Source organism: Methanobrevibacter sp., assembly GCF_015062985.1.
Lineage (GTDB): Archaea > Methanobacteriota > Methanobacteria > Methanobacteriales > Methanobacteriaceae > Methanocatella.
The window spans coordinates 51,332-109,002 of the sequence record NZ_SUTI01000004.1 but is presented as its reverse complement, the minus strand read 5'-3'; the positions used below and the strand labels follow the sequence as shown (position 1 = coordinate 109,002).

Genomic DNA, 57,671 nt, shown 5'->3' with positions numbered 1-57,671 from the left:
TTTTCGGTACAGGTTCAGCTGTCGTAACATTATTGATTACACAGGCTGCAGGCGCTACCGGAATTGGACCTTTAGGAGGTCTTGGTGACTGGATTGCTATCGCTTTAGCATTTGGTCTAACTGTAATGATATGTATTTATGTATTCGGTAAGATATCAGGTGCACACTTGAATCCTGCTGTAACTATAGGATTACTTGTCACCAAAAACATTGCTTTAGTGGACAGTATCTATTATATAGTTGCACAGGTAATCGGTGCATGTTTAGGAAGCCTTTGTCTCTTCTTATGTCTTGGCGCTCCTGCCGTTACAATCGGTGGACTCGGTGCAACAGCTCCTGGTCTTGGAGTAAGCTACTTCCAGGCAATGTTTGCTGAATTCTTAGGAACATTCTTCTTAATGATGGTTGTAATGGGTGTTGCTGTTGATAAAAAAGCGGAACCTGGTTTTGCAGGTATTTCAATTGGTATGACTGTTGCTGCAGTAATCGTGGTTTTAGGAGCATTTACAGGTGCTTCAATCAACCCTGCACGTACATTCGGACCATACTTGATGGACACCTTGCTTGGTGGAGCTAACCTTTGGGCATTCTTCCCAATATACTTAGTTGGACCAATTCTCGGTGCAATCTGTGCAGCATTCGCATATGCATATCTTGCAAAAGACAGTGGAGTTTGCGAACTTCCACAACCATTCCAAGAATAAATCTTTTGATTTATTCTCTTTTTTCTTTTTTTTAATAACTTATTTAATTAATTAAAACAAATATTATTTTAGGTGATATTTTGAGTTTTGATATTAAGGAAGCTATTCTAATTTTTATTCGTGGAGTCATGATGGGTTCTGCTGATATTGTTCCTGGTGTTTCAGGAGGAACAATCGCATTAATTACTGGAATTTATGGCCATCTGGTCGAGGCAATCAGTAAAATCCGTTTTGGATTTTTAAAACCATTGTTTAAAGGGGATTTCAATGGATTCCTTACTCAATTGTTTGAGGAAATCGATTTTAAGTTTTTCATTCCATTGATATTGGGTATTGGTGTCGCATTCCTGACCCTTGCGAAGGTAGTTACATACTGCATGGATGTGCATACCGCACTGACATATTCATTTTTCTTAGGTCTGATTATAGCTTCTGCAGTCATTCTATTTAAAAAACTCAATCAAATTAACTTGAAAAATATATTGTTTGCGATATTGGGGGCCGTTCTGACTTTCATATTCGTCAGTCTGAATCCTATTGCGGCCAATCATTCATTGCTTGTAATATTCATTTCAGGTATGATAGCAATCTGTGCAATGATATTGCCGGGAATCTCAGGATCATTTTTACTTCTGCTTTTAGGTCAGTACAAATACATGCTTAATGCACTTCACCAGCTTCAATTGACAGATATCATTGTTTTTGTTGTTGGTGCCGTAATAGGAATACTTGGATTTTCAAAAATCCTCAATTACCTGCTTAAAAACTATGAAGAAGTAACAATGGCATTCCTTATTGGTGTAATGCTTGGTTCACTCAAAGTTCCAGCTGTTGAGATTGCAAATTCTGTCGGATTGAATTTTGCAGGTCTGCTGCCTTGCCTGATTGTTGCAATTGTTGGTTTTGCAATTATAATAATTTTAGAAACTAGATTTGATTATATTGAATAGATATCAATCTATTTTTTAAAACTTATTAACAATTAAAAATATATTTAAATACAATGCTAGTTTTAAAGAAAATCAAAAAACAGTGGAGATTGTATCCTATCGGTTCTCCAAAAGGAGCTTTAAACCATAAAAGGGAACCTGAATTTGTTGGAAATATTAAATTCAGTAATGACGGTGATACATTATCCATTTCCAGATTTGTTGCCGATTACAATTTCAATGACAACTCCACTCTTAATGAAAAACTAATGCCTCCTGGAGAGGTAATTAAGCTTTTGAGAAGTCAGGCGGTATTTCTTGCAACACCTGATGAAAAGGTGGAGAAATTTCTCAAATCGCTCAATATCAAAGTCAGAAGGACACAGGTTTGTGATTTCTGTGCCTATGAGGGAAACATTACAATAGTCAATTCATCATATTCATATAAACATAACAATCAGCTGATATGTAAGGATTGTGCATATGATACAATAAAACAGGAAATCAAACTTCAGGGATTTGATAAAAAGATTTTCAGGAATCTCAAATCCACATTGGAAAAAACAGGAAGTTTGAAAAAGACATTGTCTGTTTTAGACCCTCATTTTGACCCATTAAAGAACACTAAGTTAACCTTATTTGACAAGACAAAAAAATCAAAGCACATCATACCACCGGTGGATATGAAACGTCTTAAGATTCCAAAGGATTTTAAGCAGGTCCTTTTGGATTCAGGAAACACCAAGCTCCTGCCTGTGCAGTATTTGGCCATTAAGGAAGGCCTTTTAAAGGGTGAAGATCTGCTTGTGGTGAGTGCAACAGGTTCGGGTAAGACTTTAGTCGGTGAGCTTGCAGGCATTACGCAAGCCCTTAAAGGCAAGAAATTCATATTTTTAACTCCATTGGTAGCTCTGGCAAATCAGAAATACAGGGATTTTAAAAAGAAATATTCAAAACTGGGATTGAAGGTATCCATTAAAGTGGGAAGAAACCGGGTTAAGGCAAAAGGCGAGCTCAATCTTCCGGATTCAGATGTATCCAAAGCAGATATAGTAGTTGCAACATATGAAGGAATCGATTATCTGCTTAGAAACGGAAACTCATCATCCCTGTCTAATTTGGGAGTTGTATTGATTGATGAAATTCACATGATTGATGATGAGGATCGAGGAACCCGTCTGAACGGTTTGATAAAACGTTTAAAGAATTTATATCCTGAAACCCAAATCATCGGACTTTCAGCAACCGTCAAAAACCCTGAATTTTTAGCTGAAGAGTTCAACATGAAGCTTGTTCAGTACTCACAAAGGCCGGTTCCTTTAGAAAGGCACCTAGTTTATACAAGAAATGAGTCTCAAAAACGCCACCTTATGAGAAAGCTTGTACAAAAGGAGTTCAACACAAAATCCAAAAAAGGTTTTAGAGGACAGACCATCATATTTACAAATTCAAGACGCAAAACCCATCAGATTGCCAATTATCTTTCAAACAAAAGAGTCAATGCCCAGGCTTATCACGCCGGATTGTCCTATTATAAGAAGGAAAAGATTGAAAAGGACTTTGACAAGGGAAGGATATCCTGTGTTGTAACAACAGCGGCATTGGCTGCGGGAGTTGATTTTCCAGCTTCACAGGTAATATTTGACTCCCTTGTAATGGGAAATAAATGGATTAATCCCAATGAATTCGCGCAAATGCTGGGCCGTGCAGGAAGACCATCCTATCACGATAGGGGCATAGTCTATTTGCTTCCTGAAATAGGAAATGATTTTGCAGGTGAATCCGAAGAGTCAAAGGCATTGGATTTGCTTGAAAGCAATAGTGATGATGTTTATATTGAATATGATGAGGAATCAGCATATGAACAGATTCTTGCAGACATTTCATCCACATCAATCAGGTCACAAAAAGAGCTAAATGAATTCTATAGGGATATCGATGTGCCGATTTCACTTAAAATCGCAACGAATGAAATGGAAGATTTGGGAATGATTAATATTTCAGCAAACAACAAACTGGAAGTTACCAAATACGGCAGGGCAACTTCCGTGTCATTTCTATCAATTGATGAAGCTGAATTCATTAAAAACACTCTTAATGATTCTGAATATTTGAAGAGATATGTTGGCCTATCTCCGATGTATAAGAAAAAGGACAAGTATGACAAGCTGAAAGTATTGATATTGGCAATGGCGATGGATTTGGAAATGTTTGAAAATGCATATCTGTCAAGCGTTATCCATAATCAGATTTCAAATGCATTAAAGATTAAGTTTTCCACAAGGCTGTTTGCCGAATCTACTTTGGACATCATATCCAGTGGTGAAGCTATTGATAAGGTTGACAAAAAATTCCAGGATGCATTGATAGCCCTCCAAACGGATTTCATGCAATGCAGATGTCAGGACAGGCCATTTTGCAGTTGCATGCAGAGGGGAATATCTGAAGTAATCATTCATGAAAGGCTTAAGGGTAAGGATCCTCAGGACATTTCAAACAAGCTTTTTAGAAAATATCAGATTCAGGTCTATCCTGGAGACATATTCTCATGGCTGGACAATTTTGTCAAGAATCTGGATGCAATTAAAAGAATATCAAAATCATTTAATAAAAATAATATAGTTAAAAAAACTAACTATTTAATTAAGAAAATAGAAAATGGGTGAATGCAATGTATGCAGAAGATAAAATATTGATAGGTTGTAATGAAAACGAAAACGTTTTTTTATTACCGAAAATGGCTAATAGGCATGGTGTAATCGCTGGTGCAACAGGTACTGGTAAAACAGTCACTTTAAAAGTCTTGGCTGAATCTTTTTCAGATTTGGGAGTTCCAGTATTTTTAGCGGATATGAAAGGAGACATTTCAGGGCTTGTAAAGGCAGGTTCAACAAATGATTTCATCGCAAAGAATGTTGAAGCTTTTGGCCTTGAAGAGAAAGGATTCAAGTTCCATGAATATCCGGTTGAATTTTGGGATCTGTTCGGAGAAAAAGGTCTTCCGGTCAGAGTAACATTATCTGAAATGGGTCCTGTTTTACTTTCCAAAATTTTAAACTTATCTGAAGCCCAAGCCGGTGTTTTAAACATAGTATTCAGAGTTGCTGATGATGAATCCCTTTTAATAATTGATTTGAAAGATTTAAAAGCAATGATTAATCATGTCGTTGAAAATAAAGAACAATATGAAAGCCAATACGGTGCAATCGCTCCAAAGTCAGCAAGCACAATTTTGAGAAGCTTAATAGCATTTGAAGACCAGGGAGGAAATCTGTTCTTTGGAGAACCTGCTTTGGATTTAAATGATTTCATGCAGGTTGATGATAACGGAAAAGGTGTTATCAATGTTTTAGATTCACAAAAATTGTCATTGTCACCTGAAATATATTCAACATTCCTGCTTTGGATGATGTCCAGTTTATATCAGAATTTGCCTGAAGTGGGAGACATGGAAAAGCCTAAGTTCGTATTTTTCTTTGATGAAGCTCATTTGCTGTTTGATGAAATCTCACCTGAATTCGGCAAAAAAATCGAACAGATTGTAAGGCTCATAAGGTCAAAAGGTGTGGGATTATATTTCATTTCACAATCTCCTGCAGACATTCCAGATGATATTTTAGCGCAGTTGGGTAATCGTATTCAACATGCACTTCGCGCATATACTCCTAAAGACCAGAAGGCAGTAAAAGTTGCAGCTGATACTTTCAGACCAAACCCTAATTTCGACACTGCTGAAGTCATTTCCAATTTGGGAACCGGTGAAGCATTAGTTTCCACTCTTGATGAAAAAGGAGCTCCTAATGTTGTTGAACAGGTTAAAATTGTCCCTCCTCAAAGTCATATAGGAGCTATTGAAGATGACTTGCGCCAACAGATAATTGACATATCCGAGTTCAAATCAAAGTATTGGGAAGCTGTTGATGGGGAATCAGCATACGAATTGTTATTGAATAAGATTGATTCAAATCCGAATATTGAAAGTGAAGTTCCTGAAGTTGACAAGCAAATCATTGAAGAAGTCAAAACTCAAAAACAGGAAGCTCCAGAGCCAGTTGAAGAAGCTCCTGCTCAACAGCAAGGTTCTATTTTAACTGACATTTTAGGAACTGTCATTGCAGGCCAGACTCAAACCAAAGGCAAAAGAGCCAAAAAGTCTGAACCGCAAAAGATGGTTGAAAGGGCAGCTACACAGGCTGTAAATACTGCCGCCCGTGAAGTGACAAAAGGAATCATGAGAGGAATATTCGGGCAGATGAAATGAGGTGTGACAATGGCTCATCCGCACATAAAGGCTATCGAAAAAATGGGTGCATCCTCTTTCATTGGCATAATTGATGAATCCAAATTAACCTATGTTCGTGATAATCTTGATATCCATTTGCATGAAAGTCAACTGAAACTATTGAAGCAGGTTAAAAAACATCAAAAGCCTCATCACAAGAAAATCAGAATAAGACAGTATGAAAAAGCTGAAAAAACTGATTTGTTCAAATTGCATGAGGAATTGTATCTTAAAAGCTATAAGAAATTAGCTAAAAAAGGATTAATAGAAATTGATGAAGAACCTGAAAACGGCCTTCCATATGACTGTTTCTTAACTGATAAGGGAATTGAAATTTTAGAGGAAATCTCCCGTTTGGAAGGCGAATGGGAGGAAGTTGTCGGCATCAGTGATGAAGACCGGGAAGTCCTAAAGAAACTGGCGCTGAACTCTTTTGAAATTTCATATAACCATAAGAAAAAATTAGACTTTATATTTTAATGCTATTTTCAAATAGCATCTATTTTTTTTAAATTTTGCTTGATTATTTATATTATTAAATTTAAATATATTCATAATATAATAATCGGGAGGAAATTATTTTGTTGAAATTTGATAGTAAACTGTTATTACTTTCAATGTGTGTAATTTTATTGATTGCGATTCCTTCTTGTTTTGCTCATGAAAATGATACAATGTTATCTATTGATGATGAAAGTAGCAATGCTGTTGGAATATCTAATGATATAGAGACGCTCAGAGGAAGTAATGACTGTTATTTTAATGCTTCAGCTATCGATGACACCGGTAATGGTTCTATAGATAAGCCATATAAATATTTGAGGGCAAGCAGAATCACTGCCAATTCAAATATATACCTGGCAAATGGTGAATATCTCTTAGATACCTCAAAAAGCATTTCGCAGGTAAATATAATAGGTGAAAACACCAGTAGCACAATCATTAAATTTGCAGGTGTTGCTTTTACAGTTCAGAATTCATTAACACTGACTAATCTGACAATTTGTGATGCAACCATAAAGAATAACATGAATCTGAACGCCACCAATGTTATCTTTAAAAACGGTTATGGCAGAAATCCAGACAGCTATGCCAATACCTTTGGAGGATCCATAACATGTCCTACTTCAGGATATACTCCAAAAGTAAACATTAACAACTGTACTTTCATTGACAATTATGCGGTATATGGTGGTGCAATTTATATGCTAGGAGGCAGTCTTGACATCACAGACTCTCTTTTCATAAACAATTATGCTTATAATTTTGGTGGTGCAATCGCTTGTGAATATGGTACGAACATAAAGATTTCAAGATCAAAATTCCTTAATTCACGCTCCGTTGCTGATGCAGGGGGAGCGATTTATACAAGACAGGCGACCTTAAAATTGGACCATGTTGATTTTGCTGGCTCATCAGCAACATTCGGTGGTGCAGTTGCATCATTAAAAACTGATGTAAACTTGAACTATGTATCTGCTGAAAATTGTTCTGCAAGATGGGATGGCGGAGCAATCTATCATATGTATGGCAATTTTACATCCATTTATGGTAATTTTGTAAATAACTCAGCAAATAACGGTGGAGCATTATTCATTGATAATTCAACCAACTTATTCTTAAGATATAATAAGTTCATTTCCAATCAGGCTGTTTTGGCTGCTGGAGGAATATATTCCATTTGCAACAGCTTAAAAAGTGGAGCGTCTGTCAGATATATGAATACATATACAGGCAACTCTGCTGTTTTCCAAAATGAAGCTTATGAAGCATCTTCCATAAACCTGAATATTGCAAACGGAAATTATTCAATGTACCGGTACAATGAATCTGACATCGATGTATTGCCTTCATCTTATAGTTTGAGGGATTATAATCTTGTAACAATTCCAAAGGATCAGCAATCATCCGGTAACTGCTGGGCATTTGCTGCAATATCTGTATTGGAATCAGCTATCTTGAAAGCATCAGGACAATCCTTGGATCTGTCTGAAGAAAACATGAAAAATGTAATTGCAATGTACTCTGACTACGGATGGAAAATTGATACAAATGAAGGGGGATTTAACAATATGCCTTACGGATATCTTGCAAGCTGGCTGGGTCCTGTTCTTGAAAATGACGATCCGTTTGACGACAAGTCCACATTGTCCCCTATATTCGACAGTGTCATGCATGTCCAGAACATCAAATTTTTAAAACGTGACAATTACACGGATAATGATGAGATTAAAAAGGCCATATTGAAATATGGTGCTGTTGGAACATCAATGTATTATGATTCCTATTACTTCAGAGGAGAAGGATACTATTGCTGGTCTTCCACTTCTTCCAATCATGCCGTCACTATTGTCGGATGGGATGACAACTATTCAAGAAGCAACTTCTATGGACTTTCTAAAGAGTATGGAGATGGGGCTTGGCTTGTAAGGAACAGCTGGGGTCCGTATTGGAATGATCATGGATATTTCTATGTTTCCTATTATGATATGAAATTAGCACAGCCTGGTGTTGACGATATCGCCTATACAATAATTCTTAATGATACAATAAAATACGATAGGAACTACCAATATGATATTGGAGGAATGACAGATTACTACTACGCAAGTTCCCCTTCAATCTGGTATAAGAATGTATTCACTGCAGTCGATAATGAGTATATAGCAGGAATTTCAACATACTTTGAAAAGATAACTAATTGGACAGCTTCCGTTTATGTAAATGGGGTTATTCAAGCAGTTACCAGCGGCACTTCCAATCCGGGATATTATACAATTGATTTGGGTCAGCTGATACCTGTCAATTCAGGCGACAAATTTGAAGTTGAGTTTAAGGTAAGCAACGGAGGTGTCAGTTCACTTCCGATTTCTGAAAGCTATTCACTTAATAAAATGATCTATAAACCTGAAATTTCTTATTTTAGTATAGACGGAACCAACTGGCGTGATCTGTTTTATCAGGATGGAACTTTTGCAACCCATACATACTATTCACAGGTAGCATGTATCAAGGCATTCACAATTCTTAATGAAATCAACACTATAACTAATCTTAATGTCATTAGAAATGGACATGTTGCCGAGATTATGGCTACAGTCATCGACCAATACGGAAATTTGGTCAAAAATGGAAATGTCACATTCAATTTTAATGGTGAGGACTTTTCTGTCAATATAAATAATGGAATTGCCAGATTCACCAATCCTTTAATTCATGGAAATAACACCATATTCGCAACATTCAATGCAGTAGGTTATAAATCTTCTTCAAATTTAACAGTTTTCGCTTATGACGATTGTAAAACAGATGTGAATATATCAGCATCCGCCAATAACATTTATGTGGATGAGACTCCTGCTGTTAGTGTTGATTTAGATGATGATGCAACCGGAAGAGTTTCAATCATGATTGGTGAAGAGGAATATTTCGCCGATGTAGTCGAAGGAAGTGCAACAATTTACCTTCCATATTTGCCTGACGGCTCTTATGTCTTTGATGTGCTCTACAGCGGTGATGATAACTATTGGGATGCTTTGACTCAAGTTTCATTTAATGTAACCAAGTATGTGGCCAATATTTCAGCTTCCTCACGTTCCGTCAAGGTTGATGAGAATGCGGTTGTTAATGTTGTTTTGGATGGCGATGCCACAGGAAATGTTTTAATAGTGATTGAGGGGCATGAATACTATGCTGATGTTGTCGGCGGAACTGCCACAATCAATCTTCCGAGTTTACCGGCAGGTTCATATGTCTTTGATGTGATTTATGGCGGTGATGACAAATATCTAGATAATATTGCTCAGGTTTCATTTAACGTAAGCAAATACAATACCAACATTTCCGCATCTGCAGCTACAGTCAGAGTGGATAAGAATGCTAGTGTATATGTTGTATTAAATGATGATGCAACCGGAAACGTTTCCATTACAGTTAATGGAACTGAATATTATGGTATTTTGGAAAACGGTAATGCAGTAATCGAACTTCCTGTAATTTCTCAAGCAGGTTCATACACTTTTGATGTGATTTATAATGGTGATTACAAATACTTGGCCAATGTTACCCAGGTTACATTCAATGTAAACAAGTATTACATATCCATTAAGGCAACTGCACGCACTGTACATGTTGGAGACGATGTTATTGTAAACGTTGCTGTGTCCAAGGATGCGTCAGGTTTTGTTTCAATCTTTGTTGATGGTGTTGAATATTCAGGAGCTATCGATAACGGTAATGCGGTAATAATCATTCCTAATTTGCCTGCAGGAGAGTACTCCTTTGAGGTTGTCTATAGCGGTGATGAAAAATACAAACACAAATATAATGTTGTTACATTCAATGTAAACAAGTACAAATCCAACATTAAAGCGACTGCAGGTACAGTTAGGGTTAATCAGAATGCTGTTGTAAAGGTTGACTTACCTAGTGATGCAACAGGAAATGTTTTCATTGTCATTGATGGTGTCGAGTATTCAGGTGTTGTTTCAAATGGTACTGCAAGCATCACACTTCCTAATCTGCCTGCAGACAAATATACATTGGATTTAGTGTACAACGGTGATGACAAATACTTGGCCAATGTTACTCAGGTTACATTCAATGTAAACAAGTATTACATATCCATTAAAGCGACTGCATGCACTGTACACGTTGGAGATGATGTTATCGTTAACGTTGCTGTGTCCAAGGATGCGTCAGGTTTTGTTTCAATCTTTGTTGATGGTGTTGAATATTCAGGAACCATTGAAAACGGAAATGCGGTGATTGTCCTTCCGGACTTGCCTGCAGACCAATACTGCCTGGAAGTTGTTTACAGCGGTGATGAAAAATATAAAAACAAATACAATGTCGTTACATTCAATGTAAACAAGTACAAATCCACTATAAAAGCAACAGCTCGTACAGTAAGAGTGGGTGATGATGTCACTGTTAACGTAGTATTGCCTAAGGATGCTACAGGCAATGTTTCTATTATAATTGATGGTGTCACCTATTATGGTGTAGCATCCAATGGAACAGCAAGCATCATACTTCCGGATTTACCGATAAATCAATATGCGTTGGATGTATTGTACGGTGGTGATGACAAGTACAAATCTTCAACTTGTGTAGTCACATTTAATGTGAATAAGCAAAATTCAGCATTGAAGGCAAGCGCACGTACAGTTAAAGTGGGCAATGATGTCACTGTTAATGTGGAGGTATCCAAGGATGCTACAGGCAATGTTTCTATTGTTATTGATGGTGTCACTTATTACGGTGTAATTTCCAATGGTATTGCAAGCATCATAATCCCAGATTTGCCTGCAGGTCAGTATTCATTGGACGTTCAATACAGTGGAGACGCCAAATACAAGACAAAATCAACTCCTGTAACATTCAATGTTAATAAGAACAATGTCAGAATGAAGGCAACTGCACGTACAGTTAAAGTGGGTAATGACGTCACAGTCAATGTTGCCTTATCAGATGATGCAACAGGCAATGTATCCATCAATATTAATGGAACTGATTATGTCGGTGTGGTAGAAGATGGAAACGCAGTTATTGTGATTCCTAATTTGCAGGTAAATCAATATGCTTTGGATGTTACCTACAGCGGCGATGAAAAGTATAAGCCTTACACTTCAGTCGTCACATTTAATGTAAATAAATAATTAAAAGAGTATTATCCTCTTTTATTTATTCTCTTTTTTTAAATTTTTTTCAAGTTTATTTGATAACTTTATATATATTTATCAACATATATAGAAACGAATTAAAGTTTTATTAAGGTTGGTTAAATGAAATTAAATAAAATGTTTTTAATAACATTAACACTATTGATACTGTTATTTTCATTAAGTAACATTTCAGCTGCTGCTTTGGATGATTCAAATATTACTCAAGCCGCTGACAGTAATTTAATTGGAAATTTGGATAGTGTTAATTCAAATCAATATTTAGAATCAAGTGATGATTCGCCACTTAAAGACAATAATGATGAGATAATCGTTAATGATTGGAATGATTTGCAGTATTATTGTTCTTTAAGCGATGCGAATTATACTCTGAAATTGAAAGAGAATACAAATTATTATCCTGATGACATTAGTGATTCCAACTATCAGATAGTAATCAATAATAATGTAAAGATTATTGGAAATACTGGGGCTTATATAGGTGATACTTCTCCTAATGCGGGTAAAATTGCTTACACTGCTATGAAAGTAAATGACGGTTCCGGTATTGGAATAACAATGGAAAATGTAACATTCAAATGGATTGGTACCAGTTATCAACCGGATGGCGTATTTTTAGTGATGGGTGGAAACTCAACAAATTACTTTAAAAATTGTTATTTCACTAATATCAGTACCAATTTAGGTCATTCAAGTATATTACATATTAAATTAGGAAAGGCAATAGTGGAAAACTGTACTTTCATTAATTGTACAACTGATTTTGGTTGCCTAAGCGTTTATAATCCTAAAGATGATCCTACTAAAGTATGTACTTTGGCATCTATGGAAGTAAATGACTGTTACTTTGAAGGCAACTATGCAAGAACAGAACCTGGTTGTATTAATAACTGTGGTATACTAGTTGTTAATAACAGTACATTCTATAAGAATAGTGCTTTCTGGTGGGCTGGTGCAATACATACTCATGGTGGTGCTAATACTACTATATATGATTCCGACTTTATAGATAATCTTGCAGGTTGGAATGGTGGTGCATTATACACTTATAGTTATTTGCAGATTTACAATACTAGGTTTATAGGTAACAACTGTACTACTAATAATGGTGGTGGTGCTATTGGAGCCTGTAAATACCTACATGCACCATACATACATATTGAAGAATGTTTATTTGAAAACAATGAAAACCTATGTTGGGGATTAGACGAATTGTCTACCAGTGGTACAGGTCGTGGAGGAGCAATATCCCTCATGGATGAAGGTGGTCTTGAAGTATACAATTCTGTATTTATTAAGAATAGTGCTTCCATAGGTACTGCTATCTGTGCTATCAATGGTGGTCTAAGTTATGGTTCTCCAGATGTAAAAATTATTGGAAATCAATTCATCAACCATACCCGTGTTGGGGATGTTTTGGATGTTAGAGTTGCAACAGGTTCAGTTGCCGAAATTAGAGACAATTATTATTATAATAATTCATTAGTATTCCAAAAACTTAAACTCACTGCAGATGATCCTGTCAATGGAATTGTAACTTTCCATCTTGATGCCGCACTGAAAAACCCTACATCATTTGATGCTGATATTTTGGATAAATCTAACTATGATGTTTATGTAAATGGAGTGTATAATACTACTGTTTCCAGCAGGGATTTTGATTTAAATCTTGGAAAAGGCAATACTGCTAAAGTTTATGTGGTTCCATCTATATCAAACAGTAAAAGTAATGAGGTTTCTGCAGGTATTGCAAGAACATATATTTATGTTTCACAAAGTAATGGTAATGATGCAAACAATGGACTTACCAGAAGCAAATCAGTTAAGACATTAGCTAAAGCAATTGAGCTTGCAAGGTCAACTGAAAATATTGTTATCATTGATGGAACATTTGCAGAAACCGGTCTGGTTATAAACTATAATTTAACTATTGCAGCTGAAAATAATGCTGCAATAACTGTCACAGGAAATGCATTTAATATTACCAATGGGGATGTGAAATTTGTAAATGTAACTTTCAAAAATTGTAAATATGGATCAAGCTCCAAAACCCGACTGATTACTCAGACCAGTTCAGGATTCCTGATATTTGAAGGATGTGTTTTTGATGGCAACAGTTATAAAGCTCACATTGAAGCCGACGGTATATTGGAAGGTGAAAATTTAAAATTCACAAACAACAATGATGGTTCACTAATTAGAGCCGATTCTATTACCCTTAAATCTTCTACATTTACAAATAATATAGTTACTTATACACTATATAAAGCTTTATTGATGTATAAGAGTAAAACAATTAAATTGGAACTTGAAAATTTAACTTTCATTGGCAATACTCTTCATTCTGGTTGTATTGACACTAAAAAGAATAAGGCAACAATAACTGACTGTACATTTATTGATAATACAGGTACAAATAGGGCGTCTGCTATACAAATTGAAGACAGTAGCAATGCACTGGTTCAATCATGTAAATTTATCAATAATAAAGATATAGGAAAATATTCCTCAGTAATATATGTTTCATCAGGCACATTGGTACTCAGAGATTCAATTATTATTAATAATTCTTATGAAAATGACAATAATCTTCTTATTAATGGTGTGGAGTCTTCTCTTAAAAAAGTGACTGCCAGCAATAACTGGTGGGGAAATACTGTTGAAAACCTTACCAAACCGGCTTTAAAAGTATTCCCTATATCAAATGCATTACCTAATGGATGGGATCCTGTACCTTATTGGTTAGTATTGAATGTGACAGCTTTAAGCAATGAAGCTGAACTTAATCATGCAGTTCCAGTTCAATTTGCATTTACACAAATTGATAATGAAGGAAATGTAACTAATTATGATGGGGTAAACTTGCCAAGTTTCGATTTGGAATTAACTGCTATAAATGGAACTTGTTCAGATAATAGGATTACAGTTAATAATGGAATAGCTATTACCGATTATACATTAACTGATAGGGCTGGTGGTTCTCTTACTGGTTCTTTCAATGGTATCAGCACAACAATTAACTTCACATTCACTAAATCAACACCTGAAATATCTATTGATGCTCCAAGCATTACTGTCGGAAGCAATGCAAGAATTGTCGTAAACGTAAATTCAGGTGTGACTGGAAGCATTAAACTTAAAGTTGGAAATGTCACTCAAACAAAGGCAATTTCAAATTCAAAAGCCATATTTACAGTTTCAAATCTTGCAGCAGGCAATTATACTGTTGAGGCTAATTATACTGGTGATGACAATTACTTATCCACCTTAAAAACAGCCAGTTTGGTTGTAAATAAACTTAATTCAACAATTGAAATATCAACAGGTGACATTGTAGTAAATAATGATGTTGTATTTTCATTTGCAGTTCCGAATGATGCAACAGGCACTATTGATGTATATGTGAATGGGGTTAAACAAGCTACAGTTAATGTCAATGATAACTATGTAATCAGCAAAATCAAAAGAGGAGATTATGTAGTTAGGGCAGTTTACAGCGGTGATGCAAAATACTTGCCAAGTGAAGACGAATTCTCATTTGAAGTGGGTAAATTAACACCTGCATTAACTATTACAGTTGCAGACATCACTTATGGCCAAGACACAATCGTTAATGTAAGGTCAAATACTGCAACTACAGGTAATGTAACCGTAACAATTGATGGAATAACTGCTACTGGTGAGTTAAATGGCGGAAGAACAACAGTTACAATTCCAGGAGTAAGCGCAGGCAACAACAAGCTTGTGGAAGTTTACTATCCTGGAGATAATAATTATAAAAACGCTTCAGCTAATACTACATATAATGTGGCTAAAGCCCAACTTGACTTCACAATAGATGTTAATGATATTAAACTGGGTAGGGATGCTGTTGCAGAAATCAGACTCCCTGCAAGAACCGGAGGAACATTGACAATCACTGGAATCCGGTCTGAGACCAAAAATGTTCCATCTTCAGGATTGGTAACATTAACCTATTCGGATTTACCTGTTGGAACCTATACAATCAATGTAAAATACACCGGTAATAATTATGTAACAATCACAAAATCAGCTTCATTCGAGGTAACTGATTGGAATGCTCCTCAATGGGCAAATGAAGGTGGAGACTTACAGCATACCGGTAAATCAACTTATGAAACTTCAACCAACGGAAAAATTAAATGGTCTGCATCAGTCGATGAGATTAGCGGAAATATGGCAATTGACAGCGAAGGAAATATTTACATTACAACAAGCGATGGAATTTTCTCCCTTGACACTAACGGTAATTTCAGATGGAGTTACATATCAGACGATGCCGGTGCGGATTTCTCAGGAATAGCTATCAGTCGTGATGTTGTTATTTCACCAAAATCCGAAGACACTCTTTATTTCATTAACCAAACTACCGGTCAAAGATATGGTCATGCAAATCTTTATCAGGGATCCAGTTTATTTGCACCGATTGTTGATGCCAATGGAAACATATACATTGCAGGTGAGGAGCAAGGAGGATCTTACCTGGTTATTATTCCATATAACATATGGGAAAATGGTGGAAATCCAATTCTAATCCCATTAGGTTCAGCTCCATCCGCAGCACCTACAATAATCAGTGATGATTTGGTTGCAGTACCTTGTTATGATTCATTTAAGATAGTTGATATCTCATCAAGAACCGTTCAATCCTCTAAATCAGGATTCATCAATGGTGGAAATTCAATTGTAGGTAGTGGAAATGTTATTTTCACATTCTTATCAAATTCAATTGTTGCATTAAATGATGACGGTAGTCAATTATGGTCTACAAGAGTAACTGGAGGAGTTGGAAATCAATTGTTCCTTGACCCTGAAATGGGATTGTATTCTGTCAATGCAAACGGAGATTTATATGTTTATGACATAATTGATGGAACTGAATCAAAATTCACAGATTTGAAAGTCACATCCGGAATTTTAATAGGTGAAGATAATAATCTATACTTTGCGGCTGGAGAAACATTCTACGCATTTAATAGTGATGGAGATATTTTATGGAAAGCTGTAATTGGTGATGAGATTGTAGGAACCCCTATCATGGATGTAAATGGTGTGATATATGTCAATTCTGCAGATAAGGTATATGCATTAACAAGTGAGAATGTTAAAAATCCTAATTTGGCAATTTCCACTAATGACATCAATGTAGGTGAAGATGAGGTAATTACTGTTACCTTAAATGAAAATGCAACCGGTACAGTTAATATTATCGTAAACGGCCAAACTTACACTGAAACAATTAATAATAGCAATATAATTAAAATAATTCCTAATTTGCCTGCGAAAGATAGCTACACTGCAAGCGTTACTTATTCAGGAGATATGAGGTTCTCTCCATCAAGTGCGTCCAGCCAGTTCAGTGTTGATAAGATTAGTCCATACATGAATGTAACAACTAAAAACATTAAATATGGTCAGAAAGCTGTATTCAATGTAGCTGTAGTTTCAGGCGCAACAGGTACCGTTAGCGTAAGTGTAGGAACCAAAAGAGGTTCTGCAACTATCAATAATGGTAAGGCAACCATAAATATTGCAGGTTTGACCAGGGGAGACTATAGCTATAATGTGACTTATAACGGAGATTCTACATACCTTAGCGAAAGTAAAATTGGCACAATATCAGTGGATAAAAACACTACATCATTTACTGTAACTACTGCGACAAATATTAAAGTAGGTGATACTGCAGTATTCACTATTTCCGGTTTGCCTTCAGATGCTTCCGGTGTGATTACAGTCAGTGTTGATGATGGTTTGTATAGTGCCAATGTAGCCAATGGTGGGGCAACAGTTTCCGTTGCAGGCTTAACATACGGATCTAAAACTGCAATTGTCAGCTATTCCAATGACGAAAATTACATGGCGGACTCCAAAACTGTTAACTTTAATGTTAATAAAATTAATCCGTCATTTACAATTCCTCTCAGCAACATTAATGTAGGTGATGATGCCGTATTTGTCATTACCGGACCTTCTGATGCTTCCGGAAATATTACATTAGCAATTGACAACGAAACTTTCAGTGCAAATGTTGTCAATGGAAATGCTCAAATAACCGTTTCAGATTTAACTGCAGGAAGGAAAACTGCTACATTCACTTATTCAGGTGATGATAAATATCTATCCAGAGAATATAATAAGATTTTTGCTGTAAATAAGGTAAATCCTGATTTGACATTAACTTTCAATGATGATGTTCATGTTGGAGATTCTGTTGACTTTATTGTAAATTTAAACCCTGATGCAACAGGTACTGTTACCGTTACCTCTGACGGCAGAACTGGAACAGTTGACGTTGTAAACGGTAAGGCAACAGTCACTATCGCCAGTTTCAGCTATGGTGATAAAAGCGTTGAAGTCAGCTATTCAGGGGATGGAAAATATAATCCTAAAAGCACATCCAGTCAGTTTAGTGTGACTAAGGCTTCTTCAAATATTGCAGTTTCAGCAGGCAATATCAAATATGAACAAACAGCAAATATTATTGTCAATATTGCTAATGATGCATTAGGCAACGTTACCATAACTGTTGATGAAACTCCATACTCTGTTAAAATTAGTTCAGGTAGAGCCACTCTCAGTGTTCCTGGTTTAAAATCTGGTACACATACTGTAACCGCAACATATGGTGGGGATTCCAAATATCTTTCAGAATCAGTTTCCACTACATTTAAAGTCACAAAACATACTTTAAATATTCAGGCTTCCGCTAATGATATTATGTATGGTGAGGATGCTACTGTCTCTGTTAGTGTTCCTAGTGATGTTCCGGGCAATATCAAATTTGTCGTTGATGGGGAGACCTATAAATCTAAAATCACTAATGGTAACGCTATTCTTAGCATTCCTGATTTGAAATCAGGCAATTATGATGTTGCTGTAAGCTATGCGGGTAATGTCAAATATAATGCAGTTTCAACATCTGTCAGTTTCACAGTATCAAAACATGATTTGAATATGGGTATCACCGCTCCGGATATTCATTATGATGAGAATGCTACCGTTTCTGTTAGTGTTCCGGGTGATGTTCCTGGTAATATTAAGTTTGTGATTGGTGGTACTATTTATCGTGTTAAAGTTGTTTCTGGTAGTGCTGTTCTTTCTGTTCCTGATTTGAAGGAGGGTACTTATGAGGTTACTGCTAGTTACGCGGGTAATGTAAAGTATAATGCAGCATCAGTTTCCACAAACTTTAGCGTGTCCAAGTATGACCTGTATATGAATATTACTGCTCTGGATATTCATTATGATGAGAATGCTACCGTTTCTGTTAGTGTTCCGGGTGATGTTCCTGGTAATATTAAGTTTGTGATTGGTGGTACTATTTATCGTGTTAAAGTTGTTTCTGGTAGTGCTGTTCTTTCTGTTCCTGATTTGAAGGAGGGTACTTATGAGGTTACTGCTAGTTATGCGGGTAATGTCAAGTATAAAGCTGCATCAGTTTCCACAAGCTTTAGCGTGTCCAAGTATGACTTGCATATGAATATTACTGCTCCTAACGTCAACTATGGTGATAATGCCACTGTTTCTGTTAGTGTTCCGGGTGATGTTCCTGGTAATATTAAGTTTGTGATTGGAGGTTCTATTTATCGTGTTAAAGTTGTTTCTGGTAGTGCTGTTCTTTCTGTTCCTGATTTAAGTGAAGGTACTTATGAGGTTACTGCTAGTTATGCGGGTAATGTCAAGTATAAAGCTGCATCAGTTTCCACAAGCTTCACTGTAAGTAAAATCCCATTGGATTTAACTCCAATTGTTTCAGATATTTACTATGGTGAAAACGCTACAATTTCAGTAAACCTTCCAAAAGATGTTCCTGGAAATGTCAGATTCATTGTTGACGGAACAACATACAAGGTAAAAATAGTTTCAGGAAAAGCCAGCATCAGCATTCCTAATTTAAAGGCAGGCGTTCACAATGTTACTGTAACCTATGCGGGCAATATCAAATATGCTCCTTCAACAGCTACAGCAACATTCACTGTCAATAAGTATTCACCTGGCTTAACAGTTACAGCAAATAACATTAATCAAGGATCAAATGCTTTGATTTCTGTTAATATTGCCAAAGATGCTCCTGGAAATGTGAGAATTACAGTGGATGGCGTTAAATACACTGTAAAAATAGTATCTGGGAAAGCAACACTTGAAATCCCAGGTCTTGCTAAAGGAACTTATGGCGTTACCGTAACTTACGCAGGAAATGTAAAATATTCAAGTGAAACAGCTACCACTAGCTTTAAAGTAAATTAGATAGGGATTTATTTCCCTATATTTTTTTAATTTTTTTATTTATCTACTTTTTTTGAATAATTATAAATAACACTTTATATTATATATATGAATATTATTCATGTTTTATTGAATATGCTAATTGAATTATAAGGTGTATACTTTTGAAATTTAATAAAATCTTGTTAGTTAGTATAATCTTACTGGCTATCTTAACTTTAGGTGCCGCAAGTGCGGCGGATAATGCAGCTGTCGATGATTTGGCAGTTGCGGGAGATAGTGGGGATTTAAAGATTTCTTCTTCACTTGACGATGGATTAGCCACTGATTGTGGTATCGCTACGGACGATGTTGCTGTCGGTGAAAATGTAACTAAGCTTAAATCTTATAATCAGGAAGTTTTAAGTAATGATGATGCAGTTGTTACTCAGGATTCCTTTTATAACTATTTTGATGATGAGGGTAAATTATTAACTGATGTTACTGCAGATGAACTGATATTACGCGGTGAATTTTCTGATTTAACTGAATATTTAGTCTTTGACAGACCTGTTTCTGTCACTGGTGATGGTGCTGTCTTAAACGATATGGGCATTACCATTTCTGGTGCTGATGTCACTCTAAAAAACTTAACTTTAATAGCTAATGATGTTGAATTCGATTTAAATGATGGTGCTCTTATTTATGTAAGTGGTGAAAATGCCGTTCTTGACGGTTTGACAATTGACTATGCACCGGGCGACAGCTATGATGCATATGCCATTTATATGGATGGGGCAAAGAATTTCCAACTTTTAAACTGTGATGTCAATTTCACAGGATCAAGCCTTGAGGAAAATTATGAATATGCAATGAAAATAATTGATTCCCAGGAAGGTCTCGTTGAAGGAAATGTTATCAGGGCAAACTTGCCTATACTTGATGTTGATTATAATAAAGGAGACCCAGGTCTTGATACTGACTTGGTATTGAATACCGGAATAAAAGATTCCAGTGAAATCGATATAGTTGGCAATACTTTCATTGCCAATGTAATCGGCTGCAATGGTGACTATCCAACCTTGGATTGTGTAATGATTGAAAGCTGTGAAGGTTTAAATATCATTGGCAATACATTCAACGAAACTGATTTTCTCATTGAAGAAGGTAAATCAAATTACCTAAATGTATTGGACATGTACTATTCAAACTCCATGTTGGTACAAGGCAATAAAATCAGTGTAGAAACCAATGGTGGTGCTGAAAATGCAGGTACTTCCTATCCAATCCAACTCACAGGACCTTATGAAGATGTTGTGATTGATGGAAATGATTTATACTCTCGCTGCGGAGGACCTGCATTAGGTATATTTTCCCAAAACTATTATGGGGACACTGAAATAACCGTTAAAAACAATAATATTGACATAACCGGACTTCCAACTTTAGATAATTGGGGTTTGGTTTCAGGAATTGAATTGCAGGATAATGTTGCAAGAGTATATAACAATACAATAAAAACAAAATCAGTAACCGGAACATATAACGAAGGAGATAACCTTTATGGTATCAGCTATGCACAAGCGTTAAATGAAAATCATTGCTATGATATTCAAAATAACACTATTGAAACTGAAGGTAAATACACAATCTATTTGCTTAAAGCACAAGATACCACAATAACCGGAAATTCATTGGCGTCATCTTTATTGGTGGGTGATGATTCAGTATACATTCAGGATGCAAGTGGAAATACAATTATTGAAGATAATACTGGTATCGATACTTCCGATAATATTGTAACTCCTGAAAACTTCTTCAGCTTTTTTGATGATGAGGGTTTCCTATTGGATTCAGTCAACTTTGATGAATTGATATTTAAAGGCGACTTCAGCAATCTTGTTGATATGATAAATCTTGAAAGACCAATTACCATCACAGGCGATGGCGCTGTATTAAATGATATGGCCATAAATATTCTTTCCAGTGGTGTAGCTTTAAATGATTTAGCATTCATTGCAAATAGTGCTTTAGGTAGCTTAATTTATGCTGAAGCTGTTGATGATATTAATTTAACTAATTTAAATATATTTTATGAAGCTCCTGAAGGCGAGGAAGCTGTTGCAATTGACTTTTATCAGGTTAATGATGTCAATATATTAGGTAATGTAATATCCTTTGAAAGTCATGTGACTTCAGATGAGTTGAAAGGAATTGCCCTTCAGCTTGTTGACACTAAGAATGTTGTTGTCAACAACAATGAAATTACAACAAAATTACCATGTGTTTATGTACTAAATTATGACGAGGATTATTACTTGATGGGTTCAAACAATGTTAACCCAGTAAGGCTTAAAGATTGTCATAATCTTATATTTACTTACAACTACATTAATTCCACAACAAATAACTATTCTGCGGAGTTCCCTACAATTCAATCCATATATATCATCGGTTGTCACAACTGTTTATTAGATCACAATACAATTTACATGATTGATGAAATGACTCCTGCAGGAATGGATAACTATCTGTATGGAATAGACTTTGGCAATGATTATAATGTTACATTTTCATATAATACCTTTGTCATGTCCACTAAAGGTGGAAAAGATGCTGCTGGAACCGCTTATGCATTCCAAGGTGTGGAATCTGATGTTATCATTAAAGGAAATAACATTACAAGTATATCCAATGGACCTAACTTAGGTGTTTACGTTGCAAGTATGTTTGGCGAGACTTCAGAATTGCTTATTGAAGATAATTTCATTAATGTAACTGGCTGGGCTTCCAAATCAGGTAATTGGGCATTGGTATCAGGTATTGAAATCCAAAATGGTAATGCAAAAATATACAACAATACCATTTACACATATAATGTAAATGATTATGATGATGATAATTACATGTACGGCATAAGCTATGCACAATGGATGTATGGTGACCGTTCATTTGATATTGAAAACAATACAGTTTATACCGAAGGAAAATACACAATTTCCATAATTGATGCAGATTATTTGATTGCTAATGGAAACACATTATATGCTCATGAATTAAATGGAAGTGATTCAATTGATCCTGGCGATTGTGAAGATGTACAGATTGGAGAAAACTTCCCACCTAGTTTAACAAATATTGTTACTCAAGATAATTTCTATGATTTCTTTGATGAATTCGGTAACTTATTAGATTCTGTCGAATTTGATGAGTTGATTTTCCAAGGCGATTTTGTTGATTTGGTATCCTATATTACAATTGACAGAGCTTTAACAATTACTGGGGATAGTGCTGTATTAAATGATATTGCTTTTATCATTGCAGGTTCTGATGTGACTTTAAACAATATGACTTTAGTTGCTAACAGCAATCTTGGTAATTTAATTGATATTGCTGCTGAAAATGTTGTAATTTCTAATATGAATATTACTTATGTTGTTGATGAAGCGGCTAGTGCTATTAATGTTTATTCTGGAGCTAATAATGTTCAAATATTGAATAACACTATTAACTTTGAAAGCACTGTTGATGAATATGCTGTGGATGAGGTAACTACTGCAATCTGTGCTAACTCTGGCGTCAGTATATTTGATGATGAAGATCCTATCGAAGGTCTTGTAATCGACGGTAATACTATTACTGCTGTTATTCCTGCTTTCTTGGCGGATGTATATGAGAATGAATATTATGTGATGGGATTAAGCGCTGTTAATGGAGTAAGGATTAATGGTGCTGAAGACTTTAAATTCACCAACAACAACTTGGATGTAACCACAAACTGGCTTTACAGAACCACTCCTACTTTCCAGGCATTGTATGTTGCAAGTTCCAGTGGTTTAATCGATGGAAACAACATTTCAATGATTGATACATTCACTCCTGCAGGTAAAGATGTTTACTTGTATGCTGTTGAACTTATTAATGATGAAGAGTTAACCATTTCAAACAATAACTTCAACTTATCCACTACAGGTGGAAAAGATGAAGCAGGTTCAGCATATGCCATTATTGCTATTTCATCTGACTTTGGAGTAGTTGACAACAATATTACCACTGTTTCCAATGGTCCTAACCTTGCGATTTACTTCCCATCTAACATGGGTTCTCCTTGTGATGCCGTAATTACTGGTAACTTCATCAATGTAACTGGTTTAGCAACTGCTGCCCATGATACTGGTCTTGTTTCAGGTATTGAAGTCCAAACAGGAAGTGTCTTAATTGAAGATAATGAAATCTACACTTATAACATTGGAGATTATGATGAAAACAACTATATCTTCGGTATCAGCTATGCTCAATCAGGTGTAAATTCCGAGTTTGAAATAAAAAATAATACTATTTATACTGAAGGTCATTATGCTGTTTCACTCAAATCAGCAAATGATGCAATAATAACCAACAATTATCTTGTCTCTACTGATTTATGCGGTGATGATTCAGTATATATCGGATCAGGCAGTGGAAATGTTGTTGAAGATAACCTTCCTGCTAAATCTTTAGCTAACATTACTGTAGCTGCAGACCCAGTTTGGACTGGTTCCAATGCTACTGTCAGTGTAACTGTCCCTAATGCTACAGGTACTGTTACTATTGAAGTGAATGGTAAATCTTACACTGTTGATTTAGTTGATGGTGTTGCTACATTTGAAGTTGTTGCTGAAGATTTAGTTGATGGTGAAAATATCATAACTGCTACTTATGAAGGTCCTGAATTTGCAACCAGTGAGGCTACTGGTGTGTTATTTGTTGCTGATGGTGTTGTAACTCAAGATACTTACTTATACTACTTCAATCAAGAAGATGATGGTAGATTATTTGATTATGTCCCAGAAGGCGCTACTTTAGACTTCCAAGGAAGCATCATCAATCCTGATACAAATATCATTGTACAAATGAACGTCAACAAACCTGTAAACATTGTAAGTACTACTAAAGATGCTTATGTTGACTTGAACACTACTGCTGGCAGTTTGCTTGGTGAAAGTCCGGGTAACAGTTTTGCTGTAACCAATGGTGGTTCAGGATCCAATGTAACTGGCATTTACTTCCACAACACTCAAGTATGGATTGCAAACACTCATAATGTTGTATTAGACAACATCAGTGTTGTTGTTGAAGACCAAAGAGTAGGTTCTGGTGTTGGAGCTACAAGTATCAGGCAAAACTCAACCAATGTTGTTCTTAAAAACAGTTACTTATACACCAGAAACAACGGTGGATCAACCACATTCACAATGTCCTGGGCTACTAACTGTACTATCGACAACTGTACTGTTAAAGCTGAAGGAAACGTTGGAAACCTGGTTTACTTAAACACCTTCAATGTTCCTGGCGCACCTACTGGCGTACCTTTAAATACCTACAACAAAGTTATTAACAACAAGATTTATGGTAAAGAAGGTTCAGGTATTTCTGTTGGTCTTATGGTAGAAGGTGCAAATAACTTGATTGCTAATAATACTTTGTACAGATCTTCAATCAGTACTTCATTCGGTGGTCAAAACCCTGCTAACAACACTTATGTTGGAAACACTATGACTGATGGTAGCGGTTTAACCGCACTTGCTAATTCCATTGTTTATGGTAACAATGTAAGTGGTGCTTTGTCTACTGGTGCTAATTCTGTTGCTTATGACAATACTGTTGGCGGTAAAATGACTGTTGCTGCTGGTGCCACTGCTTATGATAACACTGTTGGTAATGGTTTAACAACTGGTGGTGCTAATGCTGTTATTGAAAACAACACTATTACTGGTGCTGTTACCATTAATAAAGTTGGAACTACTTTCGTTGGCAATAATGTAACCGGTACTGTAACTGTAAGTGCAAACAATAACGTAATTAAAGAAAACAACATTACCACTACTGGTAATTATGCTGTTGATTTAGGTTCAAAAACCGGAAACAACGTAACCGACAACTTATTAATTGCTAGTGAGTTAAAAGGTGATGCTGCTGTTAAATTCACAAATGCAGACAATGTTGTAGAAAACAACTATCCAGTTACCTCTGATTTAGTAATCAGTGTTGAAGATGTTGTTTATGGTGAAGATGCTGTTGTCAATGTTGAATTCAATCCAAAAGCAACTGGTACAATCGTTGTATCTATTGACGGTACAGATTACACAGTAAATATTACTTCTGAAGGTCAAGGCAGTGCAATCATTCCTGGTTTAGCTGCTAATGATTATGATGTGACTGCTACTTTCACACCTGATAGTGCTTACAGCTTAGATAGTGATGCTAATGCTTCATTCACTGTATTTAAAGCAAATGCAACTATGGAAGCTGCTGCAGATTCTGTTAAAGTTGGTGATGATGTCATAGTCAATGTAACATTCGATAAGGATGATGTCACTGGCACTGTTTCAATCACTGTTGATGGCACTGATTACACTGGTGCTATTGAAGATGGAGCTGCAACTATTGTTATTCCTGGTTTAAGTGCTGGTGAATATGCTGTTGATGTAATATACGCTGGTGATGGCAATTACAATGATACAACTGCAAGTGTTTCATTTGCTGTTGACAAATATGCTGTTGAATTCACTAAAGCTAAAGGTCACCCTGGTAGAGTTGATCAAAACGCTACTGTTGAAGTAATCTTATCCGAAAGCGATGCTACTGGTACTGTTTCCATAATTGTTAACGGTACAGAGTATTCTGCTGAACTCGTTGACGGTAAAGCAATTATTTATGCTCCATTGTTACCTGCAGGAACATACAACTTCGATGTAATCTACTCCGGTGATGGCAAATACGAAAACAACACTGCTCCAATCACTTTCAATGTTAACAAATATTACCCAACAATGAAAGCAACCGCAGATGATGTGCAAGTGGATGAAAACGCAATCGCAAATGTTGTTTTACCTAGCGATGCAACCGGAACTGTTACTATTACTGTTGACGGCATAGACTACACTGCTGATGTAGTTGACGGTGCAGCAACTGTCGAACTTCCAGTAATATCAGAAGCTGGAAAACAAGCATTTACTGTATCATACAGTGGAGACGACAAATACAGACCGCAAACCACAACTGTAAAATACAACGTCAATAAAATTAATGCTACCATTAAGGCAACTGCCCGTACAGTTAAATTAGGAAACAACGTAACTGTAAACGTTGTATTACCTAGCGATGCAACCGGTGAAGTATCAATTACTATCAATGGTACAAGTTACACTGGTGCTGCTGAAGTTGGTGCTGCAACAATTATCATCCCTGATTTAGGTGTAGGTCAATATGCATTGCCTGTAGACTACGCTGGTGATGGCAAATACAATGCTGCAAATACTACAGTAACATTCAATGTAAACAAACAAACCACAAGCATAAAAGCAACCGCAAGAACTGTTAAAGTTGGTGACGACGTAACTGTCAACGTTGCTTTAGCAAGTGATGCAACTGGAACTGTTGCAATAGACATTAATGGTACTGAATACACTGCTGAAGTTGAAAATGGTGCTGCTGCTATTGTTATTCCAGGTTTACCATATGGACAATATGCATTTGATGTGGTCTACAGTGGAGATGACAAATACAAAGCAAGAACCACTACCGTAACATTTAATGTTAACAAACAATCAACAACCATGAAAGCAACTGCAAGAACTGTTAAAGTTGGTGACGACGTAACAGTCAATGTTGCTTTAGCAAGCGACGTAACAGGTGATGTAATCATCACAGTCGATGGCGTGGATTACACTGCTACTGTCGTTGATGGTGTTGCAACAATTGTAATTCCTGACTTACCTGCTGGTCAATATGCATTGGATGTGAAATACAGTGGTGACGACAAGTATAAAAACCAATCCACAACTGTAAAATTCAACGTCAACAAATACAACGTAAAAATGAAAGTTACCGCTAAATACTATGTAGATGGAGATTATTCTATTGTTAGTGTAACTTTATCTGATGATGCAACCGGTAGTGTTTCAGTTGAAGTAAATGGAAACAATTACACAACAAATGTTGTAGATGGCAGTGCCTTAATTGCTATTTCAAAATTACCTGCCGGTGATTATCCATTGAATGTTGTATACAGTGGTGACGCTAAATACAAAGAATACACAGTTGCAACAACACTTAAAGTAGTAAAATAAACACAAAAATAATTTAAAATAATAAAAGGGTATTTCACTCTTTTATTATGATTTTCTTTTTTTTCAATAATATTTTATAAAAAATTAATGAAAACTTTATAAACTATTTTTTATATATAATCTACTATCTTTAAACGATTTTTAAATTATATTTGATAAAATGTATTTTTTAATTATCTAAAGATAATCACTTTTAATGGAGGTGAAAATATAAGGCTAAATCGAAAATTGATATTGGGATTGATCATAGTTATCAGTTTATGTTTGATTTCTTCTGTTTCGGCAGTTGATTTAAATGAAAATTCAAACAATATCACTAAAGAAAAGTTATCCATAGCAAATGAATCCAAATTGGCTGGTGTTTTTGATGTAGAAGTTCCTGATGTTCCAGATTTGATTGCTAATGAAACAGTTTACATCAATTCTCAAAATATTGATGATTATTTTGTGGATGGTGTTTTACCTGTTTATCATTCAAATAAGACATTCATTATCACAGAAGATTTTGAAAACTTGGGCAAATTGAATATTAATGCCAGCAATGTTGTCATCAGTGGAACTGGATACACATTGAGAAATACAGTATTTGAATTGGATGCGAATAATATTACTTTAAAAGATTTGACTATGGATTTGGACAGTGAATTTGATAATAATGATGGTGCTGGAGTATTGGTTTATTCCGATAATGCAAATCTGATAAATCTTGATATTAATTATATCGTACCAACAAATGTAGAAGCGTATGGTATTTTAGCCGAAGGAACTTCCAATAAACCAATTAGAAATCTTAGATTAATTAACTCCAAAGTAAACTTTGAAGGTCATAACAATGATGTGAACGTTTATAATTGTGCAGTTAAATTATCTAATTCTAATAATGCTTTAATTGAGAACAATACTATCAGTTCAGCATTACCTCTAAAAGATATTATATTTGGTCCAAATGGGGCTGAATTGGCATCTGATTTAGTATTGACCGTAGGTATTGAAAATTCACATAATTTGTCATTTATAGGAAATACCTTATTTTCAGAGGTTAATAAAAGACCAGATACAAAATATCCTTCTCTGGATTGTATGTTGATTTCAAAATCAGATTATGGATTAATTGCAAATAATTCCATATTCATGTCTGACTTTTTGACATATCCGGGTGTTGATAATTATCTCTATGGGTTAGATATTTACGACTTAAATAATTTGACCGTAATTGGAAATAATATCACAATCATTACAACTGGAGGTAAGCTTGCTGCGGGTACTGCATATCCTATTCAGATTACAGGTCCTATTTCTGATGTAAATGTGACTAAAAATGATTTATATTCATTTTCAAACGGACCTAACATAGGAATTTATTCTCAAAATTTCTATGGGTCAACTTCATTATCCATTACAGAAAATGTTATTAATGTTACAGGTCTGGCAGGTGCTCATGAATGGGCATTGGTGGCAGGAATTGAATCACAGGATTCCAATTCTGTAATTTACAATAACACAATAGAAGTGCACAGCGTCGGTGCTGTTACAGTTGATGACAATTTATTTGGAATTAGTTATCGCCAAAGTACATCCGGTGATCATAAGTATGATATCCAGAACAATACAATATTCAGCGATGGTTATTATTCAGTAAACTTGTTAAGCTCTGTCGATTCAAAAATTTTCAATAACTTGTTGGTCTCCTATAATCCAAATGTGGATCCAACCAAAAGCGGATATAAATATGGAGACATTTCCCAACATAGGAATATGGAATTTTTCAACAACAGAGTAATGAAGGCATTTGACTATTTTGCATCTCTTCAAAACAATGTCGATAATGGAAACATTTTCAATTATAATCCTGAAAATGAAAAGGATCTCTCAAATAAGGTTGACGGTAGCAAAATATCTGGCGAAAAGAACAATAATCCATATTCATTCAACCCGTTAATTCCGGGAACTTCCGATAAATATGGTGGAGAAGACGGAGATGACCAATGGTGGAATCCTGTTAATGGCAATTCCAATGGTAATGGTGATAATTCAAAAGGTTCTGGAGACGGTAAAGGCTCTTCTTCTGGAAATTCATCCAATTCCCGTTACACATCATTAAAAGATGTATTGCTCAATTATATCAATTCCAATACTGAGGACGGTGAAGTAAACACTACCTCCTATAATGGGCAGGCTACCAGATACGAATATACTAATGAATCTGATGTAACCCCTTCATCTGAAGGAGAAGAAGGTCTTGCAAGCCAATCTAAATCTGCAAGAAGTTTAGATTCACCGCAAGCTGGAGATTCAGCAAGTGTTAGCAAAAAAGTTTACGAAATAGATGAAAAAAATGAGATTGATAAGTTTATCCCATCAGTATTTTTCATCATTCCTATCATGATTCTGTTGTTTATTGGAATTAGGCGTAAGAAATCAAATTTAAATTAAATTAGTCTCAGACTAATTTTCCTTTTTTTCTATTTTTATCCTATTTTTCAGATATTTTTATATATTATATTTTTCAAAACTAATCATATTGGCGACAAAAAATTAGTATAGAGGTATTTAATTTGAAATATAATAGGATTATTCTAATGATTTCCATTGTCATGATATTGTTTACATTAACTGCGGTCAATGCTAGTGATGTGGATGATAATCAGACAGATGTTCTGTCTTTGGATGATGGGAATTATGGAAATGTTTTAACGGAAACTCAAAGTTCCATTTATGTTGACAATATAAATGGTGTTGATTCAAATAATGGGTATTCTGAAGATTCATCACTCAAGACTATTTCAAGTGCATATTCAAAAGCCAAGAACGGCGATACGATTTATCTATCTGATGGTGTTTATTCAGGTTCAAAAAATACCAAAATAACCATAAAGAAATCAATTAGTTTTGTGGGTGGCGAGAATACCGTTATTGATGGAAAAAATGTGAATTATCTTTTTGTTGTAGATAATAATGTTAAAGTCACATTCAAGAATATAAAATTCATCAATTCTTACAAATCTCCGGCATCAATATCCAACACATATGATGGTGTGGTTTATGGTGCTGCATTGCAGATAAAAAAAGCAACTGTAAATGTGGAGGGCTGTTCTTTCATTAACAGCTGCTTAGCTTATGGCAATTCTTACGTTTATGGTGGTGCAATAAGCAATTTTGGTGATTTGACAATTTCAGATTCTTATTTTGAAAATAATATTGCACTATCCGATTCAGGTCTTTTCTCTTATGGGGGATCAATCTATAATAACGGAAAAGCATCAATAAATAACACAGTATTTAATAGCTCAAAAAGCATAGATTTCGGTTATGGTGCAGGAATAGCAAATGATGGGCAATTGGTAATGGAAAACAGCTTGATTTCCAATTCTCATGCAACACATGAAACAAAAGGATCAGCAATCTACAATACAGGAAGCTTCATCTTATTGAATTCAATTGTTGAGAATAACTATATTGAACAGGCAAATTTCAGATTTATTTATGGCGCAATCTATAATTCAGGTAATTTTACTGCTAGAGGGTCAATATTCAGGAACAATACTGCCTTTTGTGAAAAAAACAAGCAAGGTTACTTAGGTTCTTCAACTATTTACAACAGCGGAAATTTAAACTTGACTTATAATGCATTTATAGATAACTTCCAGGGCAGCGGAGTTTATAGTGGTGTATTCTTCAACGCAGGTGATGCGATTTCATTGGATAACAATTGGTGGGGAACTAATGAAAACCCTTATGAAGCAGGATTCATTGTAAACAATGATAAGATTAACACCTGGTTGACTTTGAAAATTACTCCGGAATACTCAAAAGTAAATATCAGTGATTTTACACGCGTTATTGTCTCATGGTCAGATAATTTAAATCAAATACCTCAAATTAACTTGTTCCCTGTACTTGACGTGACTTTTGAAACTTCAACAGGTCAAAAATTAACAAGAGATTTTATAAATGGAAAAACCAGTTATAAATTTAGCTATACTCAAAATAAAGGCCAATATTATATGAATGTAACATTAGGAAGCTTTTCAAAACAGGTTGTTATAGATGTTGGTAAGAAAATGACATATCTTAAGGTCGTAACCAATAACAACATCCTTTTCAATGACACCCTTAAAATCAATATCACTGTATTTGGTGAGGATAAGCGTACCGTAACAGGTGTTGTTTCTGTTGTTTATGATAAAAAAACCTATAAACTCGATTTATCAAATAGAAATGCTTACCTTGAAATCAATAACCTGAATCCTGGCAAATTTTCATTGGATGTCAGTTATGAGGGTAATGGCAACTACTTCAAGGAGTTCTACACTAAAAACATCAGAGTCAAAAAGTTGCCTGTTAAACTGTCTTTAAGAACTCCGGAAATTAAAATAGGTGAGAATGGGGTTGCTGTCGCTACTTTACTTCCTAAAGGCGTGCAAGGTCAGGCAATTCTATATATCAATGGAGAACGTAAAAAGATTGTTAATTTATACAATGGAGATACATCAATTCCTTTAAAGAATTTTGACAGCGGCGAATATGAGCTTTTGCTTGAATTTGTCGAAACAAGCAAATATCGCTCAGCCAATGCAAGTTCAATCTTTAAAGTGACAAGATATGCTTCTTCAATGAATGTTACTGCAAATGATATTATGGTAGGTGAAGATGCAATAATCACTGTTGACGTCAGTCCTGATGATTTAAGGGGTGAAGCGAAACTAATAATTAATGATCATACGGAATCAATTTATCTTGATGGTGTTTCTACAAATGTGACATTGTCCAACTTGGAAGCTGGAAACTACACAGTTACCGTGCTCTATGACGGATACTCCAAGTTTTATCCGGCAAACGCATCCACCAGTTTCAGCGTTTTAAAGACCCCTTCAAGATTAAACGTAAAAATCACACAGAATGAAAAGGACTATAACGGAACAATAACAGTAAAGACCACACCGAAAGAGTGTACAGGTGTTGTCGGAGTTTATATTAACTATAAGCATTATGCCTTAAATCTTACAAACGGACAAGCCAAATTCGATGTGGAATTTGACAGGGGATCCAACCTCATATTCGTTTACTATGAAGGTGATGCCTATTACATGGAATCCAACTGGAATACCACAATTGGTGTTGCAGATAAGTTCATTTTCATAGGTAAGAATGCAACAGGATGGAACTATAATGATTTCGAATATGCCGTTAGAATTGTGGAAGAAAACGGTGTTCCAATTAAAAATGCTGAAGTTACAGTCAAATTAGGCGATAAGCAATATAAGATTAAAACAGATAACGGCGGTTTTGCTTATTTGACTTTAAACCTGCCTACAGGCAAGTATACAGTCAGCTCCACTTATAATAAGGTGACAATCCAGAATACTCTGACTGTTAATGATATCGTATTTAACTTAACTACAAATGACATCATTTATGGCGATGAGGAGATTATAGAAGCCGATTTCGACAGGGGAATAACAGGCAAAGTCAACTTCGTAATCTCAGGATTTTTAAATGTGACTGTTGACATTTTCAACGGCAAGGCTGATTACATCATGCCTAACCTGAATGCCAAGAATTATGTCGTAAAGGCAACATATCTCAATAAATTCTTCACTTCAAAAGTGGTCAGAAGCGGATTCGTCGTTTCGAAAGCTGATTTGAATCCTAATGTGACTTTCATGAATCTGACTTCCAGAAATAATCCAATAATAACTGTTTCAGATCTTGAAGACGCTACAGGAAAAGTGATTTTCAATGTAATCGGCAAACAGTACTCAAAAACCATTGTAAATTCCCAATGCAGCTTGACATTGCCTAAACAAAGTGCAGGCAAGTACGATGTGACTGTTACCTACGCAGGAAATAAAAATTACAATAATTTCACATATAATACGGCGTTTTACATAAGTGAATTTTCAACTGATGTTATCTTAAAGATAAATAACGCTGTCTATGGCAAAAACTTAATTGCAACTGCAACTCTCAATAGCAATGCAACTGGAATAGTTAGATTCAGTGTGGAAGATAGGTCAGAAGATGTTAAAATCAGTAAAGGGGTAGCCAAATGGAAGTTTTCAGGAATTGATGTGGGTTCTCATGAAATCACTGCAACTTATTTGGGTGATAATTATTATTCCTCATCAAGCAATTCCACATCATTCAGTGTGTCTAAAGCGAAATCCAGCATTGTTTTATATACTGAAGAAGTAGTTTTAAATGAAAACATCAGAATATATGCTAATTTAAGTGAAAACGCTACCGGAAAAGTGTTATACAGTATGAATGGATATTATTCTCCAAGATACAAAGGAATTGAGGGTTCAAGATCAATGTGGTATATTTCCCCATTGACAACCGGAGAATATACTGTAATAGCTGTCTATGACGGTGACAATAACTATTATGGGTCTAACACAACTTTCATATTAAAAGTTACCCAAAAAAGAGCCAAATTGATTGTGGATATCAATGATGCAGGTTTGAATGATAGGGTCATGGCCAACATCAGGCTAAAAACAAGCGATGGTCTGGGAATTTCAGATTATATAGTCCTCAATGTTGGAGGTAAATCCTACAATGTATATGTTGATGATGGTGAAGCATCATTAGTCATCGGTAAAATGGCCAAAGGCAACTATTCATTCGAAGCAAGTTATGCAGGCAATAAATATTACTCAAAAAGTATCTCAAAAGGACAGTTTGAAGTTAAGGACACACTTTTGGATGTCGATTTGTCTGCAGATGATGTTGTTAAATATTACAAAGGAAATGAAAAACTTGTTATTTCCCTATTGACCGTCAAAGGTAAGCCAATCGTTGGTGAAACCATTAAGGTCAAAATCAAAGGCAGCAGCTATGAAGTAGTTAGTGACAAAAACGGTAAGGCTTCAGTTTCATTGGACTTTAACAGCGGAGATTATACTGCATTCATTACCTTTGACGAGACAGATTCATATCATGGCGCTTCAACAAATGCTTCAATTACAATTTTAAGAACTGTTGATGGAATTGACTTGAATATGTTATATGGCAGCGCAAGCCAATACTTTGCAATATTCAGTGATTCAACCGGAAAGGTTCTGGGTAATACAGAGGTCACATTCACAATCGGTGACAAATCATTGACAGTTAAGACAATGCCTAATGGTATTGCCAAATTGAGCATTGACATCAGCCCAGGATCTTACAAGATTTCAACAAAAAATCCTGTTACAGGAGAAACTAATACCAACAAGATATTTGTCTTCAAGTATCTGATGGTGAATAAGGATGTCACCAAGTATTATCATGACACCAATTATTACAAGGTTCGTGCCTTTGATGATAATGGTAATCCTGCTGCAGGTCAAATTGTTAAAATGCAAGTTGATGGCAAAACATATAATATCAAAACTGATGATAAGGGATTTGCTTATTTGAATGTTGATTTAATGCCGGGCACATATACTGTTAAGGCAACATATAATGGATTCACAGTTACAAATAAGATAACTGTAAAATCCTGATTTGTGATTAAATTCACAGGTGGAGGGTTGAAAAACCAGGCGTGACATCGCCGAAGATATTCAACTTTCCTTATTTTTATTTTTTTCATGTAGATATCAGAACTTCAATTATCTGCTTTTTATCCTCAAAATTATTTTTTCATAATTCTTTTCAATAATTTTAATATTTTAATCATAAACCTTTTAAATAATTGAACCTTCATTAAAGTAAATGCAATGAAAAATTATATTAATTTTTTTAACTAATTATTAATTATGATTTTTAAGATTAGGACAAAGGGTCATGAAAATGTCACTTCACATCACAGGTCTACATTTGAGATTACAAAGGATGTTGAAATTGGTCCGACTGCAGATTGCATTGTGGGAGTCGACATGGACAAGTCAATGTTGGATTTTCCTGAGGAGTTTAAAGAAAAGATTGCAAATTCAGATACTAAAATTCTCGTTGTCCTGGATACTGAAAACGGGCACGATGAAATTGTGGGATATGGCCACGAGGATTTGACATTGACACATCCGACTGATATCGTCTGCAGAACAAGCGATTATACATGTTCACGCACATTAATGATAAGGGCAAATAAATCGGCAGCGGATCTTGATGAGAATTTGGTTGAAGATTTAAAAAATAAAAAAATCATGGATGTTACCATAAAATTGTGCTAAAAATAGTTAACTTTATATAATGTGAAAAATATATTCTTTGATAACTACTTTTGTTTTATGCGGGGGTGGTCGAGCGGTCAAAGGCGCTAGGTTGAGGGCCTAGTGGGTCAGTCCCTTCGCGGGTTCAAGTCCCGTCTCCCGCACTACTAATTACTTATTTTTTAATTAATTTTCTTTATTTCACTGATTTTTTAATTTTAAAGGGCTAATATATTTATAATAATTAAAATAAAAATCATATTTAATATAAAATGATATGGTGATAAATTATGAAAGCTGTAATTCCAGCAGCAGGTTTTGGAACAAGATTTTTACCTGCTACTAAGGCACAACCTAAGGAAATGTTGCCGGTATTCGATAAGCCAACCATTCAATACGTAATTGAAGAGGCGGTAGCTTCAGGAATTGATGATATTATAATCGTTACCGGTAGGAATAAAAGGTCTATTGAAGACCATTTCGATAAATCTTTTGAACTTGAACAGACTTTGCAGAGTGCTGGTAAGGATGACCGTTTAAAGCAGGTCAGGGCAATCACAGATTTGGCGGATATATGTTATGTCAGGCAAAAAGAGCAGAAAGGTCTTGGTGATGCCATTTATTGTGCGAAAAAGCATATTAATGACCAGCCGTTTGCAGTAATGCTTGGTGATTCAATTACCAAAGGAGCTGTTCCCTGCACAAAACAGTTGATTGATGTTTTCAATAAGTATGGAGCTTCAGCAATTTCCCTTGAAGAGGTACCGAAAGAGAAAGTGGAAAGATATGGTATCATTAAAGGTGTTGAGGTCGAAAAGAATATTTACAAAATTGACAAATTGGTTGAAAAGCCATTGATGCATCAGGCACCATCTAATCTGGCTATTATGGGACGTTATGTCTTAACACCTGATATTTTTGACAAGATTGATGAAACAGAACCCGGTGTCGGCGGTGAAATTCAGCTTACAGACGCATTGTCCAAACTGGATGCGATTTATGGAAATACTTTTGAAGGAAAAACATACGATATCGGAAACCGTTTGGAATGGTTAAAAACTTCAATAGAATTTGCAATGGATGATCCTGAATCTAAAGATTCCTTGATTGAATACATGAAAGAGCTTGTTAATGTGGAGTAAACATGGAAACCCAAAGGATATTGGTCACCGGAGGCAGCGGATTTATAGGCACTAATCTGGTAAATGAACTCCTGGAACGGGGCCATGAAGTTCTGGCCGTAGACTTGCTGCATCATGAAGGCGAAGCGGATCTATATTCCGATGAATATTCAGGTTATGTGAGGGGAGACGTCAGGAACTATCGCCAGATGGAGAGAATTTTCGATGACAACGACAAGTTTGATTATGTATACCATCTTGCTGCGGAATATGGGCGATGGAATGGCGAAGGATACTATGAAAACCTCTGGGAAACCAACGTAATAGGCTTGAAGAATATGATACGCCTTCAGGAAAAGCTTGACTTCAGGATGATTTCATTTTCTTCAGCTGAAGTATACGGGGATTATGAAGGAATCATGAGCGAAGATGTAATGGAAAACGTTCCGATTTCCCAGACTTACCAGATGAATGATTATGCCATTTCAAAATGGGCCGGAGAATTGATGTGCATGAATTCAGCAACAATGTTCGGCACAGAAACCGTTCGCGTAAGGCCTGTTAACTGCTATGGACCTCATGAAGTTTATTCACCATATAAGGGTTTCATACCAATTTTCATCTATAAGGCTTTGCACGGGCTTCCGTATTCAGTTCACATGGGTCACAAAAGAATAATCGATTATGTTGGGGATACCGTAAGAACCTTTGCAAACATTGTCGATAACTTCATTCCTGGTGAAGTCTATAACGTTGGAAGCAAACAGGAATGGGAAAGGGATATTAAACAGTATTCTGACATGGTTTTGGATGCTGTAGGCATTGACGATTCCCTTGTAACATACACTCCTGCCGAAGAGTTCACAACAAAAGTTAAAACCATTGACTTTTCAAAAGCTATTCGCGACTTAAAACATGATCCTAAGGTTCCTCCTGAAGAGGGCATTAAAAGAACCGTCGAATGGATGAAAGATTATTATAGAATAGAATAAAATGAAATCGATTGTTATCATTCCCGCATTCAATGAAGAAGCGGCCATTGGGGGTGTCGTGAAAAAATCACTTCAATATGCCGATGAAGTTTTGGTGGTTGATGACGGAAGCAGCGACAACACTTCCCAGATTGCCAGGGATTCAGGTGCACTTCTTTTAAGCCATCCCGCCAATTGCGGCAAAGGTGGTTCCCTGAAGGATGCGTTCAAGAAAGCGGAAGGCTATGACATCGTTGTTACAATCGACGGTGACGGACAGCATAACCCCGATGAAATTCCATTATTGATCAAACCTATTGAAGAGGGCAAGGCAGACTTTGTAAACGGCAGTAGATATTTGAATGGATTTGATGATAATACTCCGGCTTACAGGCGTGTCGGTCAAACTGTTTTGGATATAGCTACAAACGTCACTGCAGGAACACATCTCACAGATTCTCAGAGCGGATTTCGCGCATTCAGGGGAGATACTATTTCATGCTATAAATTCAGGGATCCGGGATTTGGAATTGAAAGTGAAATGATAGCAGATGCCAGTGAAAACAATTTGAGAATTCTTGAAGTTCCGATAACCGTAAGCTATGATGTTGAAAATTCCTCATCAAAAGGCCCCGTAACCCATGGTGTTGGGGTGCTGGTTAAGATTATTAAAGATAAAATTATACGAATGATTTAAATGCAGAATAGAATTATCACAAAAACGGGCGATGAGATATCTCCATTGGGATTTGGAGCTATGAGATTGCCACAGAAAAACGGTAAAATTGACAGAAATGCGGCACGGGAACTAATTTACTATGCAATTGACAATGGCGTTAATTTCATAGATACAGCTTATTTATATGGGGACAGCGAGACCTTTTTAGGTGAGATTTTAACTCCTGAAATCAGATCAAAAATCAAGCTATGCACAAAGCTTCCGTCAATTCATGTTCGAAAATATGAAGATATGGAAACTATTCTGGACGAACAGCTCAACAGACTTCAAATCGATTGCATAGATTATTATCTTATCCATGCAGTTGATTTAAAGACAATAAACCGTTTGATTAAAAGGGATTTGATTAAATTCCTCAACAAGGCAAAAGCAGATGGCAAGATTAGGCACACTGGCTTTTCCTATCACGGCCCCAGGGAAGATTTTGAAACTGTTATCGATGCATATGACTGGGATGTCGTAATGATTCAGTATAATTACTTTGATGAAAATGTTCAGGCCAGTGCAGAGGGAATTGAATATGCAGCATCAAAGGGAATGGGTATTCTGGTAATGGAACCGTTAAAAGGTGGAATTTTAGCCGGAAGAATGCCTAAAGAAGCTGAAGAAATTTTTAAAAAAGCAAATCCAAATAAAAGCAATGCTCAGTGGGCTATGGAATGGGTTTTAAATAATGGAAATATCACCTGTGTTCTGTCTGGAATGAATAGCTTAGAGCAGTTGGATGACAATCTGGATATTGCAGGAAAGACCACTCCTCTATCAATGAGTTTTGAGGATATGGAAACAATTGAGCTTGTTAAAAGGGTTATGAGAAACTCACTAAAGATTAACTGCTCCACCTGCGGTTACTGCATGCCATGTCCGCAGGGCGTCAATATTCCTACATGCCTGAGAATCTATAATGAAAAATATTTATTCAATCATAAAGGATTTGTCAATCAGTCTCTGATAGACTATTACCAGTATGCCGGTGGAATCATGGGCAATGAGGGAAATGCAGGATTGTGCAATGGATGCGGGAAATGCTTAAGGAAGTGCCCTCAGAAACTGGATATTGTAAGTGAATTGAAAACTGTGAAAAAGGAGTTTGAGTTTCCGGGATTCAAGTATATCCTTTTGTTCGTTCAGCATATCGGATTTCCAATTTACAGGCATGTAGTCAGGATTTTAAATCGCTGATTTTTTTCTTTTTTTCGTGGTCATGTCCGGTTCAGCAAAGTTTCAATAAAGGTGGAAGTTCAGATAATACTATTATATACTTCAAAAATTAGAATATTAACTAGGTGAAAAAATGAAACTCGAAGAATTATTGGCTCCATGTCCAAAATGCGGTTCAAAAGATAAAGTGGCTAAAAGAAAATTATTGGATAATCACAGGGCACATGCTGAAATGGATGCAGTGAAATGCTCAGAATGCGGCTACATTTTCTTTGTGAATGATGATATGGACGAAGACGAGAAAAAGAAATTATTAAAGGAATTAAATAAAGTTCACGGATAAAAATGACATTTCATGTAATGATTATCCCAACACTTAACTGTCCATCAAATTGCAAATACTGTTGGGGATCTGAAAACAAAAAGGAAATGATGGATATTGAAATCATTGACCAGATAATTGCATGGTTAGGTGATTTTAGGGATGATAAAGTCCATTTCACTTTCCATGGTGGGGAACCTCTTCTTGCAGGTTACGATTTCTACGAACAGGCATTGGAGAAATTATCCAAATTGCCTATTCTGGATGGATTTTCACTTCAAAGCAATATCTGGCTATTGACAGAAGAGCTCATTGATTTGTTCATTAAATATAATGTTGTGGTAAGCACAAGCATTGACGGTCCTAAGGAAATCAATGATTACCAGAGGGGAGACGGCTATTTCGACAAGACCATGACAAAATTCAGGCTGGCAAAAGATAAGGGACTGATAATTAACTTTGTTTTAACAGTAACTGACTATTCTAAAGACTTTTCAGATGAATTGTATGAATTCTTCAAAAGCGAAAAGATGAATCTTAAGATTCATGCGGCATTGCCTTCATTAAGGGGGGATAATGCAGACCCATGGGCACTTGACCAGGAAGAGCACGGCAAACTGCTTGTTGATTGGCTGGACAAGTACCTTTATGATTTGGATAAGTTTACTGTAATGGATCTTGACCATATCTGCAAAAGTGCACTTAGGAGAAGAGGAACCCTCTGCACATTTGCCGATTGCATTGGAACAACATTGGCGGTAGGCTCTGATGGTTCAATCTATCCATGCTACAGGTTTGTCGGCATGCCGGAATATGTTTTAGGAAATGTCGCTGACAATCCGAGCTTTGATGATTTGAAGGAATCTGACGCATGGTCTAAACTGATGGAATTTAGGGAGTATGTTGATGAAAACTGTAAGAAATGCAGATATGTAAAATATTGTGAAGGGGGATGTCCTTACAATGCAATTGTGGCATATCAGACACCTAAGGCAGTTGATCCTCAATGTACAGCATATAAGATGATATTTGGAGAAGTTTCAAAAAGAATGAATAAGGAATTTGCCCGTTCAGCATTCGGAATGGGTGCTCCTGCTCCTAGAAAAGAAGGTGATGCATTCAGTATTATGGATCTGGCCATGAAACCTTGATTTTGGTTGATAATATGATTTGTGATGATTGCGAACATTTGGAATTAAGAAACAAATACAAGATTGTATGTAAAATTCATGAGCATCTCTTATTGGATGTAAAGGAATGTCAAAACTTTAAGCCTAAGGATGAATAGATTAAATTCTATTCCAATTATTTTTTTTATAAGTCGGTGAAAGTTCATTTTCTGATTTTATTGATATATTTTTGCGGATTATTCTTTTCACTATTTTTTTTAGTAATACTGAGTATTTAAATGAACTCAAAAAATGTAATACTTTTATATACTTCTTAGTCCATATTATTAAATAGTAATACTGAGTATTTAAATGAACTCAAAAAAGTAATACTTTTTTGGCTGTTGGTACTTACTGGATTTAATTTTTTAATAAGTTTCCAAATTTGGGAGGGACCTTTAAAAAATTTTTGAGTAATACTGGGTATTTAAATGAATTTAAAAAAAGTAATACTTTGAGGTTTAAAAAAATGATTGATGAAATAACTGATTTCTTATTCGGATTGAAAATGACCATTATTTCAGGTATATTTCTATTAATTGCAGTTATTTTTATGATTCTTGGAATTGACACTCCGATTTACCTGAACCCTGCATGGGGAACAGTAATCATCAGTGGAATTCCAATGTTATTATTGGCAATGACTAGATTGATTCGTGAAAAATGGATTTCATCTGCACTATTGATTGCAATTGCGATGGTTGCTTCACTTTTAATCGGTGAAATATTTGCGGCAGGTGAAGTTGCATGGATTATGGCATTGGGTGCTCTTTTAGAAGATTGGACTGTTGAAAGAGCTAAAAAAGGTTTAAGAAATTTAATTAATTTAACTCCGCAAACCGGAAGAAGGATTGTTGACGGTAAAGAAGAGGTAGTATCTGTTGATGAAATTAAAATTGGTGATACTTTAAGAATTCTTCCTGGTGAAAGCGTTCCTGTTGATGGTGAAATTATAAACGGTACTTCATCACTTGACCAGTCAATCATGACTGGTGAGTCTCTGCCTATAGATAAGGAGGTAGGCGATGAGGTATTCTGCGGTACTATGAATTTATATGGTGCCATTGATATTAAAGCAACCAGTTTAGGTGAAAATTCCTCACTTCAAAAATTGATTGACCTTGTAAAGGCGGCTGATGAAAAACAAGCTCCGACACAAAGGATTGCCGATAAATGGGCAACTTGGCTTGTTCCTATAGCATTATTAATTGCAATTGCAGCATGGCTCATTACAGGCAATATTGAAAGAGGGGTCACTGTTTTAGTGGTATTTTGTCCATGTGCATTGATTTTGGCAACACCAACTGCAATTATGGCGGCGATTGGTCAGGCTACAAAATATGGTGTGCTCATCAAATCAGGTGAAGCATTGGAGACACTGGGTGGACTGAATACTTTGGTATTTGATAAAACTGGAACTTTAACTTACGGTAATTTAGAAGTTTCTGATGTTATTTCTGTTAATGAGAGTTTAACTAATGAGGATTTACTTAAAATCACAGCATCATGTGAGAAGTTAAGCGAACATCCTTTGGCTAAAGCTATTGTAAATAATGCAAAAGAAGCTAACTTAGATATTGAAGAACCTAAAGACTTTAAAATGTATCCCGGTAAAGGTGTTACATGTACAAATTCTTATGGTAAAGTATATGCTGGAAACTCCAAATTCCTATCTGAAAATAATTTTGATATAAAAATTAATGATCAATTAGACAAATTGAAACATGAAGGTAAAGCTTCAATTATTGTTGCATTAAATGATGAAATAGTTGGGTTAATTGGATTATCTGATGTGATTCGTGAAGATTCTAAAAGCATGATTGAAAGCTTGCATGATTTGGGTACCGAAACCATATTGCTCACCGGAGATAACACAGAAACTGCTAATTACTTTGCATCCAAAGTTGGAATAGGCAAAGTTTATGGTAATCTGCTTCCAGAAGAAAAACTCTCATGGATTGAAAAACTTAAAAGTGAAGGCAAAAAAGTCTGTATGATTGGTGATGGTGTAAATGATGCGCCAGCACTTAAAACAGCTGATGTAAGTGTAGCTATGGGTTCTGTTGGAAGTGATGTTGCTATTGAAGCGGCCGACATTGCCCTTTTGGGTGATGACATCGGTAAAATACCATATCTTAAAAAACTTTCAAATTCTACTTTATTTACAATCAAAGCAAATATTGCAATTTCCATGACAATAAATGCTGTAGCTATTGTATGTTCTGTTTTAGGCCTATTGAATCCTGTAACTGGAGCTATTGTTCACAATGCAGGATCATGTCTTGTTGTATTGAACGCGGCATTGCTCTATGATAGGCACTTTGATGATTCAATTAAAAAAATTGACACAGAAAACGTGGAGCATTCACATTATCATTTCCATGATGACAGTGAACATTCACATTCCCATGACGGTGTTCAAATAATCGATGAAATCAAAACAGAAAATGGAATTAAGCATATGCATGTTCACAAACATGCATTGGATAGACAAAGTTGTGAAGCTTATCACAACTAACTTTCTTTTTTTTTAAATAATTTTATATATAGCTTGAATAATAACCTTATTGTAGGTATTAATATGAATGAGAAAATAATTTTAGGACTTCCGAAGGGAAGTTTGAATAATGTGAAAAGAGGAAATACTCACCAGTTATTTGTTGATGCAGGTTATGAAGTAAAAGGATATGAACCTGGTGATGAGGATTACGAAATTGAAATTTTAAACGATGATGACATTATCGCTTTTTTAACCCGCCCTCAATCCACTCCTGTAGAATTGAATAGGGGAATAATTGACATAGCTATTGTTGGTGAAGATTGGATTAAGGAAGAATCAGTTTTAAGGGAAACCAATACAGTCAAAATTGGAGATTTGGATTATGGTAAAACCAGATTAATCGTTGCAGTTCCTAAAGATTCACCTTATAACAATTTATCAGATTTATTCAGGGCAAACAAGGATAGGAAAACTCCAATTTTATGTTTCACTGAATATCCTAATTTAACCAGAAAATTCATCATGGAAAATGAGGTTTATCAGGAAATCTATGGTGATTCAGTACCATTTGTTCAGGTTAGAGGTTTGACAGATGGGGACAATGAAATGGTGCAGGTAATCAACTCCGATGGAGCTACTGAAGTTTACATTGCAAAAGGTGCTGACTTGATTGTTGACAATACTCAAACAGGCAGCAGCTTGAAAAAAGCAGGTTTGAAAGAAATAGAGACAATCCTGCACTCTTCAGCGGGCCTTTATGCAGGTGTAAGTTGTACTGGTGAAAAACTTGATAAGGCTAAAATGATTTATGAGCAGCTACTGGGTGCAATAACCGCCAAAAAATACTTTGATGTTAAATTTAACATTTCAAATTCAAAAATCGATGAGGTATCTTCATATCTGATTGAAAATAAGCTTTGTGCAGATGAACCTACAATTACTCCAGGGTCTGGTTTTTCACAAATCAACGTTTTAATTCCTAAAGCGAAATTCCCTGAAATGGTTGATGCAATCAAAGGATTTGATGCAACTTCCATTATTAGAAATGATTTAAAACAGTTAGTTGAATAATCATTTCACAACTTTTCTTTTTTTATAATTTTCTTGAAATTATTATCATGATAAATCATTAAAATTTATAAAGTATACCTTACAAATATATGATATTATATTATTGATGGGGATAAAACATGTTAACATCTGTTCAAAAGGAAATATTACAAACCTTGATAAATTTATACCAGTCTTCTAACGGTAAATCTATTAAAGGTGAAGACATTGCTGAGGTTATGGGAAGAAACCCGGGAACAATACGTAACCAGATGCAATCATTAAGAAGTTTAGGTCTAGTAAAGGGAGTGCCAGGACCTAGGGGCGGATACAAACCAACAATTGAAGCTTATCACTCTTTGAATATATCTGTTTCAGATCAGGATTCGAAAGTGCCGATATATAAAAACGGCAAAAGGATTGAGGATATTTCAGTTGCAAGAATTGAATTTACCAGTGTTCCACAGCCTAGTGAATGTGAAGCCGCAATAAAAGTTCTGGGAAGCATTAAAGACTTGAATTTGGGTGACACTATTAGTATAGGGCCTACACCGGTAAACAATTTGGGCGTTATGGGCACAATTGTGGGCCGTGATGATATGGACAATATTCTTTTGGTCGATACAAAAACCATCAGAAGCATTCCTAAACAGAGTGTTGGAGATATTGCAAGCAGGGATGTAATTTCATTTTCCTTGAACTGTTCCGTAAAGGAAGCCGCAAAAAAATTGGCGGACAATGAAATTGACGGAGCTCCGGTCATTAAGGACGGTAAAGTGGTTGGAGTGTTTACTCTGACAGACCTTGTTCAGGCAATTGCAAATGATAAGGAGGATTTGTCCGTAGGTCAGTTGATGTCAACAAATGTCGTCATTGTAAATGAAGATTTAAAAATAGCCAATGCAATCGAGGTCATGCTTAAAAAAGGCATTTCCAGATTAATTGTAGCGGATAATGACCAGAATTTACTTGGAATTGTTACAAGAACTGATTTGATTAATATTATCACAAATCTGGAACAGTTTCCAATTATTACAAACTAATTATATGTGATTTAATGAAAGTTAACCCGATCAACATTGAGAATAACATGAAAATATCTGATTTAATCAATCAATTTGATGAATCAGGAGTATTGGGTGCAGGTAGGGTTGCACGTGCATGCAATATTTTAGTAGATATGCTCCAGGATGATAAAATGAGCGTTTTCATGAGCTTAGGTGGCCCTTTGATTCCAGGTGGGATGAGAAATATTGTTTCAAAAATGATTAGTGAAGGGCATGTGGATTTGATTGTATCAAGTGGAGCAAATATTACTCATGACCTTGTTGAAGCATTCGGTGGAGCCCACTATCGTCATGAAGGAAAAGACGATGAGGAATTAAATGAAGAAGGAATAGGCCGTATTGCAGATATTAATGTTGGTTCTGATGATTTTACAATTTTTGAAACTGAAATAATTAAGATTTTTGAAGAGATTTCATCTAAAAAGAAAGTCGTTTCAATTCAGGAATTGCTTCATGAAATTGGACTTCTAGTAGATGATGAAAACTCCTTTGTCGCTACTGCCGCAAGAAATAATGTGCCGATTTTTGCGCCGGGCCTTATTGACTCCATGATGGGTCTTCAACTATGGATTTTCACACAGGATCATGACTTTACAATAAGTGCTGTAGGAGATATGCCTTATTTGTCTGATATAGTATTTGAATCTGAAAAAGTTGGCGCTATCCTTTTGGGAGGTGGCCTTACAAAACATTACACTTTAGCTTCCAATGTAATTAAAGGAGGATTGGATGCAGCTATTCAAATCACAATGGACAGGCCTGAGGCAGGCAGTTTAGGTGGAGCACCTCTTGAAGAGGCAAAATCATGGGCAAAGGCAAAATGCGGATCCAACCTTGCAAGCGTAGTTGGGGACGTTACTGTAATATTTCCATTGATTTATGCGGCAGCATTAGATAAAGTAAGTAGTGATTAGATGAGTTACATTATATTAGCAATCTTGTTTTTACTGTCTGGATTTTTCATGAAATATTCAGATGATCTTTTCGATGTAAATAATGATTTGAAGTTTGCCAGCGTTTTTGGCGTTTTGTGCGGTGTCGCTTCAGGATTGGCTGCAATATATAGCATCGAGGCAGCTTACATTTTCATTGCAATCCCGATAGGCAATTTCATAGCCATGAAAGTAGATGGAATTCACCACATCATTACATTGATAGTATTCCTGATAATCCTGTTGATTGGAGGAATTCCTCAGTTAAGTTTGGTGGTTCTGCTGATATGTGTTTTGGCTGCACTTTCAGATGAGGTAGGTCATGAACTGATTTCCCAATTCACCGATAATATGTTCATGAATCTGTTTTTCGAGTATAGGTTTGTGATGAAAATAGTGATTTTATTATTGGTTGTTTTCGGAATTTTCAGCATTTGGATATTCGCATGCTTCATATTATTTGAAATAGCTTATGAAAGTGCAGGAATTGTTTTTGAAAAATTTAATTAAAAAAAGAAGTTAAAAAGGAATTTGAAATTCCTTTTAATTTGTTTATTCGGTTTCTACGCCCATTTTACCAGCTACTCTAGCAATGAGTACGGTAACAATAACAGCGATTATAGTTACAATGATAGCGTAAGTGAATAAACTACCGAGTGCGTCTCCAGCTCCTACGAAGGATTCAATTAATTTTTGGATTGCACTGTTCCATGCTTCACCTGCTACAAATGCGAATGCAGTTGTAATCAATGCTAAGATGGTTTCCATAATCATTTTAGTTACTTCGTTTGCCATACGTTTTCACCCCATTAAAAATTTATTTGTTCCCAGATTATAAGAACAATATTATATTTATTTCTTTTATTTAAAATATTTTGGGTTTATTTCAGTGTTTCGATTAAATTTTCACAAGCAATCTTAGGATTATCCGATTCGTATATGCTTCTTCCAACAATAATGGCGTTGGAGTATTCAAGTGTTTTTTTACCGTCTCCCCCTTGCTTTCCCACTCCAGGAGATATTATAAAAGCGTTTTCACCAACAATATCTCTTATAATTGATAATCTATCAAGTCTAGTTGCAGGTGCGACGTAATTTTTAATTCCCATTTCAACTCCCATTTGGGCTATTGCCTCTGCATCTTTCTGTAGGAACATCTTGGCTCCCGGATGTGACATTTCAGTTAATAGGAATAGTTCTTTCCCATGCTTGTTTGCCATGTCAAGGCAAGCCTGAACGCTGTCTGATCCTACAAAACCATGGCATATTATCGCATCGGCACCGGCTTTGAATGTCTCATCGCATATCTTTGAGTTTGTCGCATCAATGTCTGCCACTTTAAAGTCACATATCACCTTAAATCCGAATTGGTCCTTTAACTTGTTGATTATTTCAAGACCTTCCGCCAGTGCTAGGGGGTATCCTATTTTTATTGTGTCGATGTGGTCTTTGATTGAGTCACATATTTCGATGGCTTCACTTTCGCTCATCACGTCAAGTGCTAAAATTAGGTTATTTTTCATGTTCATGTTATCTTCTTTCTTAGTTTTTTTATTAAAATTATTAGGTTGTCCTAAATTTTGTTTATGTTATTACTAATAATCTTTATATATAATAAGGTATATATTTATATTATCAATAAAACTTTATAAAATTTTAACTTTAATTAAGTTTTTATTGAGTGTTTTATCAATTTATTTTGATAGGTTATTTGGAGGAAATTATTTATGCATATTATGGAAGGATATTTACCATTAACATGGTGTATTATATGGTTTGTCATATCAATCGCCGTTGTTGCATTTGGTTTATATCAAATCAAAAAAATTGTAGATGAAAATCCTGAATCCAAAGCTTTACTTGCTGTAAGTGGTGCATTCATGTTCATCTTATCATCTTTGAAATTACCTTCTGTTACTGGAAGTTGTTCTCACCCTTGTGGTAACGGATTAGGTGCAGCATTATTCGGTCCTGCAGTAACTGCAGTATTAGCAGCAATTGTACTTATTTTCCAAGCACTTTTACTTGCTCACGGTGGATTAACCACCTTAGGTGCAAACATTTTCTCAATGGGTATTGTAGGTCCATTCATCGCTTGGATTGTATACAAAGGTTTAACTAAAGCTAATATTTCTTCAACTATTGCAATTTTCTTTGCAGCATTCTTAGGAGACTTATTAACTTACGTAGCTACTTCATTCCAATTAGCTATTGCTTTCCCAGCTCCTAGCTTCGGATCAGCATTAACCAAATTCTTAGTTATCTTTGCAGTAACTCAAGTACCATTAGCTATTGGTGAAGGTATATTAACTGTAATTATATGGGACAGATTAAAAGCTTACAAACCAAAATTATTAGATAAATTAGGTGCTTTAGCTCCTAATGAAGCATAGGTGATATAAATGAAAACATCAACATTAATTATATTAGCGGTTGTTTGTATAATATTATTTGTTGCACCATTAATCATGTTTAGTGGTCATGGAGAAGACGATGGATACTTCGGCGGTGCAGACGATGCCGCTGGTGAAGCTATTGAAGAAACAGGTTTCAAACCTTGGTTTTCATCTATATGGGAACCACCTAGTGGTGAAATAGAAAGTTTATTATTTGCTCTTCAAGCAGCTATAGGAGCAATCATTATTGGTTACTTCTTCGGTTACTGGAGAGGACAAGGTAAAGAAGAATAATTCTTCTTTATTATTTCTTTTTTTTTTAGAGATTAAGTGATTTTATGAAATTTGATATGGATTATATTGCGCATCATAATGCTTTAACAGAAACAAATCCTTATTTTAAATTGTTTTTAACAATAATCTTGTTAGTTGTTACATTAGCACTCGATAATCTATATTTTGATGTAATTGTCTTTATTGTAATGTCTATTATCATATTAGCCATTGCTAAAATCAACTATAAATCCTATTTGAAATTCCTATCACTTCCAATGGCGTTTCTTGTGATAACTTGTATTTTTTTAATGTTCTTCTTTGGAAAGGGGGATGTTATTTATGAAACTGGTATATTTGGTATCGTAGTAACCAATGATTCCTGGCATTATGCAGTTTACACATTCATGCGTGTAATGGGATGTCTGCCTTGTTTAGGTTTTTTAGCTCTTACAACACCTATTGCAAAGATTTTAAACTGTTTAAGGAGTTTGAAAGTTCCAAAATTATTAATCGAAATTGCACTTTTGATGTATAATACAATTTTCATATTCTTAAATGAGATTGACACAATGCAGAAAGCACAGGAAACAAGACTCGGATATAACTCCTATTGGAATTCATTTAAATCTTTAGGGGCTCTTGTAAGCACAATATTCCTGAGATCTCTTGATAAAAGTGAAACATTACAATTTGCTTTAGATTCTAGGGGATATGACGGTGAACTTCCAGTTTATGAACCGAGAAAGAAGGAGAATTAACATGTTAGAAGTAAAAAATATTAAATATGCTTATAATGCTGAATATCAGGCACTAAAAGGAGTTAGCTTAAAAGTTGAAAAAGGAGAAATGGTTGCACTCTTAGGTAAAAACGGTGCAGGTAAATCAACTTTGTTTCTTCAGTTAAACGGTATTTACAGGCCTGATGAAGGACAAGTTTTCATTGATGGTGAAGAATTAAAATATGATAAGAAATCCTTACTTAAATTTAGGCAAAAGGTCGGAATTGTATTCCAGAACCCTGATGATCAGATTTTCGCTCCAACAGTTGAAGAGGACGTTGCATTCGGACCTTTAAACTTAGGTTTACCGATGGAAGAAGTTCAGGACAGAGTTGAAGACGCTTTGGCTCGTGTTGGAATGAGCGGATTTGAGAAAAAAGCTCCTCATCATTTAAGCGGAGGTCAAAAGAAAAGAGTTGCTATTGCAGGAATTCTTGCAATGAAACCTGAAATAATGGTTTTGGATGAACCTACTGCAGGTCTTGACCCTCAGGGGGTAGTTGATTTATCTATATTGTTAAAAGAGCTTAATGATGAAGGTATTACTATTATAATATCAACACATGAAGTGGATTTGGTTCCGAATTATGCGAAAAAAGTCTTTGTATTGGTTGATGGTCAGTTAATTGCTGAAGGCACTCCTAAAGAGATTTTTGCAAAGCCTGAGATATTGGAACAGGCAAACTTAAAGGTTCCGATTGTTACAGATTTGTTCCAGCAACTTGAAAATGAAGGCTTTGATATGCATGGGGATTATCCGTTAACAATTGATGAAGCTAAGGATAAGTTTTTGGAATTGTTAAACAAAAACTAATTTTTTTTTAATTCAAAAATTTTTCATAAATTTACAACTCAAAGTATTACTAGCAGTAATAATTCATAATACTTTTTTTATAATTAATTAAACATTTATATTAATAGAAACATATTCTTTTTATAAGGTGAATTTAAATGAGAATTGGAATATGTGATACAACTTTCGCTCGCTTTGACATGGCTGCGGCAGCTATTGACGAGCTTAAAAATAACGCTTATGATTTAAAAATTATCAGACAGACTGTTCCCGGCGTAAAAGATTTGCCTGTGACTGCAAAAATTCTCATTGAAGAGGAAAACTGTGATATTGTAATGGCATTAGGTATGCCTGGGCCAATGGAAAAGGATAAGATGTGTGCCCACGAGGCATCAACCGGTTTAATCAATGCACAGCTCATGACAAACACTCATATCCTGGAAGTCTTTGTACATGAAGATGAGGAAGAGGATCCCGTTGAACTTGCAAAGCTTGCCGAAAACAGGGCACGTGAACATGCGCAAAACTTAATTAAGATGATGTATCACAGAAAAGCAATGAGAAAAGAAGCTGGAATGGGAATGCGTGAAGGAAAAGAGGATGCAGGCCCATTATAAAAAGGTGTAAAATGGTATTTGAAATTTCAGAGGAAGATAAAAAGGCTACATATGTCATACTTCCTGCATATAATGAAGCGACAAGAATCCAACCTGTAATTGAGGACATTACAAAGAAAGGATATAAGGTGGTCATTGTCAATGACGGCTCTTCAGATAACACTCTGGAGGTTGTTATGGAATCCCAGAAGAAATATCCTCATAGCATTTTTATATATTCCCATGTTATCAATAGGGGTGTTGGCGTAGCTATGCAGACAGGCTTTGATGCTGTTTTAAGATATAATCCAAAATATATTGTCAATATGGATTCGGACGGCCAGCATGATGCCGATGACTTGGATAATGTGCTGGAGCCGCTGGTGACCGGAAGGGCTCAGGCAGTAATTGGGGTAAGGCCACTGAAGGACATGCCGTTAAGCAGGAATATCGCAAATGCAATCATGAACCTTCTGACAAGAATATTCTATAAGGTGGATGTAAGCGATTCGCAGACAGGTTTCAGGGCAATTACAATCGATGCCTTGAAAAAGATCAACATCAATGCCAGAGGATATCTCATTTCTTCTGAATTCATACGTGAAGTCAATGACAATAATATTCCATTCGAAGAGGTTCCAATAAAAACAATCTACACTCCTGAAACCCAGGCAAAAGGAACAAACGTCACTGTCGCATTCAAGATATTGATTCAAATGATTAAACATCAATTTTAGGTGATTAAATGTTATTATATTCAATTCTATTTCCAATCATATCAATAATAGCCATCATATGGTTCTTATTGAGATATTTAAAAGAGAAAAATTCATTGATTACAACTGTTCTATGGGCAATTTTTTGGATTTTAGTTAGCTTATTTGCAATTTTCCCTAATTTCAGTAATTCCTTTGCCCGCCTGTTCGGTATAACCCGTGGTTTGGATTTCATAATAATAATTGTTTTTGCAGTACTGGTTTACACAATTTTCATATTGTACACCAAGATTGACCAATTAGAGGACGACGTCAATAAAATCGTCAAGGAAGTGGCATTGAATAATGAAATAACTCTTGAGGAAAAAGAGGAATAATCCATGTTATATTTTAGAGGATGCACTGCAAGAGAAAAGCTGACAGGTATTCAAGAGGCAACAGAAAAATTGTTGAAGTTGGCAGGTGTCGATTATCATGTGTTGGATGATGAAAAGTGCTGCGGATCTGTTTTGCTTAGAACCGGATTTTTAAAGGAAGCTCAGGAACAGATTGAAAAGAATACTGAAATCCTTAAAGGCGAAACCATCATAACTTCATGTGCAGGTTGCTATAAGACCCTAAAAGACGATTATGAAGGATTGGATGTCATCCATATTTCCCAATTATTGGACCAACTGATTAAAGAGGGAAGGTTGAACTTATCCAAAAATGACTTTAATGTAACTTATCACGATTCCTGTCATTTGGGACGTCACTGTGATGTCTTTGATGAGCCCCGGGATGTAATAAAAGCAGCGGCCAATCTCGTTGAAATGGAAAGCATCCGTGAAAACAGCCTGTGCTGCGGAGCCGGAGGGGGTGTCAAATCAGCTTATCCTGAAATAGCTTCACAAATGGCAAAATCAAGGATTGAACAGGCCAAAGATACAGGTTGTGAAACTTTGGTAACTCCATGTCCGTTCTGCAAGCTCAATCTGGAAAATGATGATTTGGAAGTGCTTGACTTGACCGAATTTTTAGTAAAGTATGGTGGTTTGGATGAAAGCTAGTGAACTTGAAACGATGAGGAAATCATTCAATACAGTCAAGAAAAGGTCAAATTCCATCAAGGATTCCCCATCCACAAAAAGGCTGATTGAAAGGGTGCGTGAAATCAAGAGATATTCCATTGAAAACAATGACGAATTATTTGATCAGGCTTTGCAATCCTTTAAGAGAAACGATATTGATTTTAAGATAGCCGAGACTTCCCGGGATGCTTTAAGAATCATTGACGATTTGCTCATTGAATATGACTGCAGCACCATTGCAAAAGCCAAGTCAAATACCTTGGGTGAAATCAACCTTAAAAAGCATTTGGCTGATAAGGACATTGATGTTGTTGAAACTGACCTTGGCGACAGGATTTTACAGCTTAAAAAAACTGACAATAAACCGGTTCATCCGACAGGACCGGCATCTCATCTGAACATATCAAACATTACAGACATTGTCAACGAATCATTGGATGCCAATGTCAATCCTGAGCCTAGGGAAATCATGGAAACCGTAAGGCATGATGTGCTAAAACGCCTTGAAAATGCTAACGTAGGTATAAGTGGAGCCAATGCTATAGCATCTGAAGAGGGGTCCCTCGTAATGGTTCACAATGAGGGCAATATTTCAATAGTTTCACTGAAAGATTTGCATATAATCGTAGCTGGAATCGATAAAATAGTGCCTACATTGGAAGATGCAATCTCTGTTGTTAAACTCGAAACTATCTTCGCTACAGGAAACTATGTTACATCATATATGAATGTGATATCAGGTCCGTCAAAAACAGCAGACATTGAAAAGAAGCTCCTGAAAAACATGTATGGTGCTGAAAAGGTTGTTGTGATATTATTGGACAATGGAAGAAGCGAAGCAACCCCTGAATGCCTTTACTGCATAGGCTGTGGAAATTGTGTTGTGCATTGTCCTGTATATAATGCGGTCGGAAACGAATTCGGATTCAATAACTACCTTGGAGGCAGAGGTGTTGCAATGTCAAAATTCATAGAAGATGATGAGACATGCTATAATTCAGGCCTTTATATGTGCACCTTATGTGGATTGTGCACTCTTAACTGTCCGGTATCCATTCCAACCAATGAAATCATTGAGAACATGAGGAAACTGTCAACAGATGTCGGTTTTTATCCTAAGGCACATGGCGCAATAAAACAGAATATCAGGGATAACGATTCACCATATTAATTTCATTTTTTTCATTTTTTTTAAAATAACCAATAATATTATAAATAATAAAGAAGTAATATTATTATATTATAAAATTATATTTTATTGGAGGAAAGTTATGCTTCTATTAATAAGTCCTATAAATCGTGAAGAAGCTCTTGAATCAATCAAAGGTGGAGCAGATATTGTTGATGTGAAAAATCCTAAAGAAGGTTCTTTAGGTGCTAATTTCCCATGGGTTATTAAAGAAATCAGGGAATTAACTCCTGAAGATAAGCTTGTCAGCGCTACTTTAGGTGATGTGCCTTACAAACCTGGTACAGTTTCTCTTGCAGCAATGGGCGCTCATGTTTCCGGAGCGGATTATATTAAAGTTGGATTGTATGGAACAAAAGACCATGATGAAGCTGTGGAAGTCATGGAAAATGTTGTAAAAACCGTAAAAGATGTTAGTGAAGACACCATTATTGTAGCTGCAGGTTATGCTGATGCTCACCGTGTAGGTGCAGTAGGACCTATGGAAATTCCTAAGGTTGCACGTGATGCAGGATGCGATTTGGCCATGCTTGACACTGCAGTCAAAGACGGTCATACATTATTCGATTATTTGGACATCGATCAATTAAAAGAATTTGTAGAAGAAGCTCACAGTTATGGCTTGTTAACCGCACTTGCAGGTTCAGTTAAAAAAGACCAATTGAAACCATTGCATGACATTGGCTGTGATGTGGTCGGTATCAGAGGAGCCGCATGCATTGGCGGTGACAGAAATACAGGTAAGATACACCATACAGCTGTAGCTGAGCTCAAGGAATTATGTGATTCATTCTAATCAGGTGTTATTTATGTCATATTCAAAAAAAGTTCAAGAAGCAAGAATGTCTTTCACTTTTGATGATTTTCTCTTAACTCCTAACGCCAGTTATGTAGAGCCAAAAAACATTGACACTAAAGTTCAGTTAGGAAAAGGAATTAAACTCAACATCCCAATTCTGAGTGCTGCTATGGATACTGTAACCGAAGCAGAACTTGCAATAGCGATGGCACAGGAAGGTGGTGTTGGTGTAATTCACAGAAACATCACACAGGAAAGGCAGGTTGAAGAAGTAAAGAAAGTCAAAAACGCTGAAGATTTAACCATCCGTGATGTTGTAACCATTTCTAAAGATTCCACAATTGCTGAAGTTCAGGCAAAAATGCAAGACGAATTGATTAGTGGTCTTCCGGTTGTTGAAGGTGACGAAATCATTGGTATCATATCCAAAAGGGATATCAGGCCAGTCTTAAAATCAGAACCTGATAAAACAGTAAAAGACATCATGACTTCTGATGTTGTAACCGTTGAAGAAGGAGTTTCCGCTGAAGAAGCATTGAACATCGCTTATGAAAATAAGGTCGAAAGGCTTCCTGTTGTCCGTGACGGAAAATTAGTCGGAATCATCACAATCAAGGATATCTTGAATCATGCTCAATATCCAAATGCTGCCCGTGATAAGAATGGCAACTTCTTGGTTGCTGCCGCATGCGGACCATTTGATTTGGAAAGGGCAATGGCGCTTGACCAGGCCGGTGCAGACATCATTTCCATTGACTGTGCTCACGCTCATAATATGAATGTGGTTAAATTCACCGAAACCATCAAGGATAATATTGATGCTGAATTATGTGTAGGTAATATCGCAACAGCCCAAGCTGCTGAAGACTTGATTTCAATGGGTGTGGATGCACTTAAAGTTGGTATCGGTCCAGGTTCAATGTGTACTACCCGTATTGTTGCTGGTGTTGGTGTTCCTCAATTAACTGCAATTTCTGACGTTGCTGATGTAGCGGCAGAACACGGAGTTCCGGTCATCGCTGATGGTGGTATCAGATATTCCGGAGATGTTGCAAAAGCTATCGGTGCCGGTGCAGACGCAGTAATGTTAGGTAACTTACTTGCAGCTTCCTTAGAGGCTCCTGGTGACATTGTTGTTATGAACGGAAAACAATATAAGAAATACCGTGGAATGGGTTCCATGGGTGCAATGACCAGTGAGTACGATGGTGGAGCAGACAGATACTTCCAAGGTTCCAAAAGTAAAATGAACCACACAAAATATGTTCCTGAAGGAATCGAAGGTGCTGTACCATATAAAGGAACCATTGCTGAGATCTTATTCCAGTTAGTTGGTGGTTTAAAATCATCAATGGGATACTGTGGTGCTAAAGATATTGAAGCAATGAAAGAAAAAGCGCAATTCGTTAGAATCACAAGCAGTGGTATTAAAGAATCCCACCCTCATGACTTGTTGATTACTAATGAAAGTCCAAATTATTCACCTCCTGAATAATTGGCCATTATCTATATTTTTTGATGAGAAATATGGCATGGTTTAAAGATTTATAGGCAATAGATTTTTTCTCATCAAAATTTTTATATTTTATGTTAAATTTAGTATTTTTTAAAGAAATTACTTATTTTTAGCAAACCTTTAAATATTAGTTGGTACAATATTATCATATTAGATTATTTTATGGTTATATTAGATAATCAATGAAAATTACATTTTATTAAATTTTATTATTAACGGAGAGATTTTAAATGGCAAGAACTAAAAAAGTAGGAATTACAGGAAGGTTCGGTGCAAGATACGGAAGAAAAGCAAAAAGATCTGTAAAGATTATTGAAGAAAACATGAAAAAAGACCATGTTTGTCCTAAATGCGCAAGACCTTATGTAAAAAGACAAGCTGCTGGAATTTGGAAATGCAGAAAATGTGGTGCAGTATTCACTGGAGGAGCTT

The 57,671-nt window shown here is 35.8% G+C and carries 37 protein-coding genes and 1 tRNA gene (1 of these 38 cut by a window edge); 36 read left to right on the top strand and 2 right to left on the bottom strand.

The features are described 5' to 3' along the window. From E7Z77_RS03090 to E7Z77_RS02975, 24 genes are all read left to right on the top strand, one after another. A protein-coding gene (locus E7Z77_RS03090) for an MIP/aquaporin family protein (protein WP_292750091.1) crosses the window boundary here: on the top strand, positions 1–704 show its 3' portion. The gene continues 61 nt to the left of window position 1, outside the view; 704 of the gene's 765 nt are visible here — the last part of the coding sequence; the start codon falls outside the window, past its left edge; it ends in the stop codon at positions 702–704. Between the two features lie 131 nt (positions 705–835). Further along, positions 836–1,654 carry a DUF368 domain-containing protein gene (locus tag E7Z77_RS03085; protein WP_292750166.1) on the top strand — a complete coding sequence of 273 codons (819 nt, stop codon included), beginning with the start codon at positions 836–838 and terminating at the stop codon, positions 1,652–1,654. Between the two features lie 53 nt (positions 1,655–1,707). After that, a complete protein-coding gene (locus tag E7Z77_RS03080; protein WP_292750088.1) occupies positions 1,708–4,299 on the top strand; it encodes a DEAD/DEAH box helicase in 2,592 nt (863 codons plus the stop codon). Positions 4,300–4,304: 5 nt separating this feature from the next. Beyond that, positions 4,305–5,894 carry a helicase HerA-like domain-containing protein gene (locus E7Z77_RS03075; protein ID WP_292750086.1) on the top strand — a complete coding sequence of 530 codons (1,590 nt, stop codon included), beginning with the start codon at positions 4,305–4,307 and terminating at the stop codon, positions 5,892–5,894. Between the two features lie 9 nt (positions 5,895–5,903). Beyond that, complete coding sequence (locus E7Z77_RS03070; RefSeq protein ID WP_292750083.1) at positions 5,904–6,395, top strand: hypothetical protein; 492 nt, start codon at positions 5,904–5,906, stop codon at positions 6,393–6,395. Positions 6,396–6,589: 194 nt separating this feature from the next. Beyond that, the gene (locus E7Z77_RS03065; RefSeq protein ID WP_292750080.1) at positions 6,590–11,575 is read left to right on the top strand and encodes an Ig-like domain repeat protein; all 4,986 of its coding nucleotides are present in this window, start codon (positions 6,590–6,592) and stop codon (positions 11,573–11,575) included. Between the two features lie 126 nt (positions 11,576–11,701). Continuing rightward, positions 11,702–19,870 (top strand): Ig-like domain repeat protein, encoded by an 8,169-nt coding sequence (locus E7Z77_RS03060; RefSeq protein WP_292750078.1) that lies wholly within the window; start codon positions 11,702–11,704, stop codon positions 19,868–19,870. A gap of 143 nt (positions 19,871–20,013) precedes the next feature. Then, positions 20,014–27,939, top strand: a complete 7,926-nt coding sequence (locus E7Z77_RS03055) for an Ig-like domain repeat protein (RefSeq protein ID WP_292750076.1) — start codon at positions 20,014–20,016, stop codon at positions 27,937–27,939. A 240-nt stretch (positions 27,940–28,179) separates the two neighbouring features. Continuing rightward, on the top strand, positions 28,180–30,372 hold the full coding sequence (locus E7Z77_RS03050) for a right-handed parallel beta-helix repeat-containing protein (protein ID WP_292750073.1): 2,193 nt from the start codon (positions 28,180–28,182) through the stop codon (positions 30,370–30,372). 122 nt (positions 30,373–30,494) lie between these two features. Beyond that, positions 30,495–35,429: an Ig-like domain repeat protein gene (locus tag E7Z77_RS03045; RefSeq protein ID WP_292750070.1), complete on the top strand. Its 4,935-nt coding sequence runs from the start codon at positions 30,495–30,497 to the stop codon at positions 35,427–35,429. 255 nt (positions 35,430–35,684) lie between these two features. Then, positions 35,685–36,098, top strand: a complete 414-nt coding sequence (locus E7Z77_RS03040; protein ID WP_292750067.1) for a DUF371 domain-containing protein — start codon at positions 35,685–35,687, stop codon at positions 36,096–36,098. 59 nt (positions 36,099–36,157) lie between these two features. Beyond that, a tRNA-Leu gene (locus E7Z77_RS03035) sits at positions 36,158–36,241 on the top strand. A 126-nt stretch (positions 36,242–36,367) separates the two neighbouring features. After that, entirely contained in the window at positions 36,368–37,219 is an 852-nt protein-coding gene (gene galU / locus E7Z77_RS03030) for a UTP--glucose-1-phosphate uridylyltransferase GalU (RefSeq protein ID WP_292750064.1), read from the top strand. A gap of 2 nt (positions 37,220–37,221) precedes the next feature. After that, on the top strand, positions 37,222–38,190 hold the full coding sequence (locus E7Z77_RS03025) for an NAD(P)-dependent oxidoreductase (RefSeq protein WP_292750061.1): 969 nt from the start codon (positions 37,222–37,224) through the stop codon (positions 38,188–38,190). Between the two features lies 1 nt (position 38,191). Continuing rightward, positions 38,192–38,866, top strand: coding sequence for a glycosyltransferase family 2 protein (locus tag E7Z77_RS03020; RefSeq protein WP_292750058.1), 675 nt, complete (start codon positions 38,192–38,194; stop codon positions 38,864–38,866). Then, positions 38,867–40,090 (top strand): aldo/keto reductase, encoded by a 1,224-nt coding sequence (locus E7Z77_RS03015; protein ID WP_292750055.1) that lies wholly within the window; start codon positions 38,867–38,869, stop codon positions 40,088–40,090. A 112-nt stretch (positions 40,091–40,202) separates the two neighbouring features. Continuing rightward, on the top strand, positions 40,203–40,412 hold the full coding sequence (locus tag E7Z77_RS03010) for a TIGR04165 family Cys-rich peptide (protein ID WP_292750053.1): 210 nt from the start codon (positions 40,203–40,205) through the stop codon (positions 40,410–40,412). 2 nt (positions 40,413–40,414) lie between these two features. Continuing rightward, a complete protein-coding gene (locus tag E7Z77_RS03005) occupies positions 40,415–41,542 on the top strand; it encodes a TIGR04083 family peptide-modifying radical SAM enzyme (protein ID WP_292750050.1) in 1,128 nt (375 codons plus the stop codon). Between the two features lie 14 nt (positions 41,543–41,556). Next, on the top strand, positions 41,557–41,679 hold the full coding sequence (locus tag E7Z77_RS03000; RefSeq protein WP_292750047.1) for a hypothetical protein: 123 nt from the start codon (positions 41,557–41,559) through the stop codon (positions 41,677–41,679). A gap of 350 nt (positions 41,680–42,029) precedes the next feature. Beyond that, positions 42,030–44,078 carry a cation-translocating P-type ATPase gene (locus E7Z77_RS02995; RefSeq protein ID WP_292750045.1) on the top strand — a complete coding sequence of 683 codons (2,049 nt, stop codon included), beginning with the start codon at positions 42,030–42,032 and terminating at the stop codon, positions 44,076–44,078. 63 nt (positions 44,079–44,141) lie between these two features. Next, positions 44,142–45,131, top strand: a complete 990-nt coding sequence (locus E7Z77_RS02990) for an ATP phosphoribosyltransferase (protein WP_292750043.1) — start codon at positions 44,142–44,144, stop codon at positions 45,129–45,131. Positions 45,132–45,250: 119 nt separating this feature from the next. Next, complete coding sequence (locus E7Z77_RS02985) at positions 45,251–46,153, top strand: CBS domain-containing protein (protein ID WP_292750041.1); 903 nt, start codon at positions 45,251–45,253, stop codon at positions 46,151–46,153. A gap of 14 nt (positions 46,154–46,167) precedes the next feature. After that, a complete protein-coding gene (locus E7Z77_RS02980) occupies positions 46,168–47,091 on the top strand; it encodes a deoxyhypusine synthase (protein WP_292750037.1) in 924 nt (307 codons plus the stop codon). Then, positions 47,092–47,619, top strand: a complete 528-nt coding sequence (locus E7Z77_RS02975) for a hypothetical protein (RefSeq protein WP_292750034.1) — start codon at positions 47,092–47,094, stop codon at positions 47,617–47,619. 42 nt (positions 47,620–47,661) lie between these two features. On the opposite strand, the gene E7Z77_RS02970 is transcribed toward E7Z77_RS02975, so the two are convergent. Both E7Z77_RS02970 and pyrF read right to left on the bottom strand, forming a co-directional pair. After that, complete coding sequence (locus tag E7Z77_RS02970) at positions 47,662–47,904, bottom strand: DUF5654 family protein (RefSeq protein ID WP_292750030.1); 243 nt, start codon at positions 47,902–47,904, stop codon at positions 47,662–47,664. A gap of 86 nt (positions 47,905–47,990) precedes the next feature. Continuing rightward, the gene (gene pyrF / locus E7Z77_RS02965; protein ID WP_292750028.1) at positions 47,991–48,638 is read right to left on the bottom strand and encodes an orotidine-5'-phosphate decarboxylase; all 648 of its coding nucleotides are present in this window, start codon (positions 48,636–48,638) and stop codon (positions 47,991–47,993) included. Positions 48,639–48,836: 198 nt separating this feature from the next. Between pyrF and cbiM the strand changes: the two genes are divergently transcribed. The 12 genes from cbiM to rpl37A form a co-directional block, all read left to right on the top strand. Then, positions 48,837–49,502 carry a cobalt ECF transporter S component CbiM gene (gene cbiM / locus E7Z77_RS02960; protein ID WP_292750025.1) on the top strand — a complete coding sequence of 222 codons (666 nt, stop codon included), beginning with the start codon at positions 48,837–48,839 and terminating at the stop codon, positions 49,500–49,502. A gap of 9 nt (positions 49,503–49,511) precedes the next feature. Next, complete coding sequence (locus tag E7Z77_RS02955; protein ID WP_292750022.1) at positions 49,512–49,799, top strand: energy-coupling factor ABC transporter substrate-binding protein; 288 nt, start codon at positions 49,512–49,514, stop codon at positions 49,797–49,799. A 44-nt stretch (positions 49,800–49,843) separates the two neighbouring features. Further along, entirely contained in the window at positions 49,844–50,539 is a 696-nt protein-coding gene (cbiQ, locus tag E7Z77_RS02950; RefSeq protein WP_292750018.1) for a cobalt ECF transporter T component CbiQ, read from the top strand. A gap of 1 nt (position 50,540) precedes the next feature. Then, positions 50,541–51,374, top strand: coding sequence for an ATP-binding cassette domain-containing protein (locus E7Z77_RS02945; protein ID WP_292750016.1), 834 nt, complete (start codon positions 50,541–50,543; stop codon positions 51,372–51,374). Positions 51,375–51,511: 137 nt separating this feature from the next. Further along, the gene (gene ribC / locus E7Z77_RS02940) at positions 51,512–51,970 is read left to right on the top strand and encodes a riboflavin synthase (protein WP_067041664.1); all 459 of its coding nucleotides are present in this window, start codon (positions 51,512–51,514) and stop codon (positions 51,968–51,970) included. A gap of 11 nt (positions 51,971–51,981) precedes the next feature. Next, positions 51,982–52,686, top strand: coding sequence for a glycosyltransferase family 2 protein (locus E7Z77_RS02935; protein ID WP_292750011.1), 705 nt, complete (start codon positions 51,982–51,984; stop codon positions 52,684–52,686). 8 nt (positions 52,687–52,694) lie between these two features. Further along, positions 52,695–53,042, top strand: coding sequence for a DUF2304 family protein (locus E7Z77_RS02930; RefSeq protein WP_292750009.1), 348 nt, complete (start codon positions 52,695–52,697; stop codon positions 53,040–53,042). 3 nt (positions 53,043–53,045) lie between these two features. Continuing rightward, positions 53,046–53,714: a (Fe-S)-binding protein gene (locus tag E7Z77_RS02925; RefSeq protein ID WP_292750007.1), complete on the top strand. Its 669-nt coding sequence runs from the start codon at positions 53,046–53,048 to the stop codon at positions 53,712–53,714. Further along, positions 53,704–54,906, top strand: coding sequence for an LUD domain-containing protein (locus E7Z77_RS02920; RefSeq protein ID WP_292750005.1), 1,203 nt, complete (start codon positions 53,704–53,706; stop codon positions 54,904–54,906). The genes E7Z77_RS02925 and E7Z77_RS02920 overlap by 11 nt, the downstream gene beginning before the upstream one ends. A 100-nt stretch (positions 54,907–55,006) precedes the next feature. Continuing rightward, positions 55,007–55,720: a (5-formylfuran-3-yl)methyl phosphate synthase gene (locus E7Z77_RS02915; protein WP_292750002.1), complete on the top strand. Its 714-nt coding sequence runs from the start codon at positions 55,007–55,009 to the stop codon at positions 55,718–55,720. Positions 55,721–55,733: 13 nt separating this feature from the next. Further along, positions 55,734–57,218, top strand: a complete 1,485-nt coding sequence (guaB, locus tag E7Z77_RS02910; protein WP_292749999.1) for an IMP dehydrogenase — start codon at positions 55,734–55,736, stop codon at positions 57,216–57,218. 251 nt (positions 57,219–57,469) lie between these two features. After that, a partial coding sequence (gene rpl37A / locus E7Z77_RS02905) for a 50S ribosomal protein L37Ae (RefSeq protein WP_292749997.1) occupies positions 57,470–57,671 on the top strand: 202 nt, incomplete at its 3' end.

Excerpts from the sequence above, each read along its gene's own strand:
- E7Z77_RS03065 (WP_292750080.1), top strand. The coding sequence starts at position 6,590 with ATGTTATCTATTGATGATGAAAGTAGCAATGCTGTTGGAATATCTAAT.
- E7Z77_RS03080 (WP_292750088.1), top strand. The coding sequence starts at position 1,708 with ATGCTAGTTTTAAAGAAAATCAAAAAACAGTGGAGATTGTATCCTATC.
- E7Z77_RS02955 (WP_292750022.1), top strand. The coding sequence starts at position 49,512 with ATGAAAACATCAACATTAATTATATTAGCGGTTGTTTGTATAATATTA.
- E7Z77_RS02980 (WP_292750037.1), top strand. The coding sequence starts at position 46,168 with ATGAAAGTTAACCCGATCAACATTGAGAATAACATGAAAATATCTGAT.
- E7Z77_RS02945 (WP_292750016.1), top strand. The coding sequence starts at position 50,541 with ATGTTAGAAGTAAAAAATATTAAATATGCTTATAATGCTGAATATCAG.
- E7Z77_RS02925 (WP_292750007.1), top strand. The coding sequence starts at position 53,046 with ATGTTATATTTTAGAGGATGCACTGCAAGAGAAAAGCTGACAGGTATT.
- E7Z77_RS03000 (WP_292750047.1), top strand. The coding sequence starts at position 41,557 with ATGATTTGTGATGATTGCGAACATTTGGAATTAAGAAACAAATACAAG.
- cbiQ (WP_292750018.1), top strand. The coding sequence starts at position 49,844 with ATGAAATTTGATATGGATTATATTGCGCATCATAATGCTTTAACAGAA.
- E7Z77_RS03015 (WP_292750055.1), top strand. The coding sequence starts at position 38,867 with ATGCAGAATAGAATTATCACAAAAACGGGCGATGAGATATCTCCATTG.
- E7Z77_RS02935 (WP_292750011.1), top strand. The coding sequence starts at position 51,982 with ATGGTATTTGAAATTTCAGAGGAAGATAAAAAGGCTACATATGTCATA.
- E7Z77_RS03075 (WP_292750086.1), top strand. The coding sequence starts at position 4,305 with ATGTATGCAGAAGATAAAATATTGATAGGTTGTAATGAAAACGAAAAC.
- galU (WP_292750064.1), top strand. The coding sequence starts at position 36,368 with ATGAAAGCTGTAATTCCAGCAGCAGGTTTTGGAACAAGATTTTTACCT.
- E7Z77_RS03040 (WP_292750067.1), top strand. The coding sequence starts at position 35,685 with ATGATTTTTAAGATTAGGACAAAGGGTCATGAAAATGTCACTTCACAT.
- guaB (WP_292749999.1), top strand. The coding sequence starts at position 55,734 with ATGTCATATTCAAAAAAAGTTCAAGAAGCAAGAATGTCTTTCACTTTT.
- E7Z77_RS03085 (WP_292750166.1), top strand. The coding sequence starts at position 836 with ATGGGTTCTGCTGATATTGTTCCTGGTGTTTCAGGAGGAACAATCGCA.
- E7Z77_RS02975 (WP_292750034.1), top strand. The coding sequence starts at position 47,092 with ATGAGTTACATTATATTAGCAATCTTGTTTTTACTGTCTGGATTTTTC.
- E7Z77_RS03010 (WP_292750053.1), top strand. The coding sequence starts at position 40,203 with ATGAAACTCGAAGAATTATTGGCTCCATGTCCAAAATGCGGTTCAAAA.
- E7Z77_RS02995 (WP_292750045.1), top strand. The coding sequence starts at position 42,030 with ATGATTGATGAAATAACTGATTTCTTATTCGGATTGAAAATGACCATT.
- E7Z77_RS03070 (WP_292750083.1), top strand. The coding sequence starts at position 5,904 with ATGGCTCATCCGCACATAAAGGCTATCGAAAAAATGGGTGCATCCTCT.
- E7Z77_RS02990 (WP_292750043.1), top strand. The coding sequence starts at position 44,142 with ATGAATGAGAAAATAATTTTAGGACTTCCGAAGGGAAGTTTGAATAAT.
- cbiM (WP_292750025.1), top strand. The coding sequence starts at position 48,837 with ATGCATATTATGGAAGGATATTTACCATTAACATGGTGTATTATATGG.
- E7Z77_RS02915 (WP_292750002.1), top strand. The coding sequence starts at position 55,007 with ATGCTTCTATTAATAAGTCCTATAAATCGTGAAGAAGCTCTTGAATCA.
- E7Z77_RS02930 (WP_292750009.1), top strand. The coding sequence starts at position 52,695 with ATGTTATTATATTCAATTCTATTTCCAATCATATCAATAATAGCCATC.
- E7Z77_RS03025 (WP_292750061.1), top strand. The coding sequence starts at position 37,222 with ATGGAAACCCAAAGGATATTGGTCACCGGAGGCAGCGGATTTATAGGC.
- E7Z77_RS03005 (WP_292750050.1), top strand. The coding sequence starts at position 40,415 with ATGACATTTCATGTAATGATTATCCCAACACTTAACTGTCCATCAAAT.
- E7Z77_RS02970 (WP_292750030.1), bottom strand. The coding sequence starts at position 47,904 with ATGGCAAACGAAGTAACTAAAATGATTATGGAAACCATCTTAGCATTG.
- ribC (WP_067041664.1), top strand. The coding sequence starts at position 51,512 with ATGAGAATTGGAATATGTGATACAACTTTCGCTCGCTTTGACATGGCT.
- E7Z77_RS02985 (WP_292750041.1), top strand. The coding sequence starts at position 45,251 with ATGTTAACATCTGTTCAAAAGGAAATATTACAAACCTTGATAAATTTA.
- E7Z77_RS03060 (WP_292750078.1), top strand. The coding sequence starts at position 11,702 with ATGAAATTAAATAAAATGTTTTTAATAACATTAACACTATTGATACTG.
- E7Z77_RS02920 (WP_292750005.1), top strand. The coding sequence starts at position 53,704 with ATGAAAGCTAGTGAACTTGAAACGATGAGGAAATCATTCAATACAGTC.
- pyrF (WP_292750028.1), bottom strand. The coding sequence starts at position 48,638 with ATGAACATGAAAAATAACCTAATTTTAGCACTTGACGTGATGAGCGAA.
- E7Z77_RS03020 (WP_292750058.1), top strand. The coding sequence starts at position 38,192 with ATGAAATCGATTGTTATCATTCCCGCATTCAATGAAGAAGCGGCCATT.